Origin of the sequence: Alicycliphilus denitrificans, from assembly GCF_044792555.1 — a bacterium.
Taxonomy (GTDB): Bacteria; Pseudomonadota; Gammaproteobacteria; order Burkholderiales; family Burkholderiaceae_C; genus Alicycliphilus; species Alicycliphilus denitrificans_A.
Genome location: NZ_CP126238.1, coordinates 502276 through 557307 on the forward strand (window position 1 = coordinate 502276; position 55032 = coordinate 557307).

52 protein-coding genes (2 of these 52 cut by a window edge) are annotated in these 55032 nt (G+C 68.2%); 22 read left to right on the forward strand and 30 right to left on the reverse strand.

Going from position 1 to position 55032, the window contains the following annotated elements:
- Positions 1–635 carry the 5' portion of a DeoR/GlpR family DNA-binding transcription regulator gene (locus tag P7644_RS02395; RefSeq protein ID WP_404301406.1) on the reverse strand. It extends 136 nt beyond the left edge of the window, so the window shows 635 of its 771 coding nt (coding positions 1–635); its start codon is at positions 633–635; its stop codon lies off the left edge, out of view.
- A 125-nt stretch (positions 636–760) separates the two neighbouring features.
- Between P7644_RS02395 and P7644_RS02400 the strand changes: the two genes are divergently transcribed.
- On the forward strand, positions 761–2359 hold the full coding sequence (locus tag P7644_RS02400) for an FAD-dependent oxidoreductase (RefSeq protein ID WP_404301407.1): 1599 nt from the start codon (positions 761–763) through the stop codon (positions 2357–2359).
- On the opposite strand, the gene P7644_RS02405 is transcribed toward P7644_RS02400, so the two are convergent.
- The 3 genes from P7644_RS02405 to rsmI form a co-directional block, all read right to left on the reverse strand.
- The gene (locus tag P7644_RS02405; protein ID WP_404301408.1) at positions 2341–3690 is read right to left on the reverse strand and encodes a UDP-glucose dehydrogenase family protein; all 1350 of its coding nucleotides are present in this window, start codon (positions 3688–3690) and stop codon (positions 2341–2343) included. The genes P7644_RS02400 and P7644_RS02405 overlap by 19 nt on opposite strands.
- Positions 3687–4697, reverse strand: a complete 1011-nt coding sequence (locus tag P7644_RS02410) for an NAD-dependent epimerase/dehydratase family protein (RefSeq protein WP_404301409.1) — start codon at positions 4695–4697, stop codon at positions 3687–3689. The genes P7644_RS02405 and P7644_RS02410 overlap by 4 nt, the downstream gene beginning before the upstream one ends.
- Before the next feature lie 247 nt (positions 4698–4944).
- Complete coding sequence (rsmI, locus tag P7644_RS02415) at positions 4945–5868, reverse strand: 16S rRNA (cytidine(1402)-2'-O)-methyltransferase (RefSeq protein ID WP_404301410.1); 924 nt, start codon at positions 5866–5868, stop codon at positions 4945–4947.
- On the opposite strand from rsmI, the gene P7644_RS02420 reads away from it, so the two are divergent.
- Genes P7644_RS02420 through P7644_RS02430 form a run of 3 tightly spaced genes read left to right on the forward strand, consistent with a single transcriptional unit; the run spans position 5868 to position 7577 of the window.
- Entirely contained in the window at positions 5868–6266 is a 399-nt protein-coding gene (locus P7644_RS02420; RefSeq protein ID WP_404301411.1) for a YraN family protein, read from the forward strand. The genes rsmI and P7644_RS02420 overlap by 1 nt on opposite strands.
- 52 nt (positions 6267–6318) lie before the next feature.
- Positions 6319–6921: an SIS domain-containing protein gene (locus P7644_RS02425; RefSeq protein WP_404301412.1), complete on the forward strand. Its 603-nt coding sequence runs from the start codon at positions 6319–6321 to the stop codon at positions 6919–6921.
- The gene (locus P7644_RS02430; protein WP_404301413.1) at positions 6918–7577 is read left to right on the forward strand and encodes a BON domain-containing protein; all 660 of its coding nucleotides are present in this window, start codon (positions 6918–6920) and stop codon (positions 7575–7577) included. The genes P7644_RS02425 and P7644_RS02430 overlap by 4 nt, the downstream gene beginning before the upstream one ends.
- A 3-nt stretch (positions 7578–7580) precedes the next feature.
- Here the strand turns inward: P7644_RS02430 and P7644_RS02435 are convergent, their stop codons facing one another.
- From P7644_RS02435 to P7644_RS02450, 4 genes are all read right to left on the reverse strand, one after another.
- Positions 7581–8510 carry an NAD(P)-dependent oxidoreductase gene (locus P7644_RS02435; RefSeq protein WP_404301414.1) on the reverse strand — a complete coding sequence of 310 codons (930 nt, stop codon included), beginning with the start codon at positions 8508–8510 and terminating at the stop codon, positions 7581–7583.
- Positions 8511–8591: 81 nt separating this feature from the next.
- On the reverse strand, positions 8592–9728 hold the full coding sequence (locus P7644_RS02440; protein ID WP_404301415.1) for a PilT/PilU family type 4a pilus ATPase: 1137 nt from the start codon (positions 9726–9728) through the stop codon (positions 8592–8594).
- 24 nt (positions 9729–9752) lie between these two features.
- Positions 9753–10382: a cyclic nucleotide-binding domain-containing protein gene (locus P7644_RS02445; RefSeq protein ID WP_404301416.1), complete on the reverse strand. Its 630-nt coding sequence runs from the start codon at positions 10380–10382 to the stop codon at positions 9753–9755.
- A 72-nt stretch (positions 10383–10454) separates the two neighbouring features.
- Positions 10455–11498, reverse strand: coding sequence for a type IV pilus twitching motility protein PilT (locus P7644_RS02450; protein ID WP_404301417.1), 1044 nt, complete (start codon positions 11496–11498; stop codon positions 10455–10457).
- A 46-nt stretch (positions 11499–11544) separates the two neighbouring features.
- Here P7644_RS02450 and P7644_RS02455 point away from each other — a divergent pair, with 46 nt between their 5' ends.
- Entirely contained in the window at positions 11545–12270 is a 726-nt protein-coding gene (locus tag P7644_RS02455) for a YggS family pyridoxal phosphate-dependent enzyme (protein WP_404301418.1), read from the forward strand.
- Positions 12271–12314: 44 nt separating this feature from the next.
- Positions 12315–13454: an aminotransferase class V-fold PLP-dependent enzyme gene (locus tag P7644_RS02460; protein WP_404301419.1), complete on the forward strand. Its 1140-nt coding sequence runs from the start codon at positions 12315–12317 to the stop codon at positions 13452–13454.
- A 6-nt stretch (positions 13455–13460) separates the two neighbouring features.
- Here P7644_RS02460 and P7644_RS02465 read toward each other — a convergent pair whose 3' ends face one another.
- From P7644_RS02465 to purU, 4 genes are all read right to left on the reverse strand, one after another.
- Positions 13461–14156 carry a MarC family protein gene (locus P7644_RS02465; protein WP_404301420.1) on the reverse strand — a complete coding sequence of 232 codons (696 nt, stop codon included), beginning with the start codon at positions 14154–14156 and terminating at the stop codon, positions 13461–13463.
- 47 nt (positions 14157–14203) lie between these two features.
- On the reverse strand, positions 14204–15688 hold the full coding sequence (locus P7644_RS02470; protein WP_404301421.1) for an FAD-linked oxidase C-terminal domain-containing protein: 1485 nt from the start codon (positions 15686–15688) through the stop codon (positions 14204–14206).
- 201 nt (positions 15689–15889) lie between these two features.
- Positions 15890–16783, reverse strand: a complete 894-nt coding sequence (locus P7644_RS02475; RefSeq protein ID WP_404301422.1) for a LysR substrate-binding domain-containing protein — start codon at positions 16781–16783, stop codon at positions 15890–15892.
- 8 nt (positions 16784–16791) lie between these two features.
- Positions 16792–17640 carry a formyltetrahydrofolate deformylase gene (gene purU, locus P7644_RS02480; RefSeq protein ID WP_404301423.1) on the reverse strand — a complete coding sequence of 283 codons (849 nt, stop codon included), beginning with the start codon at positions 17638–17640 and terminating at the stop codon, positions 16792–16794.
- Between the two features lie 46 nt (positions 17641–17686).
- On the opposite strand from purU, the gene P7644_RS02485 reads away from it, so the two are divergent.
- On the forward strand, positions 17687–20362 hold the full coding sequence (locus P7644_RS02485; protein ID WP_404301424.1) for an EAL domain-containing protein: 2676 nt from the start codon (positions 17687–17689) through the stop codon (positions 20360–20362).
- Between the two features lie 7 nt (positions 20363–20369).
- Here P7644_RS02485 and P7644_RS02490 read toward each other — a convergent pair whose 3' ends face one another.
- Positions 20370–21176, reverse strand: coding sequence for a ChaN family lipoprotein (locus P7644_RS02490; protein WP_404301425.1), 807 nt, complete (start codon positions 21174–21176; stop codon positions 20370–20372).
- 300 nt (positions 21177–21476) lie between these two features.
- On the opposite strand from P7644_RS02490, the gene P7644_RS02495 reads away from it, so the two are divergent.
- The 3 genes from P7644_RS02495 (at position 21477) to P7644_RS02505 (ending at position 25258) form a co-directional block, all read left to right on the forward strand.
- Complete coding sequence (locus P7644_RS02495) at positions 21477–23921, forward strand: adenosylcobalamin-dependent ribonucleoside-diphosphate reductase (protein WP_404301426.1); 2445 nt, start codon at positions 21477–21479, stop codon at positions 23919–23921.
- A gap of 90 nt (positions 23922–24011) precedes the next feature.
- Positions 24012–24710, forward strand: a complete 699-nt coding sequence (locus P7644_RS02500; protein ID WP_404301427.1) for a nitroreductase family protein — start codon at positions 24012–24014, stop codon at positions 24708–24710.
- Positions 24707–25258 (forward strand): hemerythrin domain-containing protein, encoded by a 552-nt coding sequence (locus P7644_RS02505; protein ID WP_404301428.1) that lies wholly within the window; start codon positions 24707–24709, stop codon positions 25256–25258. Before P7644_RS02500 ends, P7644_RS02505 begins: the two co-directional genes overlap by 4 nt.
- Before the next feature lie 182 nt (positions 25259–25440).
- On the opposite strand, the gene P7644_RS02510 is transcribed toward P7644_RS02505, so the two are convergent.
- Positions 25441–25728: a DUF3567 domain-containing protein gene (locus P7644_RS02510; RefSeq protein ID WP_404301429.1), complete on the reverse strand. Its 288-nt coding sequence runs from the start codon at positions 25726–25728 to the stop codon at positions 25441–25443.
- 168 nt (positions 25729–25896) lie between these two features.
- Positions 25897–27042 (reverse strand): DUF3108 domain-containing protein, encoded by a 1146-nt coding sequence (locus P7644_RS02515; RefSeq protein WP_404301430.1) that lies wholly within the window; start codon positions 27040–27042, stop codon positions 25897–25899.
- Positions 27043–27086: 44 nt separating this feature from the next.
- Between P7644_RS02515 and P7644_RS02520 the strand changes: the two genes are divergently transcribed.
- On the forward strand, positions 27087–28067 hold the full coding sequence (locus tag P7644_RS02520) for a fumarylacetoacetate hydrolase family protein (protein WP_404301431.1): 981 nt from the start codon (positions 27087–27089) through the stop codon (positions 28065–28067).
- Positions 28068–28127: 60 nt separating this feature from the next.
- Here the strand turns inward: P7644_RS02520 and P7644_RS02525 are convergent, their stop codons facing one another.
- Positions 28128–30209, reverse strand: a complete 2082-nt coding sequence (locus P7644_RS02525) for a molybdopterin-dependent oxidoreductase (protein ID WP_404301432.1) — start codon at positions 30207–30209, stop codon at positions 28128–28130.
- A 118-nt stretch (positions 30210–30327) separates the two neighbouring features.
- Here P7644_RS02525 and P7644_RS02530 point away from each other — a divergent pair, with 118 nt between their 5' ends.
- Together P7644_RS02530 and P7644_RS02535 are read left to right on the forward strand one after the other, a co-directional pair.
- A complete protein-coding gene (locus tag P7644_RS02530; protein WP_404301433.1) occupies positions 30328–31533 on the forward strand; it encodes a M20 aminoacylase family protein in 1206 nt (401 codons plus the stop codon).
- 82 nt (positions 31534–31615) lie between these two features.
- The gene (locus P7644_RS02535) at positions 31616–31873 is read left to right on the forward strand and encodes an acyl-CoA-binding protein (protein ID WP_404301434.1); all 258 of its coding nucleotides are present in this window, start codon (positions 31616–31618) and stop codon (positions 31871–31873) included.
- A gap of 2 nt (positions 31874–31875) precedes the next feature.
- Here P7644_RS02535 and P7644_RS02540 read toward each other — a convergent pair whose 3' ends face one another.
- Positions 31876–32994: an aminopeptidase gene (locus tag P7644_RS02540; protein ID WP_404301435.1), complete on the reverse strand. Its 1119-nt coding sequence runs from the start codon at positions 32992–32994 to the stop codon at positions 31876–31878.
- Positions 32995–33046: 52 nt separating this feature from the next.
- On the opposite strand from P7644_RS02540, the gene P7644_RS02545 reads away from it, so the two are divergent.
- The gene (locus P7644_RS02545) at positions 33047–33703 is read left to right on the forward strand and encodes a DNA-3-methyladenine glycosylase I (protein ID WP_404301436.1); all 657 of its coding nucleotides are present in this window, start codon (positions 33047–33049) and stop codon (positions 33701–33703) included.
- Positions 33704–33745: 42 nt separating this feature from the next.
- On the opposite strand, the gene P7644_RS02550 is transcribed toward P7644_RS02545, so the two are convergent.
- Positions 33746–33907, reverse strand: a complete 162-nt coding sequence (locus tag P7644_RS02550; protein ID WP_317700398.1) for a hypothetical protein — start codon at positions 33905–33907, stop codon at positions 33746–33748.
- 259 nt (positions 33908–34166) lie between these two features.
- Between P7644_RS02550 and P7644_RS02555 the strand changes: the two genes are divergently transcribed.
- Both P7644_RS02555 and P7644_RS02560 read left to right on the forward strand, forming a co-directional pair.
- Positions 34167–35459 (forward strand): class I SAM-dependent methyltransferase, encoded by a 1293-nt coding sequence (locus P7644_RS02555; RefSeq protein WP_404301437.1) that lies wholly within the window; start codon positions 34167–34169, stop codon positions 35457–35459.
- A gap of 20 nt (positions 35460–35479) precedes the next feature.
- Positions 35480–35806, forward strand: a complete 327-nt coding sequence (locus P7644_RS02560; RefSeq protein WP_404301438.1) for a DUF1840 domain-containing protein — start codon at positions 35480–35482, stop codon at positions 35804–35806.
- Between the two features lie 13 nt (positions 35807–35819).
- On the opposite strand, the gene P7644_RS02565 is transcribed toward P7644_RS02560, so the two are convergent.
- The 9 genes from P7644_RS02565 to P7644_RS02605 form a co-directional block, all read right to left on the reverse strand.
- Entirely contained in the window at positions 35820–36830 is a 1011-nt protein-coding gene (locus tag P7644_RS02565; RefSeq protein ID WP_404301439.1) for a Bug family tripartite tricarboxylate transporter substrate binding protein, read from the reverse strand.
- Positions 36831–36976: 146 nt separating this feature from the next.
- Complete coding sequence (locus tag P7644_RS02570; protein WP_404301440.1) at positions 36977–37966, reverse strand: tripartite tricarboxylate transporter substrate-binding protein; 990 nt, start codon at positions 37964–37966, stop codon at positions 36977–36979.
- Between the two features lie 205 nt (positions 37967–38171).
- Positions 38172–39419, reverse strand: coding sequence for a phenylacetate--CoA ligase family protein (locus tag P7644_RS02575; protein WP_404301441.1), 1248 nt, complete (start codon positions 39417–39419; stop codon positions 38172–38174).
- A 91-nt stretch (positions 39420–39510) separates the two neighbouring features.
- The gene (locus P7644_RS02580; RefSeq protein WP_404301442.1) at positions 39511–40320 is read right to left on the reverse strand and encodes an ABC transporter ATP-binding protein; all 810 of its coding nucleotides are present in this window, start codon (positions 40318–40320) and stop codon (positions 39511–39513) included.
- A gap of 198 nt (positions 40321–40518) precedes the next feature.
- Complete coding sequence (locus P7644_RS02585) at positions 40519–41844, reverse strand: ABC transporter substrate-binding protein (RefSeq protein ID WP_404301443.1); 1326 nt, start codon at positions 41842–41844, stop codon at positions 40519–40521.
- Positions 41845–41920: 76 nt separating this feature from the next.
- Positions 41921–42997, reverse strand: coding sequence for a branched-chain amino acid ABC transporter permease (locus tag P7644_RS02590; RefSeq protein ID WP_404301444.1), 1077 nt, complete (start codon positions 42995–42997; stop codon positions 41921–41923).
- A 125-nt stretch (positions 42998–43122) separates the two neighbouring features.
- Positions 43123–44052: a branched-chain amino acid ABC transporter permease gene (locus P7644_RS02595; RefSeq protein ID WP_404301445.1), complete on the reverse strand. Its 930-nt coding sequence runs from the start codon at positions 44050–44052 to the stop codon at positions 43123–43125.
- Positions 44053–44068: 16 nt separating this feature from the next.
- Positions 44069–44854, reverse strand: coding sequence for an ABC transporter ATP-binding protein (locus tag P7644_RS02600; protein WP_404301446.1), 786 nt, complete (start codon positions 44852–44854; stop codon positions 44069–44071).
- Between the two features lie 23 nt (positions 44855–44877).
- Positions 44878–46797 carry an AMP-dependent synthetase/ligase gene (locus tag P7644_RS02605; RefSeq protein WP_404301447.1) on the reverse strand — a complete coding sequence of 640 codons (1920 nt, stop codon included), beginning with the start codon at positions 46795–46797 and terminating at the stop codon, positions 44878–44880.
- A gap of 215 nt (positions 46798–47012) precedes the next feature.
- On the opposite strand from P7644_RS02605, the gene P7644_RS02610 reads away from it, so the two are divergent.
- The 3 genes from P7644_RS02610 (at position 47013) to P7644_RS02620 (ending at position 50381) form a co-directional block, all read left to right on the forward strand.
- Complete coding sequence (locus P7644_RS02610) at positions 47013–48737, forward strand: ExeA family protein (protein ID WP_404303105.1); 1725 nt, start codon at positions 47013–47015, stop codon at positions 48735–48737.
- A gap of 4 nt (positions 48738–48741) precedes the next feature.
- Positions 48742–49461 (forward strand): general secretion pathway protein GspB, encoded by a 720-nt coding sequence (locus P7644_RS02615; protein ID WP_404301448.1) that lies wholly within the window; start codon positions 48742–48744, stop codon positions 49459–49461.
- Between the two features lie 134 nt (positions 49462–49595).
- Entirely contained in the window at positions 49596–50381 is a 786-nt protein-coding gene (locus P7644_RS02620; protein WP_404301449.1) for a Crp/Fnr family transcriptional regulator, read from the forward strand.
- Between the two features lie 54 nt (positions 50382–50435).
- On the opposite strand, the gene P7644_RS02625 is transcribed toward P7644_RS02620, so the two are convergent.
- Genes P7644_RS02625 through P7644_RS02635 form a run of 3 tightly spaced genes read right to left on the reverse strand, consistent with a single transcriptional unit; the run spans position 50436 to position 52019 of the window.
- Positions 50436–50939: an SRPBCC family protein gene (locus tag P7644_RS02625; protein WP_404301450.1), complete on the reverse strand. Its 504-nt coding sequence runs from the start codon at positions 50937–50939 to the stop codon at positions 50436–50438.
- Between the two features lie 3 nt (positions 50940–50942).
- The gene (locus P7644_RS02630; RefSeq protein ID WP_404301451.1) at positions 50943–51602 is read right to left on the reverse strand and encodes a DUF1571 domain-containing protein; all 660 of its coding nucleotides are present in this window, start codon (positions 51600–51602) and stop codon (positions 50943–50945) included.
- A 3-nt stretch (positions 51603–51605) separates the two neighbouring features.
- The gene (locus tag P7644_RS02635; protein ID WP_404301452.1) at positions 51606–52019 is read right to left on the reverse strand and encodes a quinol oxidase; all 414 of its coding nucleotides are present in this window, start codon (positions 52017–52019) and stop codon (positions 51606–51608) included.
- A gap of 210 nt (positions 52020–52229) precedes the next feature.
- On the opposite strand from P7644_RS02635, the gene htpG reads away from it, so the two are divergent.
- From htpG to P7644_RS02650, 3 genes are all read left to right on the forward strand, one after another.
- Positions 52230–54194, forward strand: a complete 1965-nt coding sequence (gene htpG, locus P7644_RS02640; RefSeq protein ID WP_404301453.1) for a molecular chaperone HtpG — start codon at positions 52230–52232, stop codon at positions 54192–54194.
- Between the two features lie 26 nt (positions 54195–54220).
- Entirely contained in the window at positions 54221–54652 is a 432-nt protein-coding gene (locus P7644_RS02645) for a hypothetical protein (RefSeq protein WP_404301454.1), read from the forward strand.
- 76 nt (positions 54653–54728) lie between these two features.
- Positions 54729–55032: the 5' end (the start) of a Bug family tripartite tricarboxylate transporter substrate binding protein gene (locus tag P7644_RS02650; protein ID WP_404301455.1), read on the forward strand. The gene runs 677 nt beyond the window's last position; 304 of the gene's 981 nt are visible here — the first part of the coding sequence; it begins with the start codon at positions 54729–54731; its stop codon lies off the right edge, out of view.

Sequence of the window (55032 nt, forward strand, 5' to 3'; positions counted from 1 at the left end):
AACTTGCTGTGGTCGGCGGCGAGCCAGACCTCGCGCGCCTGGGCGATGATGGTCTGGGCCACCTTCACCTCGCGCAGGTCGAAGTCGCGCAGCGTGCCGTCGCTCTCGATGCCCGAGATGCCGATGAGCGCGATGTCCACGCGGAACTGGCGCATGAAGTCCACCGCCGCCTCGCCCACGATGGCGCGGTCGCGCGCGCGCACCACGCCGCCGGCGACGATGACCTCGCAGTCGGGGTTGCCGCACAGGATGGCGGCGACGTTGAGGTTGTTGGTGATGACGCGCAGGCCCCGGTGCTGCAAGAGGGCGCGCGCAATGGCCTCGGTGGTGGTGCCGATGTTCAGGATCAACGAGCAGCCCTGCGGCACCTGGGCCGCTACCGCGCGCGCGATGCGCGCCTTGCCCTCGGCGTTGAGGCTCTCGCGCTGGGTGTGGGCCAGGTTCTCCACGGTGGAGCCGGGCAGGCGCACGCCGCCGTGAAAGCGCGTCAGCAGCCCCTGCTCGGCCAGGCGCTGCACGTCGCGGCGCACGGTCTGCAGCGTCACGCCCAGGGCCTCGGCGAGATGCTCCACGCTGGCGCTGCGCTGCTGGCGCACATGGGCCAGCAGCTGGAGTTGGCGGGGGTTGTGGTTCACGGTGGGCTGCGGCGGGGTAAGGGGGGTTCACAGTGTCACATAAGAAGAAATATAATCAAAAAGGAAAAGAAGCGAAAATATTCGAACTGTCGCGGCCCGCGCATCGGCGCCGCCTGAAAGTCGTCATGAACACTGCAAGCCAAGACCAGCCCCTGAGCACCGACCGCGCCGCCTTGCTGGCGCGCCTGGCCGAGCCCCGCACCTACGACCTGGCGGTGGTTGGCGGCGGCGCCACCGGCCTGGGCGTGGCGCTGGACGCGGCGGCGCGGGGCTTCTCCGTGGTGCTGGTGGAGTCGCACGACTTTGCCAAGGGCACCTCCTCGCGCGCCACCAAGCTGGTGCATGGCGGCGTGCGCTATCTGGCCCAGGGCAACATCGCCCTGGTGCGCGAGGCGCTGCACGAGCGCACCACGCTCCTCAACAATGCGCCGCACCTGGCGCAGCCGCTGGCCTTCGTCATGCCCTCGTACAAGCTGTGGGAGACGCCGTTCTATGGCGTGGGCCTGAAGATGTACGACGCGCTGGCGGGCCAGGCCGGCCTGGGGACGACCGAATTCCTGGGGCGCATGGACACGCTGCGCTGTCTGCCCACGGCGCGCGCCGAGGGGCTCAGGGGCGGGGTCAAGTACTGGGACGGGCAGTTCGACGATGCCCGCCTGGCTCTGGCCCTGGCGCGCACGGCGGCGCAGCGCGGCGCGCTGCTGGTCAATTACTGCCCCGCGCGCGGCCTGCTGCACGAGGGCGGAAAACTGGTTGGCCTGGTCTGCGAGGACGCAGAGTCTGGTCGGCGCTTCGCACTGCGCGCACGCGCCGTGGTCAACGCCACCGGCGTCTGGGTGGACGAGCTGCGCCAGCAGGACGGCCAGGCCCTGGGCCGGCCCGTGCGCCCCATGGTCGCGCCCAGCCAGGGCGTGCACATCGTCGTGGACCGCGACTTCCTGCCCACCGACCACGCCCTGCTGGTGCCCAAGACCGCTGACGGGCGGGTGCTGTTTGCCGTGCCCTGGCTGGGCAAGCTCATCCTGGGCACCACCGACAGCCCGCGCCAGGACCTGGCGCGCGAGCCGCTGGCGTTCAAGGAGGAGGTGGACTTCATCCTGGGCGAGTCGGCCAAGTACCTGCGCCGCGCGCCCGCGGCGCAGGACGTGCGCAGCATCTGGGTCGGCCTGCGCCCGCTGGTCAAGCCGCAGGACGACGAGGGCGGCAACACCAAGGCCATCAGCCGCGAGCACACCGTGCTGGCCAGCGCCAGCGGCCTGGTCACCGTGACCGGCGGCAAATGGACTACCTACCGCGCCATGGCCGAGGATGTGCTGCAAAAATGCTTCGACGCCGGGCTGCTGCCCGCGCGCGCGGCCGGCGTGACTGAGCGGTTGCGCATGGTGGGCACGCCGGCGCAGCCGCCGCGCCAGCGCCTGTGCGATGCCCAGGGGCCGCACTCCTATGGCAGCGAAGCGGCGGCCGTCATGCAGTTGTCAGGGGCTGACATCTGGCTGGCCGATGGGCTGAGTGAGGCCATGGTGCGTTTTGCGGCGCGCTTTGAGTACGCCCGTACCGTGGAGGACATGCTGGCGCGCCGCAGCCGCATGCTGTTCCTTGATGCCCGCCTGGCGGCACGGCTGGCCCCGCGCGTGGCCGCCATCCTGCAGGAGGAACTGGGGTGCGATCCGCACCTGGCGGACTTTCTGGCCTTGGCGCAGCAGTATCAGCAGCTGCCAGCTTGAGGGGGCACCGGCGGGCGGCCGATGCAGGAGTAGCCCAGCCCATGGCGCGCGACGATGGCCGGGTCGTACAGGTTGCGGCCATCGAAGACCATGCGGTCCTTGAGCTGGCGGGCCAGCTCGCCGAAGTCGGGCACGCGGTAGATCTTCCATTCGGTGACGATGGCCAGGCTGTCGGCCCCTTGCAGCGCCTCGGCGGGGCTGGTGCACAGGGTGAGGTCGGGGCGCTCGCCGAAGATGCGGCGCGCCTCGCCCATGGCGGCCGGGTCGTGCGCGCGCACCCGGGCACCCGCGGCCCACAGGGCCTGCAGCAGGTTGCGGCTGGGGGCCTCGCGCATGTCGTCGGTCTCGGGCTTGAAGGCCAGGCCCCAGACGGCGATGGTCTTGCCCCGCAGGCTGCCGCCATAGTGGCCGACGATGCGCTCGCCCAGCACCGCGCGCTGGGCGGCGTTGCGCCGGTCCACGGCCTGCAGCAGCTCGGGCGCGAAGCCGGTGGACCGCGCCGTGTGGATCAGGGCCTTGACGTCCTTCGGGAAGCAGCTGCCGCCATAGCCCGCGCCCGGGTAGATGAAGCTGTAGCCTATGCGCGGGTCGCTGCCTATGCCGCGGCGCACGGCCTCGATGTCGGCGCCCAGGCGCTCGGCCAGGTTGGCGATTTCGTTGATGAAGCTGATCTTGGTCGCCAGCATGGCGTTGGCCGCGTACTTGGTCAGCTCGGCGCTCCTCACGTCCATCACCACCATCCGGTCGTGGTTGCGGTTGAAGGGCGCATAGAGCTCGCGCAGCTGGCCCTCGGCCGTGCTGCTGGCGGTGCCGATGATGATGCGGTCGGGGCGCTTGCAGTCGGCCACGGCCGCGCCCTCCTTGAGGAATTCGGGGTTGGAGACGACCTCGAAGGCGATGGCCACGCCGCGCTCGGCCAGGGCCGCGCCCACCGTGGCGGCCACCTTGTCCGCCGTGCCCACGGGCACGGTGGATTTGTTGACGATGGTCCTGGGGCCTGTCATGTGGCTGGCAATGGTGCGCGCCACGGCCAGCACATGTTGCAGGTCGGCGCTGCCGTCCTCGTCGGGCGGCGTGCCGACGGCCAGGAAGATCAGCTCGCCATGCGCCACGCCCGCCGCCGCATCGGTGCTGAACTGCAGGCGCCCCGCGGCCTGGTTGGACTGCACCATGGGGGCCAGCCCGGGCTCATGGATGGGCACGCGGCCCGCCTGCAGCGCCGCCACCTTGGCGGCATCCACGTCCACGCACATGACCTCGTGGCCGACATCGGCCAGCACCGCACCTTGCACCAGACCGACATAGCCGGTCCCGAAAATCGTGACTTTCATGGCTTGTAGAACCCTTTGTACCAGTGGACGAAGCGTGCCACACCCTCGCGCACGGGTGTTGCTGGGGAGAACCCGACCCAGGCGGCCAGCGCGGCCGTGTCGGCCGCCGTGCTGTGCATGTCGCCGGGCTGTATCGGCAGCATGCGCTTGGCGGCCGTAGTGCCCAGCGCCGACTCCAGCGCCGTGATGTAGTCCAGCAGCAGCGTGGGCGTGCTGTTGCCGATGTTGAAGATGCGGTAGGGCGCGGCGCTGGTGCCGGGGTGGGGCGCCAGCGGGTCATGGCCGGCATCGGGCGTGGCGGGCTTGTCCAGCACGCGCAGCACGCCCTCCACGATGTCGTCGATGTAGGTGAAGTCGCGCACCAGCTGGCCGTCACCATAAACGTCGATGGCCTCGCCCGCGAGCATGGCGCGCGTGAACTTGAACAGCGCCATGTCCGGCCGTCCCCAGGGGCCGTAGACGGTGAAGAAGCGCAGGCCGGTGGTCGGGATGCCGTACAGGTGGGCATAGGCATGCGCCATCACCTCGTTGGCCTTCTTCGTGGCGGCGTAGTAGCTGATCGGGTGGTCCACCGCATCGCGCTCGGAAAACGGCAGCCTGGCGTTGCCGCCGTAGACGCTGGAGCTGCTGGCGAACACCAGGTGCGCCACCTGCTGCGTGCGGCAGCCCTGCAGGATGTTGCCGAAGCCCAGCAGGTTGGAGGCGGTGTAGTCGTCGGGCGCGTCTATGGAGTAGCGCACGCCGGCCTGCGCCGCCAGGTGCAGCACGCGGGCGGGGCGCACGCGCTCGAACAGCGCGCGCATGGCCACGCCGTCGGCCACGTCGATGCGCTCGAAGGCAAAGCCCGGCTGTGCCTGCAGCCGCTGCAGGCGCGCCTGTTTCAGGCCGACGTCGTAATAGGCATTGAGGTTGTCCACGCCCAGCACGCGTTCGCCGCGCGCGAGCAGGGCCTGCGCGCAATGCATGCCGATGAAGCCGGCGCAGCCGGTGACCAGGGTCGCGCTCATGGTTGCCTCCCGGGGACCTGGGCCAGCGCTCCATGTGCAGGGGCATGGTGCGCAAGGCACAAGCATGGTGATTCCAGCTGCATCGTATAGCACCGCACCGCCCGGCAGGTGCCCGATGTCTGCACCCGGTGCCGATCTGCAGCGGCGCCGGGTGAGTCCGCAGCCTGGCTGCCATCAAGCGATGGCTGGCTTTTTTGCTATTTTAATAATAGCTTTATGCGCTTGTTGTAAAAGCGTTTGCGCGGTTTTATGCTGGTGGGTCGCGCCGCAATACCAGCGCGGCATCGTAGAGCGCGTTGCGCGGTGCGCCGGTGATCTCGGCCGCCAGCTTCACGGCGGTCTTGGTGGGCAACTCTGCCAGCAGCAGGCGCAGCACGCGCAGGCCCTCGCCGCCGTCGTCGGCGGGAGCGGCGCAGGGGTGCAGCAGCACGACGAATTCGCCGCGCGCGCGCTGCGGCCCGCCCTCCAGCCAGGCGCCCAGCGCCTGCGCGGGCAGGGTGGTGATTTCTTCGAACTGCTTGGTCAGCTCGCGCGCCAGGGTCACCGGGCGCTCGCCCAGCACGGCCAGGGCGTGGGCCAGGTCGAGTATGCGGTGCGGCGCCTCCAGCAGCAGCACGCAGCGCGGCTCGGCGGCCAGGCGCTGCACGGCCGCGGCGCGCTCGGCGCTCTTGGTCGGCAGAAAGCCGGCGAACAGGAAGCCGCTACTGTCGGGCGTGTGGGCGATGGCGCCGGCCACGCTCAGGGCGCAGGTCACGCTGCTGGCACCGGGCAGGGGGATGCAGCGCAGGCCCGCGGCCTGCACGGCGGCCACCAGGCGCGCGCCGGGGTCGCTCACGCCGGGGGTGCCGGCGTCGCTCACATAGGCCACGCGCTGGCCGGCGTGCAGGCGCTCGACGATCGATTGCGCGGCCTGGGCCTCGTTGTGCTGGTGCAGGGCCAGCAGGTGCCCGGCGGGCTTGTCTATGCCATAGGCGCGCAGCAGGGCCTGGGTGTGGCGCGTGTCCTCGCAGGCGATGGTGTCGGCCAGCTGCAGCACATGCAGGGCGCGCAGGCTGATGTCGGCCAGGTTGCCGATGGGCGTGGCCACCACGTACAGGGCGCCCTGCGGATAATGCTGCAAAGCCGCGGCGTCGCGTGCGGCGGTCAGGGCGGAGGCAAAGGATGCGCTCAATGGGTTTCCTCGGCAAGAAGGTCGATGGCGATGCGCCGGCGCGCAGCACGCGCGCGCGCGGCCAGGCGGCGGAAGAGCGGGCGCTGGCCCATCTGGCGGCGGCCGGCCTGGCCCTGGTGGAGCGCAATTATCGGACCCCCGGGCGCGGCGGCGGCGAGATCGACCTAGTGATGCGCGAGCCGGGCGGCACGCTGGTGTTCGTGGAGGTGCGCAGCCGTGCCGCGGCCGGCTTTGGTGGCGCGGCGGCCAGCATTGGCGCCGGCAAGCGCCGGCGCATCATCTTCGCGGCACGGCACTATCTGCTGCGCTGGCCTGCGCCGCCGCCGTGCCGCTTTGATGCCGTGCTCATCGAGGGCTCTCGGGTGCAATGGCTGCAGGGTGCCTTCGACGCCGGGTAAGCCTACCGTTTGCTACAAAGGATGCAGCACCGCCGGGTATCATTCGCGCCCCATGCTTGAGCAACGCATACAACAGCATTTCATCGACAGCGCCGACCTGAAATACCAGGCGGCGCAGGCCCTGGGTCAGCCGATCGCCGCGGCCGTGCAGGCCATCCTGGCCTGCGTGACCAATGGCGCCAAGGTGCTCGCCTGCGGCGGCGGCCCATCGGCGGCGCAGGCGCAGCAGTTCGCGGCCTTCTGCGTGATGGGCCTGGAGCGCGAGCGCCCCGAGCTGGCCGCCCTGGCGCTGGCGCCGGATGCGGTGTGGGCCGCGGCGTCCGCGGCCGGCGCGGGCGCCGACATCGCCGCGCTGGCACGCCAGGTGCGCGCACTCGGCCAGGCCGGCGACCTGCTGCTGGTCATCACCACCGGCGGCAACGAGCCCGCACTGCTGGAGGCCGTGCAGGCGGCGCATGAGCGCGACATGACCGTGGTGCTCCTCTGCGGCCGCGATGGCGGCGCCCTGGCCACGCTGCTGCGCGAGACCGATGTGCAGATCTGCGTGCCGCACGACCGCGCCGTGCGCGTGCGCGAGGTGCATGCCCTGGTGCTGCACTGCCTGTGCGACGGCGTGGACGCACAGTTACTTGGAGAACAGGAGATCGTTTCATGACAATCGCAATGTTGCGCCCCCTGGGCGCAGTGCTGGCCGCAGCCACCCTGGTTGGCAGCCTTGGCGCCTGCGTGCCCCTGGTGGTCGGCGGTGGCGCCGTGATGGGCACCCTGGTGGCCGTCGACCGGCGCACGGCGGGCACGCAGGTGGAGGACGAGGGCATCGAGCTGCGCGCCGCCAGCCGCATTCGCGAGGCTCTGGGCGAGCGCGTGCATGTGAACGTGACCAGCTACAACCGCCAGGTCCTGCTGACCGGCGAGGTGCCCTCGGCCGCCGACAGCCAGAAGGTGGAGCAGGTCGTGCTGGCCGTGGACAACGTGCGCTCGGTGGTCAACGACCTGGGCGTGATGGCCGCATCCTCGCTGTCGCAGCGCTCCAAGGACACCTTCATCACCGGCAAGGTGCGCGCCAGCCTGGTGGACGCCAAGGACCTGACGGCGAATGCCTTCAAGGTGGTGACCGAGCGCAACGTGGTCTACCTGATGGGCCGCGTCACGCCGCGCGAGGCCAAGCGCTCGGCCGAGATTGCGCGTGGCGTGGATGGCGTGCACAAGGTGGTGCGCGTGTTCGAGGTCATCTCCGAGGAGGAGCTCGCCCGCGGTCTGGCCGCGCAGCAGGCCCCTGTGTCGCAGGATCCGGCGGCCGCGAAGCCCTGAGCCTCAGGATTTGGGCGGTGGCAGCAGCCGCGTGATCAGGCTGGACGTATCCCAGCGCTGCCCCCCCGCGCGCTGCACGTCGGCATAGAACTGATCCACCAGCGCGGTGACCGGCAGGCGCGCGCCGTTGCGCTTGGCCTCGTCCAGCACCAGGCCCAGGTCCTTGCGCATCCAGTCCACGGCAAAGCCGAAGTCAAAGCGCCCCTGCACCATGGTCTTGCCGCGGTTGTCCATCTGCCAGCTTTGCGCCGCGCCCTTGCCGATCACGTCGAGCACCAGAGGCATGTCCAGGCCTGCATGCAGGCCGAAGGCGATGGCCTCGGACAGGCCCTGCACCAGGCCAGCAATGCAGATCTGGTTGACCATCTTCGCCAGCTGCCCGGCGCCGCTGTCGCCGATGCGCGTGAAGGCACGCGAGAACGCCATCGCCGTGGGCCGCACGGCGTCGAAGGCCGCCTGGTCGCCGCCGCACATCACCGTGAGCTGGCCGTTTTGCGCACCCGCCTGGCCGCCGGAGACGGGCGCGTCGATGAACTGCAGGCCCAGGGCGCGGGCGGCGGCGTAGAGTTCGCGTGCCACAGCGGCCGATGCCGTGGTGTGGTCCACGAAAATCGCGCCCGGCCGCATGCCGGCGAAGGCGCCATCGGCGCCCAGCACCACGCTGCGCAGGTCGTCGTCGTTGCCCACGCAGCAAAAGACGATCTCGGCGTCCTGCGCCGCCTCGCGTGGTGTCATTGCATGTTTTAGGCCGCCAGCGCTCGCGAATTCTGTGCACCAGGCTTCTGATTTTGTAGCGGTGCGGTTGTACACCGTCACCTGGTGGCCGGCCGAAGCCAGGTGGCCTGCCATGGGGTAGCCCATGACGCCCAGGCCCAGAAAGGCCACGCGGCGCGCGGGGGTTGGCTCGTAGCTGCGTTGATGGATGCTGCTCATGGTCGTCCGGTCTCCAGAATAAAAAAACAAGGCCCGCCCGGCATGGTACGGCGGGCGGGCCGGGGTATTGGTCTTTGCTTCTCAGACGATGGCGAAATGCTCGGTGCCCGAGGACAGGTCGGTGGTCTTGGTGCGCTGGCTGCCGAGCTTGATCTGCAGGCGCAGGTCGTTGAGCGAATCGGCGTTGCGCAGCGCGTCCTCGTAGCCGATGACATTGGCCTCGAACAGGTCAAACAGCGACTGGTCGAAGGTCTGCATGCCCAGGTTGCGGCTCTTTTTCATGATCTCCTTGATCTCGACGACCTCACCCTTGAAGATCAGGTCGGCGATCAGGGGGGTGTTGAGCATGACCTCGACGGCCGCGGCCCGGCCCTTGCCGTCCTGCTTGGGCAGCAGGCGCTGCGACACCATGGCCTTGAGGTTCAGCGACAGGTCCATGAGCAGCTGCGCACGGCGCTCTTCGGGGAAGAAGTTGACGATGCGGTCCAGCGCCTGGTTGGCGCTGTTGGCGTGCAGCGTGGCCAGGCACAGGTGGCCGGTCTCGGCGAAGGCCACGGCATGCTCCATGGTCTCGCGGTCGCGGATCTCGCCCATCAGGATCACGTCGGGCGCCTGGCGCAGCGTGTTCTTCAGGGCCGCCCCCCAGCTGTCGGTGTCCAGGCCCACCTCGCGCTGGGTGACCACGCAGTTCTTGTGCGGATGCACGAACTCGATTGGGTCTTCCACGGTGATGATGTGGCCGAAGGAATTCTCGTTGCGCCAGTCCACCATGGCCGCCAGCGTGGTTGACTTGCCCGAGCCCGTGGCGCCCACCAGGATGCACAGGCCGCGCTTGGTCATGGCGATTTCCTTGAGCACCTGCGGCACGCCCAGACCATCGATGGTGGGCAGGGTGAGCGGAATCGTGCGCAGCACCATGCCTACGCGGCCCTGCTGGATGAAGGCGTTCACGCGAAAGCGCCCAATGCCGGCGGGCGAGATGGCGAAATTGCACTCCTTGGAGCGTTCGAAGTCCGCGATCTGGCGATCGCTCATGATGGAGCGCGCCAGCGTCAGCGTGTGCGCCGGTGTCAGTGGCTGGGGCGAGACCTTGGTGACCTTGCCATCGACCTTGATCGCCGGCGGAAACTCGGCCGTGATGAACAGATCGCTGCCGCCGCGGCTGACCATGAGCTTGAGCAGGTCGTTGATGAATTTGCTGGCCTGGTCGCGTTCCATTGTCTTCCCCCCTTCGACGGTCAGTTAACGCTGGTTTTCACTCAGGCGGGCGCTCACCACGCGCAGGCGCAGCGAGAGCTTGCGCGCCAGCAGCGCCACCAGGCTGGCCGCCAGCTGCGGATCCTGCGACATCATCTCGTCCATGGCATCGGCGCTGAGCACGGCCACCTCGCAGTCGGTGAGCGTGGTGCAGACCGAGAAGCGGATGCCGCTGTCGAGCAGCGACATCTCGCCCAGGATGTCGCCCGGGCGCGTCTCGGCCAGGCGCAACTGCTCGCCCCAGGGCTGCAGGCGATCGACGGCGATGGTGCCCGTGAGCAACACCACCATGAAGTTGCCATATTCGTCCTGGCGGATCACGTCCCGGTTCGGGGGGATGGCTGCGAACTGGAAAAAGCGCTCCATGCGCTCCACGGCGTTCTGGTCCAGGTGCGCCATGTACTTGTCCTTGGCCCACAGCGACTGCAGCAGCTTGCCGCCGCGGCTCTTGGCCAGGCGTTTGGCGCCCACCTCGACGGCACGCGCCTCCCAGGGGACGAGCAGTGATTCGTCCACGCCCTGGCCGGCGAACGCAGTGGTGAAGAGCACCGAATCGCCAGTGTCCTGGGCCGGCCTGTGGGTCTTGGGCCTGAGCAGGCTGAGAATGCCTTTCATGGGTAAAGCTCCGATGCGCAAGCCCCGCGTGGGGCGGGCTGGGTGTGTTGGGTGGGCCGGTGGCAGAGGGTCTCAACCGGGGAAGTTGTCCGGAATCTTGGCCTTGCTGCGCGCCTCGGCGGGGCTGATGATGTTGCGCCGCACCAGGTCGGTCAGGTTCTGGTCCAGGGTCTGCATGCCGACGCTGTTGCTGGTCTGGATGGTGGAGTACATCTGCGCCACCTTGGCCTCGCGGATCAGGTTGCGGATGGCGCTGGTGCCGGTCATGATCTCGTGCGCCGCGACCCGACCCGAGCCGTCCTTGAGCTTGCACAGCGTCTGCGAGACCACGGCCACCAGGGATTCGGACAGCATGGCGCGCACCATTTCCTTTTCCTCGGCCGGAAACACGTCGATCACCCGGTCTATGGTCTTGGCGGCGCTGGAGGTGTGCAGCGTGCCGAACACCAGGTGGCCGGTCTCGGCCGCGGTCATGGCCAGGCGTATGGTCTCCAGGTCGCGCAGCTCGCCCACCAGGATGGCGTCCGGATCCTCGCGCAGGGCAGAGCGCAGGGCGGCGGAGAACGACAGCGTCATGGGCCCGACCTCGCGCTGGTTGATCAGGCATTTCTTCGATTCGTGCACGAATTCGATCGGGTCCTCAATGGTCAGGATGTGGCCGTACTCGGATTCGTTCAGGTGGTTCACCATGGCCGCCAGCGTGGTGGACTTGCCCGAGCCCGTGGGGCCGGTCACAAGCACCAGGCCGCGGGGTTTCAGCGCCAGGTCGGCAAAGATCTTCGGGGCGCCCAACTGCTCCAGCGTCAGGATCTTGCTCGGGATGGTACGAAAGACGGCGGCTGCGCCGCGGTTCTGGTTGAAGGCATTCACGCGAAAGCGTGCCAGGCCGTCGATCTCGAAGGAAAAGTCGACCTCCAGAAACTCTTCATAGGCCTTGCGCTGGGCATCGCTCATGATGTCGTAGGCCATGGCGTGCACGGTCTTGTGGTCCAGTGCGTCGACGTTGATGCGCCGCACATCGCCATGCACCCGGATCATGGGCGGCAGGCCTGCGGAAAGATGCAGGTCAGACGCCTTGTTCTTCACGCTGAAGGCGAGCAACTGGGTGATGTCCACGGATTCCCTTTGAGTCGTTTTCGTTTGATACGCTTGGCGACACATTATGACGATGATTGACAGCAACCTCCAGGGCGTGCGCGCCCGTATCGCACAGGCCTGCCTGGCCGCGGGCCGCGCCCCAGACGCCGTGGCCCTGCTGGCCGTGTCCAAGACTTTCGGCCCCGAGGCCGTGTGCGAAGCGGCACGTGCCGGTCAGCGCCGCTTTGGCGAAAACTACATCCAGGAGGCCGTGGCAAAGATGGCCCAGGTTGCGGCCCTGGGCCTGCCAGAGCCGCTGGAGTGGCATTGCATAGGCCCGGTGCAAAGCAACAAGACGCGCCTGGTGGCCGAGCATTTCGACTGGGTGCACACGGTGGACCGGCTGAAGATTGCCGAGCGCCTGTCCGGCCAACGCCCGGCGCGGCTGCCGCCGCTGCAGGTATGCATACAGGTGAGCGTCGATGGCGCCAGCACCAAGTCGGGGGTGGCGCCCGATGAGGCGCTGCAGCTTGCGCGCGCCGTGGCGCAGTTGCCCCGGCTGCGGCTGCGCGGCGTCATGAGCATTCCCGATGAGGCGCCCGGGTACGCGGCGCAGCTCGCCGTGCACCTGCGTGTGCGCCAGCTGTTTGAGGCGCTGCGCGATCAGGGGGGAGCGGGATTCGAGGACTTCGACACCTTGTCGCTGGGCATGACCGGCGACCTGGAGGCCGCGGTGGCCGCCGGCAGCACCATGGTGCGCGTGGGCAGCGGCATCTTTGGGGCACGCGATTACGGCGCCCGGCCGGCCTGAGGTGCTAAGCTGACTCGCCACATCAATGTAAATGGAGATGCCCCATGCCCGGTCTGCTGCCCGACGTCGATCCCGATGGCCTGCTTGAATTCTCGGTGGTCTACACCGACCGCGCGCTCAACCACATGTCTCGGCGCTTCACCGGCGTGATGCAGGACATTCTCGCTACGCTGAAGGACGTTTATCACGCCCACACGGCGGTGCTGGTGCCGGGCAGCGGCACCTTCGGCATGGAGGCCGTGGCGCGCCAGTTTGCCAACCATGAGAAGGTACTCATCGTGCGCAACGGCTGGTTCAGCTACCGCTGGAGCCAGATCTTCGATGCCGGTGGCCTGGGTGCAGGCGCCGTGGTGTGCAAGGCGCGCCGCCAGGGCGATGGCCCGCAGGCGCCCTGGGCCCCATGCCCGGCCGAGGAAGTGGCGGCCGCCATCCGCGCCGAACAGCCCAAGGTGGTGTTCGCGCCGCATGTGGAGACGGCCAGCGGCATCATGCTGAGCGACGACTACCTGCGCACCGTGAGCGCGGCCGCACATGCCGTGGGTGCGCTCTTCGTGCTCGATTGCGTGGCCTCGGGGGGCATGTGGGTGGACATGGAAAAGACCGGCGTGGACGTGCTCATCAGCGCGCCGCAAAAGGGCTGGAGCAGCTCGCCCTGCTGCGCCATGGTGATGCTCTCCAAGCGTGCGCGCGGGCTCATAGAGCACACGCACAGTTCCAGCTTCTCGTGCGACCTGAAGAAATGGATGCAGATCGCCGAGGGCTACGAAAAGGGCCAGCATGCCTACCACGCCACCATGCCCACCGACGCGCTGGTGCGGCTGCGCGACGTGATGCTGGAGACGCGCGACTATGGCTTTGACAGGGTGCGCGCCGAGCAGGTCGAACTGGGCGCCAAGGTGCGTGCGCTGCTGGAGTCACGCGGCTTTCCCAGTGTGGCGGCCGAGGGCTGGAAGGCCCCCGGCGTGGTCGTGAGCTACACCAACGACCCCGGCATACAGAGCGGCAGGAAATTCCTCGACGTGGGTCTGCAAACCGCTGCGGGCGTGCCGCTGCAGTGCGACGAGGGCTCCCATTTCACGACCTTCCGCATCGGCTTGTTCGGCCTGGAGAAGTGGCACAACGTGGACCGCACCGTGGGCCACCTGGCCGCGGCGCTCGACAAGGTGGCCGCCGCCGCTGCGTGAGGGCCGTCAACCCGTTGCCATGATGCCCATGAGCAGGGCGCGCGCGCCATCCCAGATGATCTCCACGCCCACGCACAGCAGCATGAAGGCCATCAGGCGCAGGAACACGATCTGCCCGGTCTCGCCCAGGCGCTGCAGTACCCGCCCGGCGTAGCGGAAGGTGAGGGCCACCAGCATGCCGAGCAGCACGGCAGCCGCCAGCCCGCCGGCGATGTTGGCCATGGTTTCCGTCACGCTGCGCCGCGTGTGCAGGCTGGCGCCGATGGCAATCGCCACGGCGATGGAGCCGGGGCCGCAGGTCAGTGGAAAGGTCAGCGGATAGAAGGCCTTGATGCGCACCCGGTCCTCGTTCAGGGACTGCGCCATGTGCGTCGTGTCTTCGCTGGCGCCCTGCTGGGCGTGCAGCATGCGCCAGGCGATGGAGGCCACGACCATGCCGCCGGCCACGCGTACCACCGGCAGCGATACGCCGAAAAAATTCAGCAGATAGGAGCCGATCAGCATGGCCCCGGCCAGCAGCAGCGCGGCGTTCTTGCCGATGCGCCACGCCAGCCGGGCGCGGCCGCTGTCATTCAGGCCGCGCGTGAAATCGACGAACACCGGCGCCGACGCCAGCGGGTTGATGATGGGCAGCACGCCGGCGAGCGCAAACAGCAGGCTCTTGCCAAAGGCCGCCAGCAACAAGGAGGGGGACAGGTCCATGCGCGTAACTGTACGCGCGCCGTGCCATGCGGACCGCGACTTGACCGCTAAAAACGTGGCAGATCCGGGTGCGCCAGCCGCCCGCCGCGCACCAGCATCCTGCCGTACTCGGCGCAGCGGTTCAGCGTGGGGATGACCTTGCCGGGGTTCAGCAGCCCGGCTGGGTCGAAGGCGGTCTTCAGCGCCATCATCTGCGCGTTTTCCTCGGGCGTGAACTGCACGCACATGGAGTTGAGCTTTTCCACGCCCACGCCGTGCTCGCCCGTCACCGTGCCGCCCATGGCCACGCTGGTCTCCAGGATGTCGGCGCCGAACCGCTCGCAACGGTGCAGCTGGTCCGGGTCGTTGGCATCGAACAGGATCAGCGGGTGCAGGTTGCCGTCGCCGGCGTGGAACACGTTGCAGCAGCGCAGGCCGTATTTCTTCTCCATGGCCTGGATGGCGAGCAGGATGTCGGCCAGGCGCTTCCTTGGAATGGTCGAGTCCATGCACATGTAGTCGGGGCTGATGCGGCCGCTGGCCGGGAAGGCGTTCTTGCGCCCGCTCCAGAAGCGCATGCGCTCGGCTTCGTCGCCGCTCACCGAGATGGCCGTGGCGCCCGCGCCGCGCAGCACCTCGCTCATGCGGGCGATCTCTTCCTCGACTTCCTCGGGCGTGCCGTCGCTCTCGCACAGCAGGATGGCCTCGGCCGTCAGGTCGTAGCCGGCCTTCACGAAGTCCTCCACGGCGGCCGTCATGGGCTTGTCCATCATCTCCAGGCCCGCCGGGATGATGCCGGCGGCGATCACGGCGGCCACGGCGTCGCCGGCCTTGCGCACGTCGTCGAAGCTGGCCATGATGCAGCGCGCCAGCTGCGGCTGTGGGATCAGGCGCACGGTGACCTCCAGCGCCACGGCCAGCATGCCCTCGCTGCCGATCACGGCGGCCAGCAGGTCGTAGCCGGGCGCGTCCAGCGCCTCGCTGCCGAAGGTGATGGGCTCGCCCTCCATGGTGAAGCCGCGCACGCGCAGCACGTTGTGCACCGTCAGGCCGTACTTCAGGCAGTGCACGCCGCCCGAGTTCTCGGCCACGTTGCCGCCGATGGTGCAGGCGATCTGGCTGCTGGGGTCGGGCGCGTAGTACAGGCCGTGGGGCGCGGCGGCCTCGCTGATGGCCAGGTTGCGCACGCCGCACTGCACGCGCGCCGTGCGGGCCACGGGGTCCACGTCGAGGATGCGGTTGAACTTGGCCAGCGACAGCGTCACGCCCATGGCGTGCGGCATGGCGCCGCCCGACAGGCCCGTGCCCGCACCGCGCGCGACCACCGGCACGCCGAGGCGGTGGCAGGCCTTGAGCACGGCCTGCACCTCGTCCTCGGTCTCGGGCAGGCAGACGACCAGCGGGCGCTGGCGGTAGGCGGTCAGGCCATCGCACTCATAGGGCGTGGTGTCCTCGCTCTGCCAGAGCAGCGCATGCTGCGGCACGCAGGCAGAGAGGGCCTGTACAACGGCGCGCTGGCGCTCGGCGCGCTCGGTGGCTGTGGGGCTGGGCATGGCGTGACTGTAGGCCATGGAGCGCGCGCGCGGTGTGAGTTTTCTTGCAGGCGGGCGTGAGCCAGATTACGGTATTTGCTTTTGTATTGATAGCTGCTTGCGCTTGATGAATAAGGGCTAATGCCTTATTTGTCTTGTATTAATTCGTGCCGCTGAAAACCGGCGCAACCCAGGCCAGGGCGCGAAGCGCCTCAGGGGGTGTCACCCCATCGTGCGCCGCAGCCAGTCGGCAAAGGCCGCGCATTCCCAGCGATCCATGGTGCCCGTGCGCCAGCACAGGTAATGCGCGTAGGGGCTGGGGGCCAGGATGTCGAACAGGCGCACCAGCGTGCCCTGGTCCAGCCAGGGCGCGGCCAGCTTCAGGCGCACCGGGGCCACGCCCATGCCGGCGGCGGCGGCGTCGCACATCAGGCCCACGTCGTTGAATTGCGAGCCCTCGTTGGGCTCGGCCCAGGCCAGGCCAGCGGCGGCGAACCAGGTGCGCCAGGGCTCCAGCGGGCTGCGCAGCAGCGGCAGGCCCTCCAGGTCCTCGGGTCGCTCGAAGGGGCCATGCTCGCGCACGAAGGCGGGCGAGGCCAGCGGCGTGAGCATGTCGCGCGCGATCTCCACATGCTCCATGTCGGCGTAGTGGCCGGGGCCGTAGCGCACCACCAGGTCGGCGTCCTCGGCCACCACGTCCAGGAGCGGGATGGAGACCTGCAGCGCCAGGTCGATCTCGGGGTAGGCCTCGGTGAACTGGCGCAGGCGCGGGATCAGGATGGCGCGCGCAAAGGTGGGGGTGACGGCTATCTTCAGCCGCCGCCGGCCGGGGCTGATGGCGTGGCCCGGCAGGCGCTGCAGGGCCGACAGGCCTTCGCGCACCTGCGCCAGGTAGGCGCTGCCGTCGGTGGTCAGGGAAAAGTCGGCGCGCCCGAACAGCCGCGTGCCCAGGATTTGCTCCAGCTGCTTGACGCGGTGGCTCACGGCGCTGGGCGTGACGCACAGCTCGTCGGCCGTCTGCGTCACGCTGCGCAGGCGCGCCAGGGCCTCGAAGGTCAGCAGGCACTGTATCGGCGGGATGCGCCGCGCGGCGCTGGCGCTGAACGGGGCGGCCACGGCGCGGGCTAGCGGAAGACCACGGTCTTGTGGCCGTTGAGCAGCACGCGGTGCTCGCTGTGCCACTTCACGGCGCGCGCCAGCACCAGGCTTTCGGTGTCGCGCCCGCGTGCCGTGAGGTCTTCCACGGTGTCTGTGTGATCGGCGCGGGCCACGTCTTGTTCGATAATCGGCCCCTCGTCGAGGTCGGCCGTGACGTAGTGGGCGGTGGCGCCGATGAGCTTCACGCCGCGGTCGTGCGCCTGGTAATAGGGTTTTGCGCCCTTGAAGCTGGGCAAAAAGCTGTGGTGGATGTTGATGGCGCGGCCCGCCAGCTTGGTGCACAGGTCGTTGGACAGCACCTGCATGTAGCGCGCCAGCACCACCAGCTCGGCCCCCTCGGCCTGGATGATCTCGTATTGCCGCGCTTCGGCCTGGGCCTTGGTGGCGGCCGTGACGGGAATGTGGTGGAAGGGAATGTTGTAGCTGGCCGCCAGCTGGTAGAAGTCGCGGTGGTTGCTGATGATGGCCCGGATGTCGATGGGCAGCAGGCCGCTCTTGACGCGAAACAGCAGGTCGTTCAGGCAGTGGCCTTCGCGGCTGACCATGAGCACGGCGGGCATGGTCTGGGCCTTGGCGTGCAGGCTGAAGCGCATGGTGTAGGGTTCGGCAAAGCGGGCCAGGTGCTCTCTCAAAGTGGCGCCATCGTGCTGCGTGCAGGCGAACTGCACGCGCATGAAGAACAGGCCGGTGGCCTGGTCGTTGTACTGGGCGGCTTCTTCGATGTTGCCGCCATGCTCGAGCAAAAAGCCCGACACGGCATGCACCAGCCCCAGGCGGTCGGGGCAGGACAGGGTAAGTATGTAGGCAGGGGTCATGGTGCGAATTGTCGCAGCAGGCCCGGGCCGTGCTGATGGAGTGATGATGGGATCGAATACGCCGGGGGGCAGCCCCCGGATGAGCCCCTGGTGGGGCATGGCTCTGTATCTGGTCGTGGGGGCGGTCTGGGTGGCTGCGGGCGATCGGCTGCTGGATTTGCTGGTGGCCGACCCGCTGCGGCTGGCGCGCTGGCAGACCGCCAAGGGCTGGCTGTACGTGCTGCTGACCGGCGTGCTGGCCTGGTGGCTGCTGCTGCGCATGCGCGCCGCCGAACGCGCGCGCGGGGCGCTGGCGCAGGAGCTGTCGCAGATCGCGCGCCATGCACCGGCGGGCATTGCGCGCGTGGAGCCCGCGAGCATGCGCTTCATGTGGGCCAATGAGCGGCTGTGCGGCTGGCTGGGCCTGCCCTTGGCGGCGGTGCAGCACAGCGGCTTCGGCGAGCTGGTGCCCCCCGATAGCCGCGCCAGGGCCGGGCAGCAGCTCCAGCGCCTGCTGGCCGGGCGTATCGACCATTACCAGGTCGAGGGCCTGTGCCTGGGCGCAGGGGGAGGGCGGCCCCTGCCCGTGCTGTGCACCGTGAGCCATGTGCCGGCCACGGACGACATGCCGGCGCATCTGCTGTGCGTGCTGCAGGACCTGGGCGAAATCGGGGCCGCGCGCGCGGAGTTGCTGCGCAGCGAAAACATCTTGCGCCTGGCGCTCGATGGCAGCGGCAGCGGCCTGTGGGACTGGGATCTGCTCGCGCGCCGCGCCACCCATTCGCCGGGCCTGGCGCGCATGCTGTGCTATCAGGGCCTGGAGCTGCCGCATGGGCTGAACCTGCTGCGCCGCCTGCACCCGCAGGATTACCGGCGCGTGCACCGCGCGGTGCAGCAGGCCATTGCCACGGGCCAGCCTTTTGTGGAGACGGCGCGCCTGCTGCGCTTTGACGGCAGCTACTGCTGGTTCCAGGCGCGCGGCCTGTGCCACCGCGGCGTCCAGGGGCGGCCCGAGCGCTTCTCGGGCATCCTCACCGACCTGACGGCCAGCCGCGCCTTTGAGGAGCGCCAGCGCCTGGCCGCCACCGTGGTGGACAACGCCATCGAGGGCGTGGTGGTGGCCGATGCGCAGGGCCGCATTCTTTCCATCAACCCCGCGGTCACGCGCCTGCTGGGCTATACCGAGGACGAGTTGCTGGGCCAGAACCCGCGCATATTCCAGTCAGAGCGCCACGACAAGCAGTTCTATGAGGCCATGTGGGCCGCGCTGCAGCAAAAGGGCTATTGGCGGGGCGAGATCTGGAACAAGCGCAAGAACGGCGAGATTTTCCCCGAGCGCATGTCGCTGTCGGCCGTGCACGATGAGGGCGGCCAGGTGACGCACTACGTGTGCATGTTCAGCGACATCTCGCAGGAAAAGGCCCAGCACCAGCGGCTGGAGTTCCTCTCGCACCGCGACAGTCTGACCGGCCTGCCCAACCGCGCCTGGTTTGTCGAGCAGCTGGAGGAGGCCGTGAGCCAGGCCCTGGCCCATGGCGAGCTGATGGCCGTGCTGCTGCTCAACCTGGATCGCTTCAAGGACGTGAACGACAGCTATGGCCATGCGGTGGGCGACGAGGTGCTGCGGCACATCGCACAGCAGGTGCGCCTGAGCCTGCGCCCCGGCGACCTGGTGGGGCGCATGGCGGGTGATGAAATTGCGGTGCTGGTGCGTGGCCTGAGGAATGCCGAAGGTGCTGCGGCCGTGGCGCAGCACCTGATTGCCGCGGTCAGCAAGCCCTGGAGCACGCCGGACGGCATCGAGGTCGTGGCCGGCGTCAGCGTCGGCATAGCCATGTTCCCCGAGCATGCCCCCACGGCGCAGCAGCTGCTGCAGGGTGCGCATTCCGCCGTCTACGGTGCCAAGGCGCGCGGGCGCAGCGCGCATTGCTTCTTTGACGAATCCATGACCCAGGCCGCGCGCGAGCGGCTGGAGATCGAGGCGCGGCTGCGCACGGCATTGGCGCAAGGCCACTTGCTGCTGCACTACCAGCCGCAGGTGGATGTGGCCACGGGCCGCATCGAGGGCGCCGAGGCGCTGGTGCGCTGGCAGGACCCCGAGGAGGGCCTGATCTCGCCCGCGCGTTTCATTCCCGTGGCCGAGGCCTCGGGCGTGATCGGCCCGCTGGGCCGGTGGGTCATGCACGAGGCCTGCCGCCAGGGCCAGCAATGGCGCGCGGCCGGGCTGCCGGCGATCCGCCTGGCGGTGAACGTCTCGCCGCGCCAGTTCCAGCTGGACGACATGGCCGCCTGCGCGGCCCAGGCGCTGGCCGCCAGCGGCCTGCCGGCCGGCTGCCTGGAACTGGAGCTGACCGAGTCCGCCCTGGCCGAGCGGCCCGAGGAAATGCGCCAGGTGCTGCAGCGCCTACAGGCCCTGGGCGTGCGCATCGCGGTGGACGACTTCGGCACCGGCTATTCCTCGCTCGCCCACCTCAAGCGTTTTCCCATCGACGTGCTCAAGATCGACCAGGGCTTCATGCGCGACATCCCCGCCAGCGCCGACGACATGGCCATCGGCGCCACCATCATCGCCATGGGCCACAGCCTGGGCCTCACGGTGCTGGCCGAAGGGGTGGAGACGCCCGAGCAGCTGACCTTTCTGCGCGAGCGCGGCTGCGACAGCTACCAGGGCTACCTGTGCAGCCGGCCCCTGCCCGCCGAGCAGTTTGCGCAGCTGCTGCAGACGCAGCAGTCTGCTACCTGAGCGGCGCCTAGCGCCCTGCAGGCGTGGATACGGGCATCCGTGCGCGCAGCTCGGCGCAGTGGTCGCGTGGCGCCAGGGCGGGGGTGGGGTGGATGTAGTTCGCTTCTGATTCAATAGCTGTTTGCGCTTGCCCTGCCTGTGCTACAGCCACTTTTGATGTGAAATCTGCCGGCAGCCAGGTAGGTATGCCCAGGTCGCGCCGCACATGGCCCCAGCCGGCCACCAGCAGCACCGTGCGCCCGCGCTGGCGTGCGTCCAGCACCGCCTGGGCCATGCTGGCGTCGCGCGCCAGCTGGATGCGCACCATGGGCATCAGGCGCTCGGGCGGCAGCAGGCCGCAATGGCCCTCGGCGATGGCCTGGCGCTGCAGCGCCAGCGCCGCGGGTGGCAGATGGCCGTCCAGCGCCCCATCCTGCATGGCGGCGCGCATGCGGCCACGCGGCAGATTGCCGCCGCGCACCGGTACGCCCGCGGCCACGGTGGCCATGATCACCGGCCGGTAGCGCTCCCAGGGCCAGAGCTCCTCGTTCCAGCGCAGGGCGGCGCGCACCCGGTCCTGGTCCGCGTCCGGTGGCAGGCCGTCGGTGGCCGCGCCTGCCTCGGCCATCTCGATCACCAGCGCCGCCAGGAGGCCGCGCGCGGCCAGCCAGCGCACCGTGTCCTGCTGCCAGCGCTGGTGCTCGGGCGCATCATGCTGTTCGCCCAGCAGCAGCGCCTGGGTGCCCTGCCAGTCGGCCAGTCGGGCGTGCCAGGCCTGCTCGGCCTGGGTCGGACCGGCGCTGGGTCCGGCGCAGCCCGGCAGTGCCAGCAGCATCAGGGACAGCCATGCCAGGACGCAAGCGCGCGTCCATGGGGCGGATGGGTGGGGGCTTGAAGCGTGCATCAAAAAAATGAAACCAGGTGTAAGCATGGCCCGGGGCCGTGGGGGCGGCGCTGTCCCGCATCGATTGGCTTGCTGGTGCTACAGGAAGTGTATTGCATGGGTGCGGCACACTACATATAGCGTTTGTCAAGCCTTTGGGGTGAATGTAAAAGTTCCGCTCCGGGTGCACAATCTACCCTCGCACTGCCTACAATCGCTCCCCCTTTGACCACCCCCAGGAGTTTCCCCGTCATGCAACGTGAGATCGCCGACCTCGCCCCCAGCCTGCCCGTCCAGCCCATCAGCCTGGATGTGCTGAGGGAGAAATACTTCAAGGACGGCGAGAGCGATGTCGAGGATCTGTATCGTCGCGTGGCCCGGGCCCTGGCCTCGGTCGAGCGTGAGGATATACGCGAGCAGCTGCAGGCGCGCTTCCTGGACAACCTGCGCGCCGGCGCCATAGGCGCCGGGCGCATCATGAGCGCCGCCGGCACCGACATCCAGGCCACGCTGATCAACTGCTTCGTGCAGCCCGTGGGCGACTGCATCCAGGGCGTGGACGATGCCGGCTACCCCGGCATCTACGAGGCCTTGCGCGAGGCCGCCGAGACCATGCGCCGCGGTGGCGGCGTGGGCTACGACTTCTCGCGCATCCGCCCGCGCGGCGCGCGGGTTTTGGGCACGGCCTCTATGGCCTCGGGGCCGTGCAGCTACATCAACGTCTTCGACCAGTCCTGCTCCACCGTGGAGAGCGCCGGCGCACGCCGCGGCGCGCAGATGGGCGTGCTGCGCATCGACCACCCCGACGTGCTGGACTTCATCACCGCCAAGCGCCAGCCCGGGCGCTGGAACAATTTCAACGTCTCCGTGGGCGTGCCCGATGCCTTCATGGAGGCCGTGGAGCAGGACCGCGACTGGGAGCTGGTGCACAGCGCCACACCGGGCGCCGAGTTGGTCAAGGAGGGCGCACACCAGCGCGCCGACGGCCAGTGGGTGTACCGCACGCTGCGAGCGCGCGAGCTCTGGGACACGATCATGAAGTCGGCCTACGACTTCGCCGAGCCCGGCATCCTGTTCCTGGACCAGATTAACACCGACAACAACCTGCATTACACCGAGACCATCCAGGCCACCAACCCCTGCGGCGAGCAGCCGCTGCCGCCCTATGGCTGCTGCGACCTGGGGCCCATCATCCTGACGCGCTTCGTGCGCAACCCCTTCGGCCTGCACGGCGAGGCGTCGTTCGACTTCGACGCGTTCGAGCAGGCCGTGGCCACCCAGGTGCGCGCGCTCGACAACGTGCTGGACGTGACCTTCTGGCCGCTGCCGCAGCAGCAGGCCGAGTCGGCCGCCAAGCGCCGCATCGGCGTCGGCTTCACCGGCATGGGCAACACCCTGGCCATGCTGTGCAAGCGCTACGACCGCCAGGACGGGCGCGACATGGCGGTACAGATCGCCGAGCGCATGCGCAATGCGGCCTACCGCGCCTCGGTGGAGCTGGCCAAGGAAAAGGGCGCCTTCCCGAAGTTCAAGGCCGAGGGCTACCTGGCCAAGGGCACCTTCGCCAGCCGCCTGCCCGAGGACATCCAGAAGGCCATCAAGAAGCACGGGATCCGCAACAGCCACCTGCTGTCCATCGCGCCCACCGGCACGGTGAGCCTGGCCTTTGCCGACAACGCCTCCAACGGCATCGAGCCGCCGTTCTCCTGGACCTACACGCGCCGTAAGCGCGAGGCCGACGGCAGCAAGAGCGAGTACGTGGTCGAGGACTACGCCTGGCGCCTGTACAAGACGCTGGGCGGCGACGTGAAGCAACTGCCCGAGTACTTCGTCAGCGCCATGGATATGGCTGCCGCCGACCATGTGGCCATGATGGAGGCCGTGCAGCCCTATGTGGACACGGCCATCTCCAAGACCGTGAACGTGCCGGCCGACTATCCCTATGACGACTTCAAGGGCCTGTACCTGCAGGCCTGGCACTCGGGCCTGAAGGGCCTGGCCACCTACCGCCCCAACAGCATCCTGGGCGCGGTGCTGGAGGTGCCCGCCGCGCCGGCCCAGGAGGCCAAGCCCGCCAAGAGCGAGCCCACGCCCGAGCCGGCGCAGGCCATCGATCCGATGCGCATCGTCATCGAAAGCCGCCCCAAGGGCGGGCTGGATGCCGTGGCCGAGAAGATCGAATACTGGACCCAGGAAGGCCAGCAACGCCTGTACCTGATCGTCTCCTTCCTGCCCGTGCCCGACGGGCGCGGCGGCACGGTCGACCGGGCCATCGAGTTCTTCATGCCCGTGGGCCAGAGCAGCGAGTCGCAGCAGTGGATCACCTCCAGCATGCGCCTGTTGTCGCTGGCCGCGCGCGGCGGCTTCCTGGAGCGCGCGTTGTCGGACATGCGCAAGGTGGCCTGGGATCGCGGCCCCGTGCGCCTGGGCACCTACCAGCGCGCCGACGGCGCCCAGGTGCCGCTGTGGCACGACTCCGAGGTGGCGGCCGTCGCCTATGCGGTGCAGAACATCCTGGCGCGCCGCGCCCAGGCGCCGCAACAGCAGGTGCTGCCGCTGGACGAGCCCGACATGCCCGCCGGCATGCCGCCCGCCATGGCCGGCAAGAAATGCCACGAATGCGGCGCCCATGCCGTGATCCGCAAGGACGGCTGCGACTACTGCACGCAGTGCGGTGCCCTGGGCAGCTGCGGCTGATACCGATGCCGGTGGCAAGTGCCGCATATGCTATTGATTGGATAGCTTATGGCGCTTGCTGCATAAGGCATGTAGCTGTTTTTCCCTTTTATGCCGCTACCTTTGAGCGCAGTCCCCACGGCCTTGGCCGACATGGCGGCGGCCCTGCTGCAGGCACGCCAGACCATACTGCCCAAGCGGCTCGGAGCCCCGGGGCCGGATGCCGCGCAGCTGCAGGCCATGCTGGCCGCGGCCGGCCATGCGCCCGATCATGGCCGCCTGCTGCCCTGGCGCTTCGTGCTCCTGCCCGAGCCGGCGCGTCCGGCGCTGGCCGATGTGTTTGCCCAGGCCCTGCGCGAGCGCGACCCCGAGGCCACGCCCGAGCAGCAGGCTCAGGCGCGCGAAAAGGCCTACCGGGCGCCCGTGCTGCTGCTCCTGGTGGTCGATGAGCTGGCCGGCGATCCCGAGATCGCGCCCGCCGAGCGCATCCTGTCCGCAGGCTGCGCGGTGCAGAACCTGCTGCTCATGGCTACGGCGCTGGGCTTTGGCTCGGCGCTCACCAGCGGCAAGGCGCTGCAGTCGCGGGCGCTGCGCACGCTGTTTGCGCTCCAGGAGGGCGAACGCGCCCTGTGCTTTGTCAGCGTAGGCACGGTGTTGTCGGGCAAGCCGGCACGCGAGCGCCCCGTGCCGGCGCAGTATGTCGCCACCCTGGTGCCGGGCCAGGGCGTGCAGCCCTGGAGAGCGGAGGGGGAGAGTGAGGCGCGAATGAATATGCCGATCGAAGTCCGCGGCGCGGGCGCCGAGCCATGACGGTACCAGTGTCCCTGCCCGGCATGCACAGCCCGGGCGCAGGCTTTGACCAGCCCTTTGAGATGCTCGACGCCTGCCACGACCGCGTGCGCCGCTCGCTCGCCCTGCTGGCGCGCCTGCGCGGCTACCTGCAGGATGAGGGTTGCGACGACTCTGCGCGCCAGGCGGCGCGCGACGTGCTGCGCTACTTCGATATCGCGGCGCCCCTGCACCACGAGGACGAGGAGCGGCATGTCTTTGCGCCGCTGCTGGCCGCGCACGCCGAAGGGGTGGTGGCCGACTTGGTGCGCCGGCTGCAGCACGACCATGTGCTCATGGCCGAGTGCTGGGCCGAGGCGCGCCAGCCCCTGGAGCGGCTCGCACAAGGCGCGCTGCAGGGCTTTGCACCCATGGACGAGGCTGCGCTGGACCGCTTCGCAGGCTGCTACGCCGACCACCTGCGCCACGAGGACGACAGCATCTACCCCGCAGCGCGCGCACTGCTGGACATGGAGGCCCTGCGGGCCATGGGCCAGGAAATGGCGGTGCGCCGCGGCGTGCGCGTATAAAACGATAGCTTTTGACGCTTGTTAGATAAGCGTTTAAGGCGAATTTGGCTGGAGTTTTGGTGGTTGCGGCAGACGGCGCCCAAAACGAAGGCGCCGTGGCGGGGAGCCACGGCGCGCTGTGCCCCTCGCGGGGCTGCGACCTACCGGGGGTGGGCCGCGAAGGGGTCGTGAGACCCCGAAACTCAATGCACTATGACGGGATTCTGCGCCAGTCCGACGTAGCCGTCCAGCGTGTCTTCCACCTCTTCCTGGGTAGGGGTATTGCGCTGCCAGGCCAGGATCTGCTGTTGGAACAGCTCGGCCCAGGACCCGTCCAGGTACACCTCCTTGCCGGAGCGCTTGTCCACGATCTCAAAGCCGTGGCGCACCAGCTGGGGCGGTTGCGGGGTGGATTCATTGACGCCATCGGGGGCGGCATCCGGCAGCATGTGGACCACCACAAAGGAGTCAGAGTCGTAGAGCATTTGCATGGCGTGGTCCCCCTGTCAGTATGGCTATCAGATAGCAACGCATGGCGGGAGTTCAAGTCCTGCGCCTGTCAGTGACAGTATTTCACGGAAAGCGCGTCTTGGCTGGTGCGCACCGCGATTCGCGGGATAGCCCCTGGTGCTGGGTGGGTATGGGCCTGCAGGGGCCGGTCAGGGTGCTGCGTGGCCGCTGAGCAGCAGGTCGGCAAAGTCGCCGTTGCCTTGGCTCAGGCGGATGCGCACCGGCAGATAGTGCAGTGTGCTGCCCAGCCAGAGCTCTGCCTTCTGTTCGTAGTGTTGGCCCTCGCGTGGCAGGCGCTGCAGCTTCAGGGCCGGCGTGCTGCCGGCGGGCAGATCCAGCGTCTCTGGGCCTTCGACGGTGAAGGTCCAGAGGTCGGCGCTGCGCGCGCCCACGGTGGTCAGCGCGATCTGCGTGCCCGGCGGGTAGCGTTCGGGAGCGGCGGCCAGCAGGGCGCCGAGCTGTATGAATACGCTGAGCCGGTCCTGCGCGCCCGCGCCTATGGTGGCGCGCGGGGTGTTGGCGCTGAAGATCACCTCGTGGCGCTCGAAGTCGAAATGCGCTGCCTGCTCGCTGCGCCGCGACTTGTCGCCAAAGCGCTCGGGACGCAGACCCTGGGGCGTGATGCTGCCCACGCTGCTTTGCGTGCGCGAGCCGAGCAAGAAGGCCTTGATCTGCTGGCGCGCCTCATAGCGCGGGCCGTCCCGGTGCCACAGCAGCTCGGCGCTGGCGCTGTAGTGGAACTTCTTGACCTCGCCCGCCACGGCAAATTCCAGCCGGGTGGATGGCGGCAGCAGCACGGGCGGCGGCTCGGTGCTGGCGCTGGCGCCGTCGGCCCCGGGGGGGCGGATCTCGACGCCGGCGCTCTGTGCCTCCGGCTGCCCTGGCGTGGCGGGTTCCACCGCGCCGGCCTCTGGCGGCGTCGGCGCCTGGCTGGCGGGTGCGGCCTCCTCAACCGCCGGGGCGGTGGCGTCTACCTCCATGGGGCTGATGAACTCGTCGGGCGGGCCGATGCCGGCCTGGATGTCTGGCCGTGCTGCGGGCGTTGGCGGAGCGGGCGTTGGCGCCACTGCTGCGGGCCTGGGCCTGCGCACCGGGCGCGGCCGCGGCGTCGCCGTGGGCGCGGGCTTGGCCTCGGGTGGCGGCGCTGGGGCGGGTGGCGGCGGCAGCATGCGCGTGTGCAAGGCCATGCGCTGCGGCTGGCCCCGATCGCTGCCGCCCAGCGGCAGGCCCACTAGCACCAGCCAGTGCAGGGCCAGTACCAGGGCGGTGAGCAGTAGCAGGGCACGGTGCGGCATAGAATTTTTGGGTACGAAACCCACCCTGACGGAAGGCATGCACCATGAAACTGGCGACCTACAAGGACGGATCACGCGACGGCCAGCTTGTCGTTGTCTCTCGTGATTTAGCGCAAGCCCATTATGCGACCGGCATTGCCAGCCGCCTGCAGCAGGCGCTGGACGACTGGAACTTCCTCGCACCGCAGCTGCAGGACCTGTACGAGCAGCTCAACGCCGGCCGCGCGCGCCATGCGTTCCCGTTCGACGCGCGCCAGTGCATGGCGCCGCTGCCGCGCGCCTACCAGTGGGCCGATGGCTCGGCCTACCTCAACCATGTCGAGCTGGTACGCAAGGCGCGCGGCGCCGAGGTGCCGGCCAGCTTTTACACCGATCCGCTCATGTACCAGGGCGGCAGCGACGATTTCCTGGGCCCCTGCGACGACGTGGTCGTGCCTGCCGAGGCCATGGGCATCGACTTCGAGGCCGAGATCGCCGTCATCACCGGCGACGTGAAGATGGGCGCGGCGCCTGAGCAGGCGCTCGACGGCATACGCCTGGTGATGCTGGCCAACGATGTCAGCCTGCGCAACCTGATACCGGCCGAGCTGGCCAAGGGCTTCGGCTTCTTCCAGTCCAAGCCGGCCACCGCCTTCAGCCCCGTGGCCGTGACGCTGGACGAGCTGGGCGATGCCTGGCAGGGCGGGCGCGTGCACCTGACGCTGCAATCGACCTGGAACGGTCGCAAGGTCGGCATGTGCGAGGCAGGGCCGGAGATGAGCTTCCACTTCGGCCAGCTCATCGCCCATATCGCCAAGACGCGCAACGTGCGCGCCGGCTCCATCGTGGGCAGCGGCACGGTGAGCAACAAGGACTGGTCCAAGGGCTATTCCTGCATTGCCGAGAAGCGCTGCATGGAGACCATCGAGGACGGCCAGCCGAGTACGGAATTCATGAAGTACGGCGACACCATCCGCATTGAGATGAAGGGCCGGGACGGGCTAAGCCTGTTTGGGGCCATTGACCAGTGCATTGCCCAGCCGTAGCGGGTTTATGAAAGAAAAATGGCTGTAGTGCTTGTGAATAAAGCGTTAGCAGCTATTGGTTCAGGAGCATTTTTCCGCCGCCTCGACCTGTACGGTGCAGTCGTAGAACGTCGGCCCGGCGCCCATGTCCGTCAGGGCCTGGCTGGTGAGTTCGTTCACATTCGTGCCGTTGTGGCCCAGCTTGCGCCACCACACGCCCAGGCTGTTGACCACGCCGGGGCGGGCGCGCCCGTTGAGCGCGGCGTGGCATTCGTAGCTGCCGCGCCCGTTGAAGACGCGTACCAGGGCGCCGTCGGCAATGCCGCGCGCGCTGGCGTCGTCGGGGTGCATCTCCAGCAGCGGGCGGCCTTCGATGTCGCGCAGGCTTTGCAGGTTGACGAAGCTGGAGTTGAGGAAGTTGCGCGCCGGCGGCGAGATCATGGCCAGCGGGTACAGCGCCGATTCTCCCGCCACCTCGTGGTTCGGTACATGGCCGGGCAGCGGGTCCAGGCCCTGATCGGCCAGGCGCTGGCTGAAAAATTCGCAGCGCCCTGAGGGCGTGGGAAAGCCGCCATCGGCAAACGGCGCATCGGGCACGGGCAGCGGGGCGAAGCCCTGCTCCAGCAGCAGGTTGAAGTCCACCTTCTCGCCATAGGCCTGGCGGCACAGCTTTTCGTCGCTGTCGGCAAAGCAGGACTCAGTGAACCCCATGCGCGCCGCCAGGTCGCGGAAGATCTGTGCGTTGCTGCGCGCCTGGCCCTGGGGTTGAATGGCCGGGCGGTTAAGCAGCACGTCGGTGTGGCCGTAGGCCAGGTGCACGTCCCAGTGCTCAAGCTGGGTGGTGGCAGGCAGGATGTAGTCGGCCCAGTCGGCCGTGTCGGTCTGGAAATGCTCCAGCACCACGGTGAACAGGTCCTCGCGTGCAAAGCCGCGCACCACCTTGGGCGACTCGGGCGCCACGGCCACGGGGTTGCTGTTGTAGACCACCAGGGCCTCGATGCGCGGGCCGAAGGCGGGTGAGGATTCGCGCAGCAGGTCGTCGCCGATGGTCACCATGTTGATGGTGCGCGGTGTGCGGTCGGCCAGCAGCTCGGGGCGCTGCAGCGCCGCACGGTCCACGGGGAAGGCGCCGGAACTGGACAGCAGCATGCCGCCCGCACGTTCGCGCCAGGCGCCGGTGAGCGCGGGCAGGCAGGCCACGGCGCGCACCGCGTTGCCGCCACCATGTGCGCGCTGCACGCCGTAGTTCAGGCGGATGGCGGCGGGCTTCGTCTGGCCGTACTCGCGCGCCAGGCGGCGGATCTGCTCCACGCTCAATCCGCAGACCTCGGCCGCGCGCTCGGGTGGCCATTCGAGGGCGCGTGCGCGCAAGGCCTCCCAGCCCAGCGTGTGGCGCGCGATGTAATCGTGGTCCAGCCAGTCATGCACTATGAGTTCGTGCATCAGCGCCAGGGCCAGCGCGGCGTCGGTGCCGGGGCGCAGCTGCAGGTGCTCGTGGCATTTCTCGGCGGTCTCGGTGCGGCGCGGGTCTATGCACACTAGGCGCGCGCCGTCCCGCTTGGCCTGCTGGGCGATGCGCCAGAAATGCAGGTTGCTGCCGATGGAGTTGCTGCCCCAGATCAGGATCAGCCTGGCCTCCGCGAAGAACTCCACCTTCATGCCCAGCTTGCCGCCCAGCGTGTAGTTGAGCCCCTCGCCGCCGGCGGTGGCGCAGATGGTGCGGTTCAGCAGCGACGCGCCCAGGCGGTGGAAGAAGCGCCGGTCCATGCTCTCGCCCTGCACCAGGCCCATGGTGCCGGCGTAGCTGTAGGGCAAGATGGCCTGCGCGTCGCGCGCGGCTATTTTGCCAAGGCGCCGGGCGATGTCGGTAAGCGCCTCGTCCCAGGACACGGGCGCGAACCGGCCGCTGCCCTTGGGGCCGGTGCGCTTCAAGGGCGTGAGGATGCGCTCGGCGTGGTGCGTGCGCTCGGCATAGCGTGAGACCTTGGCGCACAGCACGCCGCCGGTCTGCGCATGCGCCGGGTTGCCCTGCACGCGCACGGCGCGGCCGTTCTCCACGGTGGTGATGAGGGCACAGGTGTCGGGGCAGTCGTGCGGGCAGGCGCCGCGGATGGTGGCGGTGGGCATGGCGGGTGCTGGGTCGGTGGCGGGCGTGCATTTCATCACGAAGCGCAGGCAGGGGCCAGAGGCATGGTTTCTTTGTCCATAACCCGTTGTTTGGCAGGCCTGTCGGGCAGGGCTAGACTGTCAGGCTTCCAAGGAAACAAGCTCTGAGCACATCATGAAGATCCTAGACGCCATTGCCGCCGCCGCCCCTGCCATCGCCACCGTGCGCCGCGACATCCATGCCCATCCTGAACTCTGCTTCAAGGAAGAGCGCACGGCCGACGTGATTGCCGCCAAGCTCACCGAATGGGGCATCCCCATCCACCGCGGGCTGGGCACGACGGGTGTGGTGGGCATAGTGCAGGGCCGCGACGGCGGCGCCTGCGGCCGCGCCGTGGGCCTGCGCGCCGACATCGACGCCCTGCCCATGCAGGAGTTCAACACCTTCGCCCACGCCAGCAAGCATGCGGGCAAGATGCACGCCTGCGGCCATGACGGGCACACGGCCATGCTGCTGGCAGCGGCACAGTATTTTTCCCAGCACCGCGACTTTGACGGCACCGTGTACCTGATCTTCCAGCCGGCCGAGGAGGGCGGCGGCGGCGCGCGCGAGATGATCAAGGACGGCCTGTTCGACAAGTTCCCCATGCAGGCCGTGTTCGGCATGCACAACTGGCCCGGCATGCCTACGGGCAGCTTTGCCGTGAGCCCGGGGCCGGTGATGGCCTCATCCAACGAGTTCAAGATCACCATCCATGGCAAGGGCAGCCATGGCGCCATGCCGCACCTAGGGATCGACCCCGTGCCCGTGGCCTGCCAGATGGTGCAGGCCTTCCAGACCATCATCAGCCGCAACAAGAAGCCCATCGAGGCCGGCGTGATCTCGGTCACCATGATCCAGGCCGGCGAGGCCACCAACGTGGTGCCCGACTTCTGCGTGCTGCAGGGCACGGTGCGCACCTTCTCCGTCGAGTTGCTGGACATGATCGAGCGGCGCATGCGCCAGGTGGCTGAGCACACCTGCGCGGCCTTCGAGGCGCGCTGCGAGTTCGAGTTCGTGCGCAATTACCCGCCCACGATCAACTCCGAGGCCGAGGCCGCGTTTGCGCGCCAGGTGATGGTGGACATCGTGGGCGCAGACAAGGTGCTGGCCCAGGAGCCCACCGGCGGGGCCGAGGATTTTTCCTTCATGCTGCAAGCCAAGCCGGGCGCCTATGTCTTCATCGCCAACGGCGACGGCGACCACCGCGACATGGGCCATGGCGGCGGCCCCTGCACGCTGCACAACCCGAGCTACGACTTCAATGACGCGCTGATCCCGCTGGGCGGCACCTACTGGGTGGAGCTGGCGCGCCAGTGGCTGGCCTCGCCCACGGTTTGAGCGTATCCACAGAAAAAAGAACGGTCGTGCAGATTTGTGACTACACTTGCGTGCTGATCACATCCGCCATTGGAGAGACCCCATGTCCGACCTGAACGCAGCCTTCGAGGCCGCCGTCGCCCAGTCCAGGCTGCTCACCGAGCGCCCGGACAATCCCACGCTGCTGAAGATCTACGCCTTGTACAAGCAGGCCACGGCGGGCGACAACGCCGAGAAGAAGCCGAGCTTCTCCGACATCGTGGGCCGTGCCAAATGGGACGCCTGGGAAAAGCTCAAGGGCACGGCCGCGGATGCGGCCAAGCAGCAGTACATCGATCTCATCGAGTCCCTGCGCGGCTGACATCAAGCGCCGCCTGCCGGCGCTGCCAGCGCCCTGAGCGCAGCCTCGCGCTCGGCCTGTGGCAACTGGGCCAGTGCCCGCACGGCCGCATGAAAGCGCGGCCAGTCGCGCCCCTCGCGCTGAAACAGCGCCACGAAGGCCGGCACCAGGTCGTCATAGGCGCCCTGGGCCGCAAAGCTGGCGTTGTTGGCCTCGCTCACCCACCGGTCCAGGGCCGCGAGCTGTGCGGGCGCTATCTGCGCCGCCAGCCAGCGCGCGCGCAGGGCCGCGTAGTCGGCATGAAACGCCCGCATGGCTTCTGTTTTCATAGCTGCCTGCGCTTTGTGGTCGGGTGTTTCAGCCGTATTTGATGCATAAATCTCTGCCAAGCGTGCGCGCGTGGCGCGCGTGAGGGCGCGAAACTGTGCGCGGCGCTGCTCGCTGGCCTCGAACTGCGTGCGCGCCGCCGGCCGGGCATGCAGCTCCAGCCAGCGCCGCACGCCCAGGCGTTCCACGGCCGTGGCGTAGGACTCGTTGAAGGCCGTGTCCCCCACGGCATAGACCTGCTGGTGCGCCAGTTCATGGAACAGCAGGCGCACGAAGTCGCCCTCCGGCCAGGCGATGAAGGTGGACAGGAGCGGATCGCCGCCCAGCCAGTTGCTGTAGCCCAGCGTGGAATAGGCGGGCACGCCGTACACGTTCACTTCCAGCCCCGTGGCGGCCAGCCGGGCGGCTTCGGCGCGGGCGTCGGCCTCGTCGAAGTAGCCGCGGTAGCCTATGCAGCCGGTGATCGGAAAGCACCAGCGGTGCAGCTGGAGCGAGTAGGGCCCGGCCGCGACCACGTTCCACACGGCGGCGCTGCGCTCCAGGCGGGCATAGCGCCGGTAGCTGGCGTTGTCGGGCAGCGCCAACTCGGTCACGGCAAAGCTGCGCGCGTTTTGCGCCAGCGCCAGCCGCTCGCGCAGCGGCGCCGGTGTGTCCGCACGGTCTATCCATTCCTGCACCGGGCGGGCCGCCTGCAGGAGCTCCAGATGCCCGCGCAGCGACTGCCAGTAGTAGCCCGGCGTGCCGCCCGATTGCGCGCAGCCGCCCAGCAGCAGGGCGGCGGCCAGCAGCAGGGGACGCAATCGGTGGACGGGCATGGAGGCGCAGCATAGCAAGCACTGCGTGCCATGCCTGCCGCACAATGCGGCCATGTCCGATGCCCAAGATGCCCTGCACGCCAGCGGCCTGTTTGCCGACGAGGCGGGCCACGCACGCTGCTTCTGGTGCCGAGCCTCGCCCCTGTACCGCCATTACCACGACCATGAGTGGGGCTTTCCCGTAGCCGATGAGCGCCGCCTGTTCGAAAAGCTGTGCCTGGAGGGCTTCCAGGCGGGCCTGTCCTGGATCACCATCTTGAACAAGCGCGAGGCCTTCCGCGCCGCGCTGGCGAACTTCGAGGCCGAGGAGCTGGCGCGCTTCGGCCCGGCCGAGGTCGAGCGGTTGATGGGCGATGCGGCCATCGTGCGCCACCGCGGCAAGATCGAGTCGGCCATCAACAATGCGCGGCGTGTGCTGCAGTTGCGTGGCGAATTCGGGTCCCTCTGCGCCTATGTGTGGCGCTATGCACCGCAGGCCGCGCAGGACCGGCCCGGGCGCATGACGCTGGATGCCGTGCGCGCGCTCACCACCTCGGCCGCATCCGTGGCGCTGTCCAAGGACCTGAAGCAACGCGGCTTCAGCTTCGTCGGCCCGACGACCATGTATGCCTTCATGCAGGCCATGGGCCTGGTCAACGACCATATCGAGGGCTGCGGCGCGCGTGCCGCCGCGGCGGCGGCGCGCGCCGCCTTTGTGGCGCCCAAATGAAACAGCCCTCCGAAGAGGGCTGTTTCATGGTGCTGGCGCATCTCAACCGTGGCGCTTGCCCGGGTTCTTCTTGCTGCGCGTGGCCACGCCGCGCTCCAGGCTCACGCGCTGGCCGCGGCCTTGCGTGGCCACGGGCATGCCGGGCATGGGGGTGGGGCGGGGAGTACGCTTGCGGTCGGCTTCGGTGACGATTTTGTTGCCCATGATGGTTCCTGCAATGAAAAACGGTGAAAGCCCGCTATTAGGCCATATTTGAGAGCATCCCTTTCAAGCCAGGGGCAGGTGTGTGCCGCGGCATGACCATGGCGATCCTTGTTTTGCTATGAAAAATATAGTTATTTGCGCTTGCAGGACCAGCATTTCAGCCGAATTTACACGGATATAACTTATGGCTTGCGCCGATTGACGTGAAGGCTTCGTGGCCCCAAGAATCGCGCCTGCTCCCAAGCAAGGAGGACATGCCGTGAAGCATTTGCTCAGTTCCCTGGAGTCCAACCTGGCACGGTCGCCGGTGGCTATCGCCGTGGAGCTGCCGAGCGGGAAGTGGCTGGGCGACGCGAAGGCCGATCTGCGCCTTAGTTTGCACGACCGCATGGCCATGGTGGCCCTGGCCATGGGTGAGATCGGCCATGTGGGCACGGCCATCGTCGAAGGCCGGGTGGTGGTGGAGGGCGGCATGCGCCAGCTCATGGCCGCGGCCGCGGCCCTGCTGCGCCTGGATCCGGCGCGCGACGAGCATTCGCACTGGTGGCGCCGCGTGCTGCTGCGCGCGCGCTCCATGGCGGCGCATACGCGGCAGTGGGATGCCCGGCACGTCGAGCGCCACTACGACCTGTCCGATGATTTCTATGCCCTGTGGCTGGATCCGCGGCTGGTCTATTCCTGCGCCTATTTTTCCGCCGCGGGCATGAGCCTGGCACAGGCGCAGGAGGCCAAGCTTGACCATATCTGCAAGAAGCTCATGCTGCGCCCGGGCGAGCGTTTTCTGGACATGGGTGCGGGCTGGGGCGGCTTGCTGCTGTGGGCCGCCGAGCATTACGGCGTGGACGCCACGGGCGTCACCCTGTCGCGCCACCAGCATGCCCATGCGCAGCGGCTGATCCACGCGCGCGGCCTGCAGGGCCGGGTGCGCATGCAGTTGCTGGACTATCGTGCGCTGCAAGTGGACGAGCCCTTCGACAAGATTGCCTCGGTGGGCATGTTCGAGCATGTGGGCCATGCGCAGATGGGGCGCTACTTTGCCAGCATGCAGCGCCTGCTGCGTCCCGGCGGCCTGCTGATGAACCATGGCATCACCGCGGCCGGGCTGGACAACACCGCCGGCCTGGGCGCCGGCATGGGTGACTTCATTGAGCGCTACATTTTCCCCGGCGGCGAGCTGCTGCATGTGAGCGTGGCGCTGCAGGAGCTGGCGCGCGCCGGCCTGGAAATGCTGGACACGGAAAACCTGCGCCCGCATTACACGCGCACGCTGTGGGCCTGGTCCGATGCGCTGGAAGCGCGCCTGCAAGAGGCGCGGCATATTCTGGTCAGCCAGCATGGCCAGGAGTTGGGTGAAAAGGCGCTGCGCGCCTACCGCCTGTACCTGGCGGGCAGCGCCCTGGCCTTCGAGCGTGGCTGGATCGCGCTGCACCAGATACTGGCGGCGCGGCCCACGGGGGTGGTCGCGCAGGGCGCGCTCCAGGGGGCCCAGTGCGACTATCCTTTCAACCGCGCCTACATGTATGCAGACCTGGCGAAGCCGCGCACCGCCTGAAACATTGTTCTGGAGGCCCGATGCTTTTCAAATTCAAATCCCTCGCCACGGCCGACCTCATCATGCTGGAGCCCAATGGCCGACGCGTGCTGCAGATCATTGGCAAGAGCCCCGACGACAGCCATGGCATCGTGACCGTGGCGCAGATCCCTGCGGCCATTGCCGCACTGGAGACGGCCGTGCTGGCCGACGATGCGGTACGCGCCGCAGCTACCGACGACGATGAGGGCGCGCCGGACGATGGCCGGGAGCTGCCGCGCGACTCCGTGAGCCTACGCCAGCGCGCGGCGCCTTTCATCGACATGCTGCGCCGCAGCGCCGCCGAGGATCACGACGTGGTCTGGTGATCTGGGCTGGGGGTTAATCCACCTTCGCGCCCGAGGCCTTCACCACCTGCGCCCACTTGCGGTGCTCGCCGTCGATCATGGCCGTGAACTCGGCGCTCGTGTTGCCGCCCGGAATCGCGCCCTGCGCCAGTAGCCGTTCCTTCACGGCCGGGCTGGCCAGGGCCTTCGCCACCTCCTGCTGCAGGCGCTGCACCACCTCGGCCGGCGTGCCCGCGGGCGCCAGCAGGCCAAACCAGGAGCTGGCCTCGTAGCCCTTGAGCGGCGGGCCGCCGGCCTCTTCCACCGTGGGCACGTCGGGCAGGGCGGCCGAGCGTGCAGCGCTGGTCACGGCCAGCGCCCTGAGCTTGCCGGACTTGATATGCGCCATGGAGGACGGCAGGTTGTCGAACATCACGTCCATGTTGCCGCCCACCATGTCCAGCAGCGCCGGTGCCGAGCCGCGGTAGGGCATGTGCAGCATGTAGGTGCCGGTCATGCTCTTGAACAGCTCGCCCGCCAGGTGGATGGAGGTGCCGTTGCCGCTGGAGGCCATGTTCAGCCGGCCCGGGTTGGCCTTGGCGTAGCGGATGAAGTCCTGCACGGTGGCGATGCCTAGGGCGCGCGCCTTCTCGGTGTTCATGACCATGACGTTGGGCACCGAGGCCACCAGCGTGATGGGCGCGAAGTCCTTGATCGGGTCATAGGGCAGCTGCTTGTAGAGTGCACGGTTGATGCCATGCGTGCCCACCGTGCCCATGAGCAGGGTGTAGCCGTCGCCGGGCGCCTTGGCCACCAGCTCCGCGCCGATGTTGCCGCCCGCGCCGCCGCGGTTGTCCACGATGAACTGCTGGCCGAAGACCTTGCCCAGTTCGGGGGCGATGGCGCGCGCCAGGATGTCGGTGGTGCCGCCGGCCGCGAACGGCACGACGATGCGCACCGGCTTGGTGGGCCAATGGGTTTGCGCCTGTGCCATGCCGGCCAGGCCCAGGGCCAGAGCGGCGGCAAGGGTGTGCAGGGCCTGGCGGCGTGGGGTGTTGATGTGCATGACTCCTCCCGAGCGTTGACAAGAAAGCGCCATTTGTAGGGCCTTGCGGGAGTGCCGCGCCAGCAGGGTAACCCGCAGGGCCGGAGAAAACGAAAACGCCCGCTGCAGGTGCAGCGGGCGTTGAGAGCGTTGGCGCTGGCCGGGGGTCAGTCGGCGTAGGCGCCAGCAGCCTTGATAACCACGCCCCACTTGTCGATTTCGGACTGCACGAACTTCCTGTGCTCGGCCGGCTCCACGCGCTTGTCGGCCACCACCACGGCGCCCAGGCCTTCCTGCTTCTTGATGAACTCAGGGTCTTTCACGGCCACCTGCAGCGCCTCGTTGATGCGCGCAACCACGGCGGCGGGCGTGCCCTTGGGGGCATACAGGCCGTGCCAGACCGAGACGTTGAAGTCCTTCAGGCCGCTCTCCTGCAGCGTCGGCAGATCCTTGAGCGCCGGCATCGTCAGGCGCTGGCTGGTGGTGACGGCAAAGGCCTTGACCTTCTTGCCCTCGATCTGCGCCGTGGTGTTGGTGGTCTGGTCGCACATCAGGTCGATCTGGCCGCCGATCAGGTCGGTGATGGCCGGCGCCGCGCCCTTGTAGGCTACGGGCGTCATGTGCGACTGCAGCGCGTGCTGGAACATCAGCCCGCACAGATGGCCGGCCGACCCCAGGCCGGAATGGCCCAGGTTCACCTTTTCCTTTTTCTGCGCGATCCAGGCCGCGAGTTCCTTGTAGTTCTTCGCCTCCAGCGTCGGGCGCGAGATGATGGTCATGGGCACGTCGTTGACGATGCCCAGGAACTCGAAGTCGTTCATCACGTTGAACGGCAGCTTGCGGTACAGCGTGGGGATGGTGGCCATGCCGATGTGGGTGAGCAGCAGGGTGTAGCCATCGGGAGCAGCCCGGGCCACCTTGGCCACGCCAATGGTGCTGCCCGCTCCGGCGGCGTTGTCGATGACGATGGTGGCGCCGCCCAGGGGTTTGCGCATGGCTTCGGCCAGGTCGCGCGCCACGCGGTCGGTGGGGCCGCCGGCCGAGAAGGGCACGACGATGGAGATGTTTTTGCCCGCTGCTGGGTAAGCCTGGGCAGAGGCCCCGAAGGCGGCCAGGATGGAGGCCGCGCCCAGGGCGAGCTTGAAGGTGGTGTGCATGGAGCTTCCTTGAAAAAACATGCGCAATGATAGGAAAGAGGGGGAGGCGGTCGATGCATGAAAACACCGATTCCGCGCATGGGTGCTGTCCCCTCGGGCGCGCGCAGTGTACGCAAGCAGCTGACACCAGGCTTGCAGGTGACTGGCGCGCCCGGTCGTGCCGGCCGCAAACAGGCTCCTAGACACGAATGATTTGGAAATGGAATCAACGGTAGCTGCGCGCGTCCTCTATGACCTTGCCGTCATTGGGCAGGCTGCCCGGCGGCAGCATCTGCACCTCGCCGCGCAGCTTGGTGACTTCGCGCAGGGCTTCCTGCAGCAGCTGCGCCAGGCCGGGGGCGGTCTCGGTGGTCTCGACCTGCAGCTCCATCTGGTCATTGGCCATCTCGCCGCTGACCACCAGGCGCGCCTTGGTGATCTGCGGGAAGCGCTTCACGACCTGCGCCACCTGGCCCGGGTGCACGAACATGCCGCGCACCTTGGTGGTCTGGTCGGCGCGGCCGAGCCAGCCCTTGATGCGGGTGTTGCTGCGGCCCGTGGGGCAGGTGCCGGGCAGCACGGCCGACAGGTCGCCGGTGCCGAAGCGGATCAGCGGGTAATCGGGGTTGAGCGTGGTCACGACCAGCTCGCCCACCTCGCCCTCGGGCACGGGGTCGCCCGTGCCGGGGCGCACGATCTCGACGATCACACCCTCGTCGAGCACCAGGCCCTCGCGCGCCTCGGTTTCGTAGGCGATCAGGCCCAGGTCGGCCGTGCCGTAGCACTGGTAGCCCGTCACGCCCCGCTCGGCGAACCAGTCGCGCAGCGAGGGTGGGAAGGCCTCGGCCGAGAGCAGGGCCTTGCTCAGGCTGGGCAGCTGCACCCCCATCTCGGCGGCCTTTTCCAGAATGATCTTCAGGAAGCTGGGCGTGCCGATGTAGCCCGCGGGCTTGAGCTCGGCCATGGCTTGCACCTGCTGCTCGGTCTGGCCCGTGCCGCCGGGAAACACCGTGCAGCCCAGGGCGTGAGCGCCCGTTTCCATCATCGAGCCTGCGGGCACGAAGTGGTAGGAAAAACAGTTGTGCACCAGCTCGCCGGCGCGAAAACCGGCGGCATGCAGGGCGCGGGCCATGCGCCAGTAGTCGGCTCGCGCACCCTCGGGCTCGTAGATGGGTCCGGGGCTGGCGAACACGCGCGGCATGGCGGCGCCAAAGCCTATGCTGGCAAAGCCGCCAAAGGCGTTGTGCGTGCGCTCGGCCTGCTGGCGCTCCAGCAGCTCGTATTTGCGCGTCACGGGCAGTCCGGCCAGCGCCGCACGGCTGGTGATGGCGGCGGCGTCCACCCCGGCCAGGATGCTGGCAAAGGCCGCACTGGACTTTTGGGCGTGGGCGATCTGCTGCGGCAGCGCGGCCAACAGGGCGGCTTCGCGCTCCTGCGGGCTGCGGGTTTCCAGGGCGTCGTAGTGCTGGCTCATCCCATGGTCTCCTGTGCGTTTCAAAAATTGGGGTAAAAAATGCCGCTAGCGCATACAGGGTGTGCGCCAGTAGCTATGAAAATATTGGCAATCAGGCCAGCCAGCGCTTGCGCCGCTTGTAGCTCTTGACGTCCTTGAAGCTCTTCCTTTCGCCGCCGCCCACGCCCAGGTAGAACTCCTTTACGTCCTCGTTGTTGGCCAGCTCCTGGGCCGGGCCGTCCATGACGATGCGCCCGCTTTCCATGATGTAGCCGTAGTCCGAGTATTTGAGCGCCATGTTGGTGTTCTGCTCGGCTAGCAGGAAGGTAGTGCCTTCCTTGGCGTTGAGATCCTTCACGATGTTGAACACCTCTTCCACGATCTGTGGCGCCAGGCCCATGGAAGGTTCGTCCAGCAGCACGATGTTGGGGTTGCACATGATGGCGCGGCCGATGGCGCACATCTGCTGCTCGCCGCCCGAGGTGTAGGCGGCCTGGCTGGTGCGCCGCGTCTTCAGGCGCGGGAAGTAGTTGTAGACCTTCTCCAGGTTGGCCGCTATCTCGCCCTTGTCCGTGCGCGTGTAGCTGCCGGTCAGCAGGTTCTCCTCTATGGTCAGGTGGGCGAAGCAGTGGCGCCCCTCCATGACCTGGACCACGCCGCGTCGGACCAGATCGGCTGGTGAGAGGTTCTCGATGCGCTCGCCGCGCAGCTCGATGCTGCCCTTGGTCACCTCGCCGCGCTCGCCCTTGAGCAGGTTGGAGATGGCGCGCAGCGTGGTGGTCTTGCCCGCGCCGTTGCCGCCGAGCAGGGCGACGATGCCTTTCTCGGGCAACTGCAGCGAGACGCCCTTGAGCACCAAGATCACGTGGTTATAGATGACCTCGATGCCGTTGACGTTGAGAACGATGTTTTTGGAATCCATGGTGTTGCCTTCGCTGTGCCAATCGAAAGGGTTGCGGCACAACCCTTTCGGTTGGCGGCTGTGAATACAGCCGGTGAAAACTGGTGCGGCCCGGGCGCGCGGACGCCGCGCAAGGGCCGCCCCGCAGCGCTGGCGTCGCCCCCCTTACCGGCGAAGCCGAGAGAAGGGGGAAGGCGCGCAGCGCCTCAGGGGGATGCCTTAGCTCTGGCAGTCGGCCGCGTCGCGGCGCTGCATCTTCTTGTCGCCCAGGTACTTCTCGGAGCCGGACTTGACCATGGGCTTGATGATTTGTTCGTCAGCCTGGTACCAGTCGGACGCGAAGTTCCACTTCTTGCCATCCCAGCTGTGTACGCGCGCCCAGGTTGAGCCCATGTGGTCGTTGCAGCTGGTGGACAGCGGGCGCATCAGGTCGTTGAAGCCCAGGGCGTCGAGCTTCTTCTGGTCGAGCGCCAGGTTCTCCATGCCCCAGCGCACCTGCTCGCCGGTCATGACCTTGCCTTTGCCGAAGCGCTCCTGCGCGCGGCGCACGGCCTCGATGCTGAGCATCTGGATGATGACGCCGCGGGTGTACAGCACCGAGCCGACTTCGTCCTTGGGGCCCGTGCCCTGGCCCTTGTCATGCACATGCTTGAGGATGTCCTGCATGACTTTGGACTGCTGACCGTGGCCGTTGAGCGCCAGCGCGTGGTAGCCCTTGGCGCCATCGCCCACGTCGCGCACGTCGGGTTCAGCACCGGCCCACCACACGCCGTACATCTTGTCGCGCGGATAGCCCGTGGCCTGGGCTTCCTTCAGGGCGGTGGAGTTCATCACGCCCCAGCCCCAGAGCAGCACGAAGTCGGGGCGGCTCTGGCGCACCTGCAGCCAGGTGGCCTTCTGCTCCACGCCGGGCGCCGTCACCGGCAGCATCTGCAGCTCGAAACCGTGCATCTTGGAACGTTCCTGCAGCAGCGGGATGGGTTCCTTGCCGAACGGGCTGTCGTGGTAGACGAGGGCGATCTTCTTGCCCTTGAGCTTGTCCATGCCGCCCAGGCTCTTGCCGATGTGCTGGATCAGGATGTCGGCGCCAGTCCAGTAGCTGCCCATGAAGGGGAAGTTCCACTTGAACGCCATGCCGTCCTGCGAGACCGACAGGCCATAGCCCAGCGTCATCAGCGGGATCTTGTCGGCCGGAGCCTTCTCGGTCAGGGCGAAGGTGATGCCGGTCGATTGCGGATCGAACAGCGACACGCCAGGACGGCTCTTGAGGCGTTCGTAGCACTCCACGCCACGGTCGGTGGCGTAGCCGGTTTCGCATTCTTCGAAGGTCAGCTTGACGCCGTTGATGCCGCCGTCACGGGCATTGATGAGCTTGATGTAGTCCTGCTTGCCGTTGGCCCAGGGCGTGCCGTTGGGGGCGTAGGGGCCGGTGCGGTAGGACAGCAGGGGGAAGAACTGTTCCTTGGCCTGTGCGGCGGCGGCCCCGGCAAAACCTGCCAGGGTGCAGGCCACGGTGGCGGCCAGGGCGAGTCGGTTGAGTTTCATGATCATGTCTCCTTGTTGATGGATGGAAAGTCGCCTCAATTGCGCCGGTGGGCGCGGAACACTGCTTGCAAAAATCTCAATGCGGGAAGGGCCAGACACGCATCTTCTGCTTGCCTATGGACCAGAGCTTGGCCAGGCCGTGGGGCTCGACAATGAGGAACCACACGATCAGAGCGCCGAAGATCATCAGCTCGGCATGCGAAACCGCGGCCGTGGAGATCTCCATGCCGAACAGGCCGGCCAGGGCGGGCAGGAACTGGTTCAGGAAGATGGGCAGCACCACGATGAAGGCCGCGCCGAAGAAGGCGCCCATGATGGAGCCCAGGCCGCCGATGATGACCATGAACAGCAGGCGGAACGACACCTCGACGGAGAACGCCGCAGGCTCCCACGAGCCCAGATGCACGAAGGCCCACAGCGCACCGGCCATGCCGACGATGAAGCTGCTCACGGCAAAGGCCGACAGCTTGGCGTACATGGGGCGGATGCCGATCACCGAGGCCGCCACGTCCATGTCGCGGATGGCCATCCACTCGCGGCCGATGGCGCCGCGCACCAGGTTCTTGGCCAGCAGGGCCACTACCACCAGCAGGGCCAGGCAGAACAGGTATTTGCTCGCTGCGCTGTCGATGGGCAGGCCCAGGACCTGCAGGTTGCTCACCGAGACCGAACCTGAGTCCGAGTTGTTGGTGAACCACTTGATGCGCAGGAACATCCAGTCGCTGAAGAACTGTGCGGCCAGCGTGGCCACGGCCAGGTACAGGCCCTTGACGCGTAGGCTGGGCAGGCCGAACAGGATGCCGAAGAAGGTGGCGCACAGTCCACCCAGGATCAGCGCGGGAATCAAGGGCAGGCCGGGAAAGCGCACGAAGAAGTTGAACGCGCCATAGGCCCCCACGGCCATGAAGGCGCCCGAGCCCAGCGAGATCTGGCCGCAGTAGCCCACGAGGATGTTCACGCCCAGGGCCGCCATCGACATGATGACCAGCGGGATCAGGATGGCGCGGTAAAGATAGTCGCTGGCCAGCATTGGCACGAGCACAAAGGCCGCGGCCAGAAGCAGCCAGATGGCGATGCGGTCCTGGGCGATGGGAAAGATCTGCTGGTCGGCCTTGTAGGTGGTCTTGAACTGGCCGTTTTCGCGGTAGTACATTATTTGTCCTTCAATCTATCTTTGAGCTACGACACGCTTCGCTTAACTTTGCGTTGCAAAGTTAGTCTTCGCTGAAAGTTCATCCTTTGCCTGCGGCGAAGAACCCTTCGGGTTGATCGCGTATGTCATACGCGATCGATGATCTTTTCGCCGAACAGCCCCTGGGGACGGAACAGCAGGAACACCAGGGCCAGCACATAGGCGAACCAGATCTCGATGCCGCCACCGACGAAGGGGCCCAGGTACACCTCGGAGAGCTTCTCGCCCACGCCGATGATCAGGCCGCCGATGATGGCGCCGGGCACGGAGGTCAGGCCGCCCAGGATCACCACCGGCAGGGCGCGCAGCGCCACGGTGGTCAGCGAGAACTGCACGCCCAGCTTGGAGCCCCAGATCATCCCGGCCACCAGGGCCACGACGCCGGCGACGCACCAGACGATGACCCAGATATGGTTGAGCGGAATGCCTATGGACTGTGCAGCCTGGTGGTCGTCGGCCACGGCGCGCAGGGCGCGGCCGGTCTTGGTCTTCTGAAAGAACAGGCTCAGCAGCAGCACCAGCGCGGCGGCGATGGCGGCGGCGATCACATCCTCCTTGTTCACCAGCACGCCGCCCTGGAATATGGAGTCGAGCAGGAACACCGGATCCTTGGGCATGCCCACGTCGATCTTGTAGATGTCGCTGCCGAAGAAGGTCTGGCCCAGGCCTTCGAGGAAGTAGGTGATGCCCAGCGTGGCCATGAGCAGCGTGGCGCCCTCCTGGTTCACGAGGTGGCGCAGCACCAGGCGTTCGATGAGCCAGGCGACGGCGAACATGAACAGGCCGGCGATCAGGAAGGCAGCGAGGTTGGCCACGATGGCGTTGTCGATGCCGGTCCACTTCGGTATCCACTCGGAAAAGCGTGCCATGGCCAGCGCCGCGAACAGCACCATGGCTCCCTGTGCGAAGTTGAATACGCCCGAGGCCTTGAAGATCAGCACGAAGCCGAGCGCCACCAGCGAATACAGCATGCCGGCCATCAGGCCGCCGATCAGTGTTTCAAGAAAGAATGCCATTTGCTTGTCTCCCGCCTCAGTGGCTGGTGCCCAGATAGGCTCGGATCACGTCTTCGTTGTCGCGGACTTCTTGAGGCGCGCCGTCGCCGATCTTTTTGCCGTAGTCCAGCACCACGACGCGGTCGGAGATGTCCATGACCACGCCCATGTCATGCTCGATGAGCACGATGGTGGTGCCGAACTCGTCGTTCACGTCGAGGATGAAGCGGCACATGTCCTGCTTTTCCTCCACGTTCATGCCGGCCATGGGCTCGTCGAGCAGCAGCATCTGCGGCTCCATGGCCAGGGCGCGGCCCAGGTCCACGCGCTTTTGCAGGCCGTAGGGCAGCTGGCCCACGGGCGTCTTGCGGTGCGCCTGGATCTCCAGGAAGTCGATGATGTGCTCGACCTTCTCGCGGTGCGCGATCTCCTCGCGCTCGGCCGGGCCCCAGCGCAACGCCTGCATGAGGATGTTGCTTTTGATCTTCATGTTGCGCCCGGTCATGATGTTGTCGATCACGCTCATGCCCTTGAACAGCGCCAGATTCTGGAAGGTGCGTGCCACGCCCATCTCCGCCACCTGGCGGCTGTTCATGTGGCTGAAGGTCTGGCCGCGGAAGGTGATGGAGCCCTCCTGCGGGGTGTAGACGCCGTTGATGCAGTTGAGCATGGAGCTCTTGCCCGCACCGTTGGGGCCGATGATGGAGCGGATCTCGTGCTCGCGCACGTTGAACGAGATGTCCGTCAGCGCCTTCACGCCGCCAAAGCGCAGGCTGATGTTCTTGACGTCGAGGATGACGTCGCCAATCTTCTTGCTGGTCATTGTCTGGGGCCTTGGTTGGTGTGTCAGGCGGCGGTGGTCTTGGCGTCGATGATCTTCAGCGTGGCGCTGACACTGCCCTTGCGTCCGTCTTCGAATTTCACCTGGGTCTCGATGAACTGCTCGTTCTTGCCCGCGTACAGCGCGTCGATGAGCACGCCGTATTTGTCGGCGATGAAGTTGCGCCGCACCTTGCGCGTGCGCGTGAGCTCGTCGTCGTCCGGGTCCAGTTCCTTGTGCAGCACCAGGAAGCGCGCCACCTGGGTGTCGGCCATGCCGGGCTCGCGCGCCAGGTCGGCATTCACCTGGGCCACGCAGTCGGCGATCAGCTCCAGTACCTTGGCCTTGGAGGCCAGGTCCACATAGCCGGCATAGGGCAGGTTCTGCCGCTCGGCCCAGTTGCCCACGGCGTCGAAGTCGATGTTGATGAAGGCGCAGACTTGGGTGCGGTCGTGGCCGAAGCACACCGCCTCCTTCACGTGCGGGAAGAACTTGAGCTTGTTCTCGATGTAGTTGGGCGCAAACATGGCGCCGCCCGCCAGCTTGCCCACGTCCTTGGCGCGGTCGATGATGCGCAACTGGCCTTGGGCGTCGATCACGCCGGCGTCGCCGGTGTGGAACCAGCCGTTGGCATCGATCACCTCGGCCGTGGCGTCGGGGCGCTTGTAGTACTCCTTGAGCACTGACACGCCCTTGACCAGCACCTCGCCGTTGTCCGCCAGCTTGAGCTCGATGCCCGGCGCCGCCTGGCCCACGGTGTTCAGATCGACCTGACCGTCGCGCTGCAGGCAGACATAGGCACAGGTCTCGGTCTGGCCGTAAAACTGCTTCAGGTTGATGCCGATCGAGCGGAAGAAACGGAACAGCTCCGGCCCGATGGCCGCGCCCGCGGTATAGGCCACGTGGATGCGCGACAGCCCCATGACGTTGCGCAGCGGCCCGTACACGGCGAAGTCGGCCAGGCGGTACTTCAGGCGGTCGAACGCACCCACGGGCTTGCCGTCCAGGATGTCCGAGCCCACGCGGTGCGCCAGCTGCATGGCCTTTTCGTACAGGCGGCGCTTGAAGGGGGCGGCGTCCTCCATGCGGATCTGGATCGAGGTCAGCATGCCCTCGAACACGCGCGGCGGCGCGAAGTAGTAGGTCGGGCCGATCTCGCGCATGTCGATGCTGACGGTGGCGGCCGACTCCGGGCAGTTGATGGTGTAGCCCGCCACCAGCCACTGCGCCAGCGAGAACAGGTGGTCGCCCACCCAGGCCGGCGGCAGGTAGGAGATGATGCTGTCATTGGGCCCCAGCTTGTCCACCTCGGCGGCGCCGCTGGCAGCGCCGATGAAGGCCGCGTGCGTCTGGCACACGCCCTTGGGCTTGCCCGTGGTGCCCGAGGTGTAGAGGATCACCGATACGTCCTGCGGGCTGAGGCCCTCGATCATGGACTCCCATACGCCGGGGTGGTCCTGGTCCCATTCCCGGCCCTTGGTCATCAGCTCGGCGGTGCTGATCAGGCCGGGCTGGTCGTAGTGGCGCAGGCCGCGCGGGTCGTCATAGATGATGTGGGTCAGGCCGGACACGGCGTCGCGCACCTCCAGCAGCTTGTCCACCTGCTCCTGGTTTTCAGCAAACGCGAAGTGGATGTCGGCGTCTTCGATGACAAAGCTCATCTCGCCGGCCACCGCGTCCTGGTACAGCGGAATCGGCACCCCGCCAATGCTCTGCACGGCGATGAAGCCCATGTACACATGCGGCCGGTTGTCGCTGATCAGCGCCAGGTTCTGCCCCTTGGCAAAGCCCAGCGACAGCAGGCCGCAGGCCATGTGGCGCACCTCGGCGGCCGCCCTCTGCCAGCTCCAGGTCTGCCAGATGCCATATTCTTTTTCGCGCAGGGCCGGCGCATCGGGCCGTTGGGCGGCGTGCTGCAGCAGCAAGTGGGGGAATGTGGTCGTCATTCCTGTTCCTATGGGAATCTGTGGAGGGGCTGGCAAGCCAATGCATGCCAGCGCAGGATTGCAGGCAATGCTAGGAGGGGCTTTGACGTCATCATGTCTTTGCGGCGACAATTTCCGGGTTAATCCTTAAAGGTCAAACCCTGAGCGCGGCCATGGCTGCGGCGTGTTACTTCCCGTGCGCGCGGCGGCTGCCGATGGCGGGTATCCTCGCCGTCATGTATGCCCCGTTCTTTGGCCTGCAGCATGCGCCGTTTTCCATAGCGCCCGACCCGCGCTACCTGTTCATGAGCGAGCGCCACCGCGAGGCGTTGGCGCATCTGCTCTACGGGCTGGATGCGGGCGGCGGCTTCGTGTTGCTCACGGGCGAGATCGGCACCGGCAAGACCACCGTGTGCCGCTGCTTTCTGGAGCAGATTCCGGGGCACTGCAACGTGGCCTACATCTTCAATCCCAAGCTCACCGTGCCCGAGCTGCTGCGCTCCATCTGCGATGAATTCGGCGTGGCGCACCAGGCGAACGCCCCTGGCGCAGAAACCGTGAAGGATGGCCTGGATCCGCTCAATGCCTTCCTGCTGCGCGAGCATGCCGCGGGGCGCAACAACGTGCTCATCATCGACGAGGCGCAGAACCTTGCGCCCGACCTGCTGGAGCAGCTGCGCCTGCTGACCAACCTGGAGACCAGCGAGCGCAAGCTGCTGCAGATCATCCTCATCGGCCAGCCCGAGCTGCGCACCATGGTGGCTGCGCCTGAGCTGGAGCAGCTGGCGCAACGCGTCATTGCGCGCTACCACCTGCAGGCGCTGAGCCGCGAGGAGACGCGCCAGTACATCGCCCACCGCCTGGCCGTGGCCGGGCTGCAGGGGCCGCTGCCTTTTGCGCGCCGTGCGCTGGCGCGCGTGCATGCGCTCACCGGGGGCGTGCCGCGGCGCATCAACCTGCTGTGCGACCGTGCGTTGCTCGGGGCCTATGCCGCGGGCGCGCGCGAGGTCAGCGACGCCGTCGTGCGCCAGGCCGCGCGCGAGGTGTTCGATGTCCCTCGCGGCACTGCGGCGGCCCTGTGGCACCAGGGCAAGAGTGGGCGCTGGTGGTTTGCCGGCCTGGGCGGTCTGGCGGGTGCGACCGCCGCGGGCGCCCTGGGCTGGGTCCTGGGGGGGGGGCCTGTGCCGGCCGTGGATGCGCAGCGCAAGGCGCTGCAGGCGGGCGCTCCTGCGGTTGCCGCCGCGCCGCAGGCCGCCGCGGCGGCGCGGCCCGAGCCTGTCGCTGCGCCGCCCACCGTGCCCGCGGAGCCTGCCACCGCGGCCACCGCCGAGGCGCTGACGCAGTTTCTCGCGGCCCAGCCTGCCGCCGGCAGCCCCGCCGGCTGGCAGGCCTTGGCCCAGGCGTGGCAGGCCAGCCTGCCGGCGCAGGTGGCCGATCCCTGCACCTGGCTGGCGCCGGAGGGCCTGCGCTGCTATCGCCAGCGCCGTGCCAGCCTGAGCCTGCTGCGCCAGCTCGACCGGCCGGCGTTGCTCGCCCTGCAGGCGGCCGGTGCCGCGGATGGCGCACAGCGTGCCGTGGCGGCCCTGCTGCGCCGGCTGGATGGCGACCAGGCCACGCTGGCGGGCGTGGACGGCGCCATGCTGCAGGTGCCGGTGGCCGAGCTGGCGCTGCTGTGGCGCGGCGAGATCGTCACGCTGTGGAAGGCGCCCGCCAACCTGCCCAACGGGGACGACGCGGCCGCGACGGCCGCCGGCGCCGCCTGGCTGGACCGGCAGCTGGCCTTGGCCGGCGCCGCCCCGGCCGGGGCGCGCGGCGTGACGCCAGAGCAGCGGCGCGCATACATCCATCAATTCCAGCTGAACCAGGGCCTCACGCCCGACGGTCAGGCGGGCCCCATGACCCTGATGATGCTCAACCGCGCCGCCGGCATACAAGAACCCCGTCTGCGCAGCGGAGGCTGAACCCATGTCCTACATTCTTGATGCCCTGCGGCGCGCCCAGGCCGAGCGCGGCCGGGGCAGCGTGCCCGGCCTGCATACGCCGGCCACACCGGTGACGGGCCTGCCCGTGGCGGACGCGGGCCCGGCGCGCGGCGCGGCCTGGGCGCTGGCGGCGCTGCTCCTGGCCGTGGGCCTGGCCGGCGCTGGCTGGTGGCTGTGGCGCACGCCGGCAGCGCCGGCGGCTTCCGTGGCCGCCATGGCCCAGGCGCCAGCCAGCCCGCACGTAAGTACGCCAATCAGTGCGCCGGTGGTGGCCGCTGCGGCAATGGATGCGGCCCCGGCGCCTGTGCCGGCCGCCGCATCGCCCCCCGCGCTGCCCCGCCAGGAGCGCGCCGCGCCGCGCACCCCTGCGCCGCCGCCCGCACGGGCCGAGCGCCGCGCCGCCGAAAAACCGGCCGCCGCGCCCAGGAGCGAGCCCGCCAAAACCCCGCCCCCGGCAAGCGAAACCGCCGCCCCGGTGTTTGCCCAGGCCGACCTGCCGCCGGCCGTGCGCGAGCAGCTGCCCACGCTGCAGCTGGCCGGTGTGACCTATTCCTCCAACCCGCAGTACCGCATGGCCATCGTCAACGACCAGGTGCTGCACGAGGGCGACCAGGCGGCGCCGGGCCTGGTGCTGGAGCGCATCGAGCCCGGCCGCACGGTCTGGGCGTTTCGCGGCTATCGCTACGCGCTGCCGTCCAGATGAGCAGGGTTTCAACGAAAATATGGCTCTGGCGCTTATCTGGTAAGCGCTCAAAGCTATCAAAATGATGTGTGTCGACCGGGTTTTCGTGGTATTCCCGCTGCCGGTGCGCAGGCTTTGACGCCATGCTCTGGCCCATGAGCCAAGAACTCTCCCTGCACCAGCGCCGCCGCCCGCCCACCGCCCAGGAGCTGGACGGCATTCCCTGGCTGGCACGGCTGCTGCCCACCGAGCGTGAGCGCGCCGTGGCCACCGTGGTCGTGGGCGATGCCAGCCCTGGCGACTATGTGTGCCGCGTGGGGCGGCCCGTGACCTACTGGTTTGGCGTGGTGCAGGGGCTGCTGAAGATGAACACCGACAACGTCGATGGCGCCAGCATGACCCTGGCCGGCCTGCCGCCGGGCGGCTGGTTTGGCGAGGGCACGGCCGTCAAGCGCGAGCCCTATCGCTACAACGTGCAGGCCCTGCGCAAAAGCGTGGTCGCGGGCCTGCCGATCGACACCTTTCATTGGCTGCTGGACCATTCCATAGGCTTCAACCGCTTCGTCATGAACCAGCTCAACGAGCGCCTGGGCCAGTTCATCGCGGTGCGCGAGATCGACCGCCTGACCAACCCCGACCTGCGCGTGGCGCGCAATCTGGCGGCGCTGTTCAACCCCGTGCTCTACCCTGGCGTGGGCGAGGTGCTGCGCATCACCCAGCAAGAGCTGGCCTACCTGGTGGGCCTGTCGCGCCAGCGCGTGAACGAGGCCCTGGCCGTATTGCAGGAGCAGGGCGCGATCTGCGTGGAGTATGGCGGCCTGCGCGTGCTCGACCTGCAGGCGCTGCGCGGCAACCCGTTCGTGCGCGGCGCCGCCGATGAGGGCGGGAGCGTACGCCGCAGGGCAGCACCGGGCGTGGAGGCGCCGTCCACTATCTTTTGAGATCATGAAGGCGTTTCAAAGGCCAAACAGCCTGAAAGCGCCAGGGTACAAGCGCTATGCGCTCTTGTTTTTGAGAACGTTGCCGGCCGCGGCGCGGGCCAGATAGCGCTCCAGCCCGAGGCCGCCGGCCCGCATCAGCCGGTCGTGGTTCCAGCGCAGCAGGGGCTGGGCCAGCCGCGCGAGCTGGCTCAGCCGCAGGCCGCTGGTGTGCACGCGCCAGTCAAAGCACACGCGGGTCTGCCCCAGGGCATGGCTCAGGCGGCAGCGGCCCAGGCCGGTGAGGTCGCCGCAGGCCCGCCCCTCGATCAGCTCTTGCGCCACGATGTGCGTGACCCGGGCGGTGAAACACAGCCGCAGGGGCAGGGCGCCGCGGCAGCGGTAGCGACGCAGGGCGCCCAGGCCCTGGGCGTCGCCGGGTTCCAGCGTCACGACCTCGATGCCCGGCCACCACAGGGGCCAGTGCTCCGCATCGGCGATGGCGGCCCAGACCGCGTCCAGCGGCGCCGCGAAGCGCCACTGCGTGGTCAGCCGGTACAGGGTGGCGTTGGCCGCAGGCATGGCTCAGGGCGTAAAAAAGCGATCGGGCAGGGGCGGGTCGATGCGCGCGTCGCTCATGTCCACGGATTCGATCAGGCCGCCGTCGGCGCCGAAACTGTCCACGCGCAGCGGGAAGCCGCTGCCCTGCGCCAGCCAGACGCGGTAGCGCTGCACCGCGTCGGCGCGGCCACCGGCCGGGCCGGTGATCTCCAGGCCGGTGGCCGCTTGCCCGGCCAGCTGCGCGTCGCCCAGCGGCATGGCGCTGCCGCGCTCGCGCAGCGCGCGCATGTGGGCCAGCAGCACGCCCACGTCCGAGCGGTCGACGCGGTGGCCGCGCGGGTTGCGCAGCAGCGGATGGTCCGGCGCCAGGTCCAGCCGCGGCCAATACCCCAGGCCGAAGGGCCACAGGCGCACGCGGCCGGTGTCGGGCGCATAGACCAGCACGGCGCCGCGGTGTGGCTGCTCGAAGTCCATGCGCACCCAGCCGGGCTTGCGGAAGGCGTAGCGGATCACCTCGCGCGCGCCCGCGGCGTCGGTAGCGCGCAGCGTGACCTGGTAGCTGTGCAAGGCCTCGAAGCAGGCCTCGGCGGCGCCCAAAGGGTCGGCGGGCGGGGCGGTCGGCGGGTAGGCCATGGCGGTCGGGGGCAGGAACAGCAGCGCCAGGAGGGGCCAGCGCCAGGCCATGCGCTACTCCTGCACCTGCAGCACGCCGGCCATGCCATGCTGGCGGTGGCTTTGGAACAGCAGCAGCCGGTTGGGGCAGTAGAACGCGTAGCTCCCCGCCGGCAGGGTCAGGCGCAGGGTCTGCTCCTGGGTGTCCAGTGGCCTGTCGGCCAGCCGCTGGCCGTCGGGGCCTTCCAGCACGAAGCGGTGTGGAATCAGGCCGGGCTCGACGCTCAAGGTGATCTCCAGCGGCTGGTTGGCGCGCGCCACGATCTGCGCCGGCCGAAAGAAATAGCTGCCGCCGACGATGGTGATGTGCTGCACGCCATCGGCGTCGGCCCTGGCCGGGACCTCCTGCGCGGCGGCCGTGCCCGCCAGCAGCCACAAGGCCGCGATCGCCAGGGTGCGGCCAGCCAAACCGGGGACGATGCGGGACATGAGGGGCCTCCCAAGCAGATGCCAGAAGCGGGCCGCGCGTGGGGCGAAAATCGCCCGTGCCGGTGCATTTTCACACCGGCCGCCGCGCGATTCAATGCGCCTCGAACCCCCGCCCTTGAAGCGCGCCGTTTCGCCCCCAGATGCGGGGGCGTTCCGGCCGTGCCGGAAATCCTGGCTAGCTTCATTTCTAATCCGATCCGTACCACTCCCATGAGCAAGCACACCCATTCCTTTCAGGCCGAGGTCGCACAACTGCTGCATCTGGTCACGCATTCGCTGTACTCGAACAAGGAAATCTTCCTGCGCGAGCTGGTCTCCAACGCCAGCGACGCCTGCGACAAGCTGCGCTTCGAGGCGCTGAACGACGCCGGGCTGTACGAAGACCAGCCCAACCTGGAGGTGCGCGTGTCCTTCGACAAGGCGGCGCGCACCCTGACCATCACCGACAACGGCATCGGCATGAGCACGCAGGAGGCCATCGACCATCTGGGCACCATCGCCAAGAGCGGCACCAAGGACTTCATGAGCCGCCTGTCGGGCGACCAGAAGGCCACGGCCAGCGAGCAGGGCCAGCTCATCGGCCAGTTCGGCGTGGGCTTTTACTCGGGCTTCATCGTCGCCGACAAGATCACCGTGGAGAGCCGCCGCGCGGGTCTGGCGGCCGGCGAGGGCGTGCGCTGGACGAGCGCCGGCGCGGGCGACTTCGAAGTCGAGCAGATCGAGCGCAAGCAGCGCGGCACCAGCGTGATCCTGCACCTGCGCGATGATGCCGAGGAATACCTCAACGCCTGGCAGCTCAAGCAGATCATCGGCAAATACTCCGACCACATCAGCCTGCCCATCCTCATGGAGAAGGAGGAGTGGAAGGAGGGCGAGAAAGAGGGCGAACCCGGCGCCATGGTCAAGACCGGCGACTGGGAGACGGTGAACAAGGCCAGCGCCCTGTGGACGCGGCCCAAGAAGGACATCACGGCCGAGCAGTACCAGGAGTTCTACAAGTCGATCTCGCACGACTTCGAGCCGCCGCTGACCTGGAGCCATAACCGCGTCGAGGGCAACACCGAGTACACGCAGCTCTTGTACATCCCGGCCAAGGCGCCGTTCGACCTGTGGAACCGCGACAAGAAGGCGGGCGTGAAGCTCTACGTGAAGCGCGTGTTCATCATGGACGACGCCGAGGCGCTGATGCCGCAGTACCTGCGCTTCGTCAAGGGCGTGATCGACTCCAGCGACCTGCCGCTGAACGTGAGCCGCGAGCTGCTGCAGGAGAGCCGCGACGTGCGCCTGATCCGCGACGGCTCGGTCAAGCGCGTGCTGTCCATGCTCGAAGACCTGGCCAAGCACGACAGGCACGAGGCGGCGGCCGAAGGCGCCGATGGCGTGACGGATGTGGTCAGCGAGGAGGACAAGGCCAAGGAAGGCAAGTACAGCCAGTTCTACGCCGAGTTCGGCGCCGTGCTCAAGGAGGGCCTGGGCGAGGACTTCGCCAACCGCGAGCGCCTGGCCAAGCTGCTGCGCTTTGCCAGCACCACCAGCGACACGCCCAGCGTGGGCTTTGCCGACTACAAGGCGCGCATGAAGGAAGGCCAGGAGGCCATCTACTACATCACCGCCGACACCCTGGCCGCCGCCAAGAACAGCCCGCAGCTCGAAGTCTTCAAGAAGAAGGGCATCGAGGTGCTCTTGATGACCGACCGCGTGGACGAGTGGGCGCTGAACTACCTGCACGACTTCGACGGCACGCCGCTGCAAAGCGTGGCCAAGGGCGCCGTGGACCTGGGCAAACTGCAGGACGAGGCCGAGAAAAAGGCCGCAGAAGAGGCCGCCGAGCAGTTTAAGCCCGTGCTCGCCAAGCTCAAGGAAGCCCTCAAGGACAAGGCCGAGGACGTGCGCGTGACCACCCGCCTGGTCGATTCGCCCGCCTGCCTGGTGGTGCAGGACGGCGGCATGAGCACGCAGCTGGCGCGCCTGCTAAAGCAGGCCGGCCAGAGCGCGCCCGACGCCAAGCCGGTGCTGGAGGTGAACCCCGAGCACGCGCTGGTGAAGAAGCTCGATGGCAGCGTGCATTTCCACGACCTGGCGCAGATCCTGTTCGACCAGGCGCTGCTGGCCGAGGGCGGCCTGCCCGAAGACCCGGCGGCCTACGTCAAGCGCGTGAACGCGCTGCTGGTGTAAGCGGTTTTGCGCAAAGGCATGCCCCCATGCTGACCGCATCGAATGCCCAGCCCCGCAGCGCACTGGCTCTGGCTTTGGCGCTGACCGCCATGCTGCCGGGCTGCGGGTCGGTGGGGGGCGGCGTGGGCATCGGCATCCCCGTAGGCCCGGTCTCGGTGGGCGTGGGTGTCGGCACAGGCGGCGTCAGCGCCGGCGTGGGTGTGGGCGCTGGGCCCGTAGGCGTAGGCGTCGGGGTGAACCAGCGCGGGCAGGTGACGGGCAGCGCGGGCGTAGGCGCAGCCACCGGCGTGGGCGGGGCGCGCGTGGGCGCAGGCGTGGGTGCATCGACCGTGCTGCATGATCCGGCGCAGCCCATGGCGCCTGCACGGCCCGCGCCAGGCACTGAAAGCGGCCACATCCAGTGGCGCGACTCCAGCGGCCATATCGTCCCCGCCTGCAAGGTCGAGGGGGGCTGCTGACGCTGCAGGTATCCCCCAATGGCGGCGGGCCACTTGTGCCTGCACCATCGTTTCCTTTTTGGATAGGAGACGCTGCATGAGGATCAAGACCGTACTGGCCGCCGTGGCCCTGGCCCTGGGTTTTGCGGGGGCCGCACAGGCGCAGACGGGCAGCTACCCCAGCCGCCCCATCACCCTGGTGGTGCCGGCCGGCGCCGGCGGCGGCACGGACGTGGTGGCGCGCGTGCTGGCCGATGAGCTGGGCAAGCGCCTGGGCCAGGCGGTGATAGTGGACAACAAGACGGGGGCATCGGGCATGCTCGGCACCCAGGCCGTGGCCCGCGCCGCGCCCGACGGCTACACGCTGCTGGTGGCCTATTCCACGCCCGTGTTCTACGCCC

Coding starts and splice junctions, on each gene's coding strand:
- P7644_RS02400 (WP_404301407.1), top strand. CDS start 761: ATGAACACTGCAAGCCAAGACCAGCCCCTGAGCACCGACCGCGCCGCC.
- P7644_RS02405 (WP_404301408.1), bottom strand. CDS start 3,690: ATGAAAGTCACGATTTTCGGGACCGGCTATGTCGGTCTGGTGCAAGGT.
- P7644_RS02410 (WP_404301409.1), bottom strand. CDS start 4,697: ATGAGCGCGACCCTGGTCACCGGCTGCGCCGGCTTCATCGGCATGCAT.
- P7644_RS02420 (WP_404301411.1), top strand. CDS start 5,868: ATGGGTTTCCTCGGCAAGAAGGTCGATGGCGATGCGCCGGCGCGCAGC.
- P7644_RS02425 (WP_404301412.1), top strand. CDS start 6,319: ATGCTTGAGCAACGCATACAACAGCATTTCATCGACAGCGCCGACCTG.
- P7644_RS02430 (WP_404301413.1), top strand. CDS start 6,918: ATGACAATCGCAATGTTGCGCCCCCTGGGCGCAGTGCTGGCCGCAGCC.
- P7644_RS02435 (WP_404301414.1), bottom strand. CDS start 8,510: ATGAGCAGCATCCATCAACGCAGCTACGAGCCAACCCCCGCGCGCCGC.
- P7644_RS02440 (WP_404301415.1), bottom strand. CDS start 9,728: ATGGAACGCGACCAGGCCAGCAAATTCATCAACGACCTGCTCAAGCTC.
- P7644_RS02445 (WP_404301416.1), bottom strand. CDS start 10,382: ATGAAAGGCATTCTCAGCCTGCTCAGGCCCAAGACCCACAGGCCGGCC.
- P7644_RS02455 (WP_404301418.1), top strand. CDS start 11,545: ATGACGATGATTGACAGCAACCTCCAGGGCGTGCGCGCCCGTATCGCA.
- P7644_RS02460 (WP_404301419.1), top strand. CDS start 12,315: ATGCCCGGTCTGCTGCCCGACGTCGATCCCGATGGCCTGCTTGAATTC.
- P7644_RS02465 (WP_404301420.1), bottom strand. CDS start 14,156: ATGGACCTGTCCCCCTCCTTGTTGCTGGCGGCCTTTGGCAAGAGCCTG.
- P7644_RS02470 (WP_404301421.1), bottom strand. CDS start 15,688: ATGCCCAGCCCCACAGCCACCGAGCGCGCCGAGCGCCAGCGCGCCGTT.
- purU (WP_404301423.1), bottom strand. CDS start 17,640: ATGACCCCTGCCTACATACTTACCCTGTCCTGCCCCGACCGCCTGGGG.
- P7644_RS02485 (WP_404301424.1), top strand. CDS start 17,687: ATGGGATCGAATACGCCGGGGGGCAGCCCCCGGATGAGCCCCTGGTGG.
- P7644_RS02490 (WP_404301425.1), bottom strand. CDS start 21,176: ATGCTGCTGGCACTGCCGGGCTGCGCCGGACCCAGCGCCGGTCCGACC.
- P7644_RS02495 (WP_404301426.1), top strand. CDS start 21,477: ATGCAACGTGAGATCGCCGACCTCGCCCCCAGCCTGCCCGTCCAGCCC.
- P7644_RS02500 (WP_404301427.1), top strand. CDS start 24,012: ATGCCGCTACCTTTGAGCGCAGTCCCCACGGCCTTGGCCGACATGGCG.
- P7644_RS02505 (WP_404301428.1), top strand. CDS start 24,707: ATGACGGTACCAGTGTCCCTGCCCGGCATGCACAGCCCGGGCGCAGGC.
- P7644_RS02510 (WP_404301429.1), bottom strand. CDS start 25,728: ATGCAAATGCTCTACGACTCTGACTCCTTTGTGGTGGTCCACATGCTG.
- P7644_RS02515 (WP_404301430.1), bottom strand. CDS start 27,042: ATGCCGCACCGTGCCCTGCTACTGCTCACCGCCCTGGTACTGGCCCTG.
- P7644_RS02520 (WP_404301431.1), top strand. CDS start 27,087: ATGAAACTGGCGACCTACAAGGACGGATCACGCGACGGCCAGCTTGTC.
- P7644_RS02525 (WP_404301432.1), bottom strand. CDS start 30,209: ATGAAATGCACGCCCGCCACCGACCCAGCACCCGCCATGCCCACCGCC.
- P7644_RS02530 (WP_404301433.1), top strand. CDS start 30,328: ATGAAGATCCTAGACGCCATTGCCGCCGCCGCCCCTGCCATCGCCACC.
- P7644_RS02535 (WP_404301434.1), top strand. CDS start 31,616: ATGTCCGACCTGAACGCAGCCTTCGAGGCCGCCGTCGCCCAGTCCAGG.
- P7644_RS02540 (WP_404301435.1), bottom strand. CDS start 32,994: ATGCCCGTCCACCGATTGCGTCCCCTGCTGCTGGCCGCCGCCCTGCTG.
- P7644_RS02545 (WP_404301436.1), top strand. CDS start 33,047: ATGTCCGATGCCCAAGATGCCCTGCACGCCAGCGGCCTGTTTGCCGAC.
- P7644_RS02550 (WP_317700398.1), bottom strand. CDS start 33,907: ATGGGCAACAAAATCGTCACCGAAGCCGACCGCAAGCGTACTCCCCGC.
- P7644_RS02560 (WP_404301438.1), top strand. CDS start 35,480: ATGCTTTTCAAATTCAAATCCCTCGCCACGGCCGACCTCATCATGCTG.
- P7644_RS02565 (WP_404301439.1), bottom strand. CDS start 36,830: ATGCACATCAACACCCCACGCCGCCAGGCCCTGCACACCCTTGCCGCC.
- P7644_RS02570 (WP_404301440.1), bottom strand. CDS start 37,966: ATGCACACCACCTTCAAGCTCGCCCTGGGCGCGGCCTCCATCCTGGCC.
- P7644_RS02575 (WP_404301441.1), bottom strand. CDS start 39,419: ATGAGCCAGCACTACGACGCCCTGGAAACCCGCAGCCCGCAGGAGCGC.
- P7644_RS02580 (WP_404301442.1), bottom strand. CDS start 40,320: ATGGATTCCAAAAACATCGTTCTCAACGTCAACGGCATCGAGGTCATC.
- P7644_RS02585 (WP_404301443.1), bottom strand. CDS start 41,844: ATGAAACTCAACCGACTCGCCCTGGCCGCCACCGTGGCCTGCACCCTG.
- P7644_RS02590 (WP_404301444.1), bottom strand. CDS start 42,997: ATGTACTACCGCGAAAACGGCCAGTTCAAGACCACCTACAAGGCCGAC.
- P7644_RS02595 (WP_404301445.1), bottom strand. CDS start 44,052: ATGGCATTCTTTCTTGAAACACTGATCGGCGGCCTGATGGCCGGCATG.
- P7644_RS02600 (WP_404301446.1), bottom strand. CDS start 44,854: ATGACCAGCAAGAAGATTGGCGACGTCATCCTCGACGTCAAGAACATC.
- P7644_RS02605 (WP_404301447.1), bottom strand. CDS start 46,797: ATGACGACCACATTCCCCCACTTGCTGCTGCAGCACGCCGCCCAACGG.
- P7644_RS02610 (WP_404303105.1), top strand. CDS start 47,013: ATGTATGCCCCGTTCTTTGGCCTGCAGCATGCGCCGTTTTCCATAGCG.
- P7644_RS02615 (WP_404301448.1), top strand. CDS start 48,742: ATGTCCTACATTCTTGATGCCCTGCGGCGCGCCCAGGCCGAGCGCGGC.
- P7644_RS02620 (WP_404301449.1), top strand. CDS start 49,596: ATGAGCCAAGAACTCTCCCTGCACCAGCGCCGCCGCCCGCCCACCGCC.
- P7644_RS02625 (WP_404301450.1), bottom strand. CDS start 50,939: ATGCCTGCGGCCAACGCCACCCTGTACCGGCTGACCACGCAGTGGCGC.
- P7644_RS02630 (WP_404301451.1), bottom strand. CDS start 51,602: ATGGCCTGGCGCTGGCCCCTCCTGGCGCTGCTGTTCCTGCCCCCGACC.
- P7644_RS02635 (WP_404301452.1), bottom strand. CDS start 52,019: ATGTCCCGCATCGTCCCCGGTTTGGCTGGCCGCACCCTGGCGATCGCG.
- htpG (WP_404301453.1), top strand. CDS start 52,230: ATGAGCAAGCACACCCATTCCTTTCAGGCCGAGGTCGCACAACTGCTG.
- P7644_RS02645 (WP_404301454.1), top strand. CDS start 54,221: ATGCTGACCGCATCGAATGCCCAGCCCCGCAGCGCACTGGCTCTGGCT.